Genomic DNA, 57,671 nt, shown 5'->3' with positions numbered 1-57,671 from the left:
CTCAGACATCTGGCTGCAATAAAATCACTTCGTGCTCTGACAATGCAAGGTAATGCAATCAACGACGATCATGTAAAGCAAATCGCGAATGTGAAACAAATCACGTTTCTCATGCTGGACCATTCAAAAGTCACAGATCAGGGACTGGTCGCTTTACAAAAAATAAAAAATCTGGAGCAACTGTTTCTCTCCCATACGAACATTACCGATGCAGGTGTTAAACATCTGACTGAGATCAAAACCTTACAACGTCTGGATCTGGCAAATACACAGATCACCGACGCAGCAATGGAAACACTCTTACAGATTCCACAACTGAAGGAATTAGACTTACAAGATTTAAGATTGTCAGCAGCGACAATTGAATCGCTGAGAAATGCAGGGATCAAGGTAAATTCAGGTGAGCAGAATGTTGTCCAACAGTAATTTTTAAATCTGAATATCACCAACCGGGAAATAAACGACTTTATTTCTGTGACGACTCTTAATAGAAATCACGGCAGAGATCTTATTTCGTGTTTTTTCATGCCTTTCGTGGTTAATAATATTCTCAATCAGAACTGCGATTTCGCTATCATGTTAGCATCGAAATCGCTGCCGACTGTTTGACCTACATCATCTTCAACGAATCGCAGCCCATGACAGGACACAGTGATTGTACTCTCTCTGAAACTCTGACAGCTGATCCCCAGCGCTGGATGAGTCTTCGTACTTTGTGGCTGATTCTTTCCGTCAGTATTTTCATACTGTTGATCCCGGAAGGCCTGCAACGCTGGCGTGCCATAAAGCTGGCCGAAAAAGTAAAGCAGCATGGGGGACACCTCACCTTAAAAAAAAGCCTGCTGGACCAGATAAGTCTGGGGCCGATGTCCCTGCAGGCAAACGCTTTCTGGGGGAACATCCAGGGGATCTATTTGCGTCCTGCAGACAGTTTTCAGATCGACGATGAATTTCTGCTGGAACTGGGCAATCTGCATTCTATCAAATACCTGACTTTAGGCACCGCTGAGAATCCCACCAGCATCACGGATCAGGGTATTAGATCGTTCAATCAGCCGAATCTGTGGCACCTCAGTATTACCGGTGGCTCCATGACAGACAACGGCTTCAACAGACTGGCAGAAATAAGGGCGCTGGGAACTCTCGGACTGCATCATATGGAGATCACAGGGGCTCAGCTCCCCCAGAACGCTTTCCCAAAGCTGATATTTCTCGACTTGTCTGATACAAAGTTTACAGATCAGGGTCTGCAGAAACTCTCACCCAATTCCGGCCTGGCCTATCTGCATCTCAGCAATACCTGTATCAGCAGCGCCGGACTGCAGGAGTTATCAAAGTTCCCGAATCTGCGTGCTCTTCGCCTGGGAAATCTGAAAATCGAAGCGGCGGCATTCGCAAAACTGGCGAATCTGAAGAAGCTCTATCAACTCGAACTGCAGGGAACCGCAGTCAACGATGCCGTAGCCCTGCAACTCTCTCAACTGGATCAAATCACAGCACTGAGATTATACGAATCCCAGGTAACTGACCAGGGTCTCCAGAATCTGGCAACAATGAAAAACCTGGAAACGTTGTTCCTGCCAGGAGCAAAGATCACCGATGCTGGCTTAAAAGTTCTGCAGCAACTTCCGAAGCTGGATTATCTGGATCTATCAGACACACAAATCAGTGATGCGGGGCTGCGGCAACTGAGCGAATTGCCGGCTCTCAGAATGCTCAACCTGTCCCACACTCGCGTTACCGACCAGGCGAAATCAATTCTCCTGCAGCTTCCAGCTCTAGAGTCTATTGAAGCATTCAATACCAGCATCTCCCCCGCCACCATCGAAGAGATTCGTGATGCGGGAATCGACGTTACAAAATTTGACACGGAAATAAGCCCGTTATAGTTCCACCACACATGCCACAGGATACCCGCTCATGGAACCATCCGAACTGGATTCCCGTATCGTCACGCTTAGAAACTGTGCCATCGTGGTGACTCTGGTTGGCCTGTTTGAGCTTTGTTGCATTCCAGCAGCCATTCATATTCAACCGTTGATGGTGGAAGATGCCCTGCGTTTCGAACTGGAAGGCCTCAACTGTAAAACCGAAGCCATTCAGAGAATTGTGGCTTGGGAAGAACGCCACAAAGACCATCCGATGCTCATCCTCTTTCTGAGCGGCCTCGTACTCCTTTGCATCTCGACAGCGATTTTCTATCAATTGTCCCAATTTAAAAGACAGCAGTAACGTTTCTACCCGCTTTCCCGAAATCCGGATTCCCACATGAATTCGAATCGCCTAAACTACAAACGCATTCCGTTTTCTTGATATCAGGACATCCAATCAGAGGATAAACATTCCATGTCGACCGCGGCTCCAAGTATTAATACCGAAGAAACGGATACTAAAAAGGTCCGGGTCCTGGCGGCTGGTTTTATCGGCAATATTCTGGAGTGGTATGACTTCGCCGTCTATGGGTTTTTCGCCCCCACGATTGGCAATCTCTTCTTCCCGGCGGAAGATCCCCGGGTCTCACTCATCGCTGCGTTCGGTGCCTTCGCCGCCGGCTTTCTGATGCGACCGGTGGGAGCCGTTCTGTTCGGTCATATCGGCGATCGCATTGGTCGTAAGAAAGCGCTGACCCTCTCCGTTATGATGATGGCCATCCCCACGATGCTCGTCGGCATTCTTCCCACACACGCGCAGATCGGCATGTTTGCTGCGATCATCATGGTTTTTCTTCGCATGATACAGGGTATTTCGGTCGGCGGGGAATACACCAGTTCGTTCGTCTTCCTTGTCGAACATGCCCCCGCCGGTCGCCGCGCCTTTTTTGGTGCCTGGAGCATGATCGGCGCCACCTGTGGCATTCTGCTTGGCTCGGCTGTCGGCGCGTTAATCAACACATTTACAACCAGTGAGCAACTGATTGCCTGGGGCTGGCGGATTCCGTTCCTGGCCGGCGTACTTGTCGCCTTCGTCGGTTACTTCATCAGGCATGGCATCCCCGATCAACCGATCGCAGAAGAACTCTCTGAACAGGAAGTCTATTCCCCCCTCAAACAGGCCTGGGGCAGCCATAAAAAAGAACTGCTGCAGTCATCCGGCCTGAATATGATGAATGCCGTCACCTTTTATACCGTCTTCATTTATCTCTCTACCTGGCTCGTAGAAGAAGTGGGAGAGTCCCGCGCGGAAGCCTTGGACATCAACACCATCAGCATGGCTGCTCTGACCGTGATGGTTCCCTTTGCGGCAATACTCGCTGATAAATACGGGCGTAAACCACTCCTGCTGATCGGCGCCGCCGGGGTAACGCTGCTCTCTTACCCTCTGTTATGGCTGATGCACCACCATCAGTACCAGATGATCCTCGCCGGCCAGATCGGCTTTGCCCTGCTCGTCGCCTGCTTCGCCGGTGCCATCCCCGCCACGATTACCGAACTCTTCCAGCGTGGCGTCCGCGTCAGTGCTGCCAGCGTCAGCTATAACATCCCCTTCGCCATCTTCGGAGGGACCGCCCCCATGGTCGCCGCCTGGCTGGTCCATTCGACCGGTAATCCACTCTCCATCGCCTGGTACCTCTCCGGCATCGCCGCCATTTCGTTCTGCATCACCCTCACCATCAAAGAAACCCGTCACAATTCACTGGAGGAATGAGGTCAGAAAGTCACTCGCATGAAAACAGGCAAACGTAGAAACTGGTATCTGCTTTTCAGCCTTGTACTGATCATCGCCTGTATTTTGAGTCTACTTCTCTACCAGCAGAGCATCGCCATTTCGCAGGCGGAAGACAATATCCGTGCGCGAGGATGTAAAGTGAACTCGAGCAGCAGCCTCGATCCCCTTTTTCGACTCGTCAGCAACGCGCTGCCGGGAGTTTCTCTCCCCCGGTTCTCGCGCGGTGAAATCAGAATTATCTGCAGCATCTTCAATTCCCCCGGTAAGGTCGCGGAGATTCACGAGGACCTCGAAATACTGGCACCTCTGGTCAAAGAATTTCACTGCGAACGGGCCTTGGTCAGTGACCGGGAAGCCCCAACCGTGGGAAAGATGATTCACCTTTCCCGGCTCAGCTTTGACGGGACTGAATTAACGGACGCCGGGGCCCGGGAACTGGCTCCACTGAAAAACCTGGGCTGGTTGTCAATCCACGGTCCTCAACTTACCGATGACGGCTTGAGCTGGATCGGTGACTGCCGGGATTTGTGGCGTATCTATCTTGTGAATACACAGATCGGGGATGCCACTCTGCAGAGAATCGCAACGTTACCAGAACTGGATACACTGTATCTCTCCGGTTCCACAGTCGCTTCAACTGATCTGCGTCATCTGAAACAACTCAAAAAATTACGCTGGCTTGTTCTCAGCGGAACTGAAATCGATGATCGGGCTGCGCCGTTTCTGGGCGAACTGCATTCCGTGAAAACTCTCGAGCTGGGAGAAACGCAGGTCGGTGACGAAGTCTGTGCCGCACTCGCCCGGCTTGATCAACTGGAAAAGCTGATGCTGGATGAGACCGCTGTTACCGACACAGGCGTCCGCGCGCTGCTGGAGGGGAGTCCTTACCTGGAAGAGCTCAACTTACGTAACTGTCACATCACCGCAGCAGCCTTTCGGAACCTGAAATCATGGCCGCCCCGTCTGACCAGGATCATGCTGAATGGAACCGACATGTCAGATCACGAAGCCCTGCAGATATTTCAGGAGCATCCCCAACTGACCGGAGTTAGCTATTACGCCAAAGACATGGAGCCCGGCATGCTGGAACAGTTTGATCGAATCCGGGAACAACGTCGGGCGCAGGAAAATTGAGCAACAGACCTGAAATGAATTCCCCTCAGAAACAGAATGACTCGAACGCCCCACACGCCTGTGCCCGGTGTGAGTCGCTCTTCGGCCAGCAGCGACACTCGCTCAAAATGTGGGATGGAAAACGCTACTGTGTCGCATGTATCAACGCAGTTTCACCCGAGCTGCTCGCCTGGGCCAGAGAACATGCTTACCTCGAAGAAACCCTGACACTCGATGCGATCTCCCGTAAGAAATTCTACAAGAACAATTTTTTCTATCCGCTGATTGGTATTTTAGTAATCTTTTTTCCCTTAGGTTTGTTCGTCGTCGGCTTCTGGAATGGCTTCCTGCTTGCCATGTTACCGGTTGCCTTTCTGTTACCGCTCTATCTGCTATCTCTGAAGCTCGATGCTGCAGACAAAAGAGCAGCTGAGGAACTGCCCCGCACGCTGGTCGCACAAAACAATCAACTGATCGTCGTGCACGAACAGGAATCGCACTTCTACGATCTTTCTGAACTCTATTATTATGAGAGCGACACGAATCGTACGGTCGACAATCTCTATCTGGAAAACCGTCCCGCGTTGATTCTGGAAAAAACACCCGGCTGGAACTGGCAGCGCTTCGAGTTTGAAGAAATCCGCTATGCTTGTGGTCTCACTCCCGAGAAACGAGTGCTCTGGAACAGTTTCTTTCAATTGATCGAACTACCCCGCAAAGAAATGATGAGCACCCGCCGGTATCATCTCGTCACTTTCTTACTGGTCATGACGATCGTGCTGGCCTTTTTAGCGATCATGGTAATCAGCTATCCCGCTGGTCTCATGTTGATTGCCTTGCTGATGTGGATTCTACCTCTACAGGCATTGAATACCGCAAAAGAGACTTTTACGAAAGTGGTGATGGTCTGCGGGACACTGTTTACCAACGGGTTTGTGTTTTATGCCTTCGTCAGCCGTAACCCGATGTATGCAGGTCTGTTCTGTCTGGCAGAGATGTGCCTGTTCCTGGTCGCAATGTTCTATATCAGAAATCGATTGAACCAGAACCCTGACTGATTACAACATGGGCTTCCCGGTCCCCGCGGAGAATCTCATTTTCTGGCCTTTGTTGAGCAGCATGTTTTTACCATGTTTTTCCTGCAGCACAAATTTGTTCAACTGGCCTTCAAAATAATCTCTGCCCGCTTTGGCGCATTCAAAGTGAGCGGCTATCGTCGCCGGATCCAGTGCGTAATCATAGAATGCGACTTCATCAATCACACCACTAAACGGCTCGCGGCCTACGAATGATTCAAAATCAGAGGTGATCAGGTTACCTATCACTGCAGGTGTCGAGCCACCGCTGATGATCATCGTGCCGACTGGAAATCGATGGCTCATTCGCAGCTTGCCATCAATATAAATTGCTTTCACACCCGTCCAGCCATTATAAGTGGCAACGATATGATGCGGCTTGCCATCTCGCATTTCAGCCAGCGTGGGGCGTCCCTCTTTCCCGTCTAAAGGCATATCCAGTTCGTTGTAACCCAGACCTGACAAAAACAGACCAAATGACAGACACGGACCTCCCTTCACTACAGGAATCTGAGATACACCGGCTTTATCATCATTTTGAAAACTCAACAGAATCCGGTAGCTGCCATCCTCTTTACGAAATATTTCATCGTAATCATAAGGCTTTTTAGCAGGTTGATGATCCGAAATTTGCCACTCAGATATCACCATCGCTTCTATAGACACCCCTGTCGAAACTGCATAATCACCGGTCCCCACTTCCTTACCGCCTCCATTGCCCAGCAGCAGACTCGCATCAGGGTGATTATTAAACCGTATTGCACCACTGCCAATGATGCCTTCCACCCGTACTGCATTTTTGCCGGCACGAATTGCTCCCATGCCTATCGCATCCTGTAATGACTCCGATTCTCTCTGATCGAAATTCCAGTAGAATCGAGGTAAACGTCCACGGAGCTTCACTTCAACCTGGCCATCCAGAACATGCACATAAGTTTCAGACTCTTCGTTCACACTGACTTCGTATTCGGTTCCCCGATTGATCAGCTCCACACTGGGTGTTTCCAGTTTAAAGGGAGCTTTGCCATCTGAGCGATGTGTGAGCAGCTTCCCGGAAAAAAGTGTACCCTGATCTTTGCCTTCCATACCGAACAGGGAAGGACTTGTCAGGGAAACATCGGCACCGCCCGAAAAAGCAAAGTCCACGTTACCGGAAGTCACCTTTACAGTGCCTGGCTGAAAGTGATCTGTCATCATCGGATTCTTGCCCAGCAGTTCCCATTTCGCCTGGAGCGTCGACTGCACAAAAGCGACTTCTGAGGGAGGGACAGCATTTTCATCAAAATAATATTGAGACCGATCCTGCACGATATCAGGCGCACCAGCCTTTTGAGGTGCACTCTGTACGGAGAGAAACAGCCCGACCGCACACAGACAGACGAGCAGACTGAAGCCTGGTATAAGCAGAAACCGGGCAGGCACACGCCTTGGTTTCTGTGGAATCGTGGGAGCTTCTGCTTCAGCAGGCGGTAACTGTGCGGATTTTGCTGCACTCGCCAGCCCGATATGCAGAAACACGAAATTCAGGTATTCGCGACGGTACTCGGGATGCTCCGTCAGAAACTGCTCCAGGGCTGCCAGCTCTACTTCAGTGATGATCCCCGAACATTGCGCGTCAGCCAGTTCCAGAATTTGCTCCGGCAGTATGGAGTCAGATTTTTTCATGAAGTCATCTCACTGGAAAGACGGCGGTTGACACAATCAAATAATACTTTCCGGATTTTTTTAATTGTTTTATAGATCGCATGAGAAGAACATTTCCAGCGGTCGGCGACTGTGGCCGCCGTCTCCCGGTCTCCATAATACGCGTCGATCAGATCACGTTCGCGCGGACTCAGCTTTTGCATACACTGGGTGAGCGCCAATTGACGCTGACTCTGTTCCTCCACCATGCTCGAAACGTCCTCTGCCAGTTCCGTCACCAGGTTATCACTGAAGATCAGCCGTTTATTCTGATACTTCCGTCTGTATTTTCGCACCTGGTTGAATGCAATCCCGTTCGCCCAGTTCAGGAAACTGCGATCTGAATCATATCCTGAAAATTCTTTCCACAGGATCACACAGGTTTCCTGGAAAATGTCTTCCGCAGCAGAGACATCCAGTACCAGGGCGAGAATAAACCCGTAGATTTTGCGGTCTTCCCGCGAGAACAGTCGAAAGAACTCTTCACTCATGACCGGATTGTCTAAATGCTTACTCATAGCGTGGTAAAGTCTATCAATCACTGAGATCGGAAGAAAACATTCAGGCGACAGAAATGCGCGCAGAAACAAACCCGCGAAACTGCCTTCTATAGTATGTGGCGCGCAGTCTGCCTGATTGGTACTGGAAAATTATGAATTCCGCATTTTTTTATGAAAAGCAGAAAGTTCTGGTACGAACCGGCTACTCAGCGCGCCATATACCTATTGAGGGCCCGCTGCGTTTTTACCGTTCTCCCTTCTGAAATGCAGTTCCGATGATTGCTATTTCCCTCATATCCAAGGAGTTCTGTTTTCTATCTCGATTTATTTTCATCTGATTCAACCCAAGGAGAACTTATGTTCGTCGCTCGCAAACATGATTTTCGCATGCGTTCCGCGTTTACTTTAATTGAATTGCTGGTCGTCATCGCCATCATAGCGATTTTGATCGCCCTGCTACTACCTGCAGTTCAGCAGGCACGCGAAGCAGCCCGCCGCAGTACCTGTAAAAACAATTTAAAGCAACTGGGACTGGCACTTCATAATTATCACGAAACACATCGACTGTTTCCTCCTGGAATGATATATCGAGTTGTGACGCCATCCTCACCATCAGGAAAACGAACTCCTTTCTGCCTGCATCTGCTGCCTTTTCTCGATAAAGCCAACATATACAACCTGTACGATCATAACCAGAACTGGCACGCTACCGTGCATGATCCTCAACCCGCCGGCAACGGTGTGCGGCTGGTGCCGATTCCTGTCTGGCAATGCCCTACCGATCGAGATGCCATCTGGAATTCCAATTCGGATGGAAGTATTCGAGGAAACTATGGTGTCAACTGGGGGCAGGGCACATTTGGAACTCAAATCAAACCTGCGCCGTTCAAAAATGCATTCGGAGCTAAAATGCGGGATATCACCGATGGTTCCAGCAACACACTGGCCATGCTGGAAATGCTGAAGCCTGCCACGGGTGCAGACGATTATCGAGCCTGGATCTGGAATGACGAACCGGAAAGTGTCGTCATGACACGCGTCGGTCCCAACAGTTCGGCTCCTGATCTGGTTACGCATTGTGTCTCGGAAGGAGATCGACTTCCCTGCACAGGCTCTATCGCGGGAAATGATCGCAGCAATGCTTCACGAAGTCTGCACGTGGGCGGGGTGCATGCACTGATGTGTGACGGTGCTGTCAGATTCGTCTCTGATAATATTGACCTCAACACCTGGCAAAGCCTGAGCAGCATGAGCGGTGGAGAAGTGATCGGCGAATTTTAAACCATTCGCATCGACTCACTTCCTGAACATCCATCAAATACGACCTGCTTAAAGGAATCCTGGAGATTCCAAGAAGGGCTGAACAAATGAAAACACAGACTTGTCTCATGTTGATGTTATACAGCGCAGCTGTTATCGGGCTGGGTGGTTGTAACAACCAGAGTGCATTCGAGCGAACCCAGGTGGAAGGTATTGTGACTCTGAATGGCACTCCGGTGGAACAGGGGGTCATCACATTTATCCCTGCCGGCAAAGGAGCTTCTGCGGGTGCGAAAATTGAATCGGGAAAATTTGTCATTCCTAAAGAAACTGGCCCCAGCCCGGGAGAGTATAAAGTGGAAATTGATTCCAGTATTCCTACCGGAAAACAGATTCTGGATACCGATGGTGAAACAATGGTTACCGAATATGCAAACGGCATCCCTCCCCGCTTCAACAGGCAAACGGAACTGACAGTCACGCTCAAAGAGGGCAATAATCAACAGCTTTTCGATCTGGAAACCAAATAGAGAATCGCCTGCTTCACTCTGGCATCTCTCAATTTATCCCCTGAGACCCCTGACTCAGGTTAGTTTTTCCAATCAAACATACATTAAATGTCTCTGTCGTTTATAATGAAATAGTCAGAGCAGACACAGCTCACGTGTATGAACTATTACTTCTCACTTCTGAGAGATAGAAAAAACAGATGATTGCTTTTCCTCCGTTCTTTGTTTCACGACTCTTTTGCCTGGCTCTCTTTCTGACAATTGCTGTCCCAACAACGCGCGCTGCACCTGATTTTAAAGAACAGGTTGCCCCGATCCTGCAGCAGCACTGTATCCACTGTCATAACGACAGCACAAAAGATGGCGGTCTCTCGCTGGAGACGATACAGAGTGCTCTGAAAGGAGGCGATAATGGACGCATCCTGACCCCCGGCGTCGCGGAGGAAAGTCTACTACTCGATTATGTCGCAGGCCCCGAACCGGAGATGCCCAAAAAGGGGGAACCGCTCAACGAAACGGAAATTGGAATACTTCGCAACTGGATCAAAGCCGGTGCCGTCTGGCCTGCGGAGCATCGAATTCAGGAAGCCCAGCTCAATGACCATGACTGGTGGTCCTTTCGACCGTTATCACAACCGGCTCTGCCTGAGCTGCCCGCCAAAGAACAAAAGCAGGTCCGCACCCCCGTCGATGCCTTTCTGCTGGCCAGGCTTCGCCAGGCAGGGCTGAATTATTCGCCGCCCGCTGACCGTCGTACGCTGATCCGCCGCATCTATTTTGACCTGATCGGACTCCCCCCCACACCGGAAGAAATCGAACAGTTTGTCAAAGACACCGATCCGCGTGCTTACGAGCGACTCATCGACCGACTGCTGGCTTCCCCCCGTTACGGGGAACGCTGGGCGCGGCACTGGCTGGATGTGGTTCATTACGCGGACACGCATGGCTACGACAAAGACAAACTCCGCGAAAACGCCTGGCCTTATCGGGATTACGTCATCCGCTCACTGAATGAAGACCGGCCATATGGGCAATTTATTCAGCAGCAGCTGGCCGGCGATCTCCTCAAACCCCACTCACCAGACGGCGTACCCGCGACCGGATTCATCGTCGCGGGTCCCTTCGACTGGGTCGGCCAGATTGAGATCAGCGAAAAACTGATCGAGAAAAAGATCACCCGTAATCTCGACCGCGACGACATGGTCGCCACCGTCATGAACACCACCGTCAGTCTCACAGTTCAGTGTGCCCGCTGCCACAATCATAAGTTCGACCCGATCTCACAGGAAGACTACTACGGGCTGCAGGCAGTCTTCGCCGGCATCGATCGCGCCGAACGCAGCTATGATCCTGATCCCGAAACCGCTCAACGACGTAACATTCTGTTATCGGAACAGGCCCGGGCTCAGCAATTACATCAGGAACTCGATACTCAGATCAGAAAACGGGGTGGAGCCGCACTGACTCGTCTCGAAGCAGAACTCAAACAGGCTCAGAATGCAAAAGAAGGGCAGGGGGTCGAATTTGGCTATCACAGCCAGATTGAAAAATCAGACAGCTCTCCCAAATGGGTGCAACTCAACTTCAAACAGCCGGTGACTGCCGAAAAGATCAGACTGATTCCCGCCTTTGACAATTACAACAACATCGGAGCCGGCTTCGGTTTCCCCCGGCGGTTCAAACTGGAAATTTCAGAGACCCCTGATTTCAAATCGACCACCATCATCGCCGATTTTACAGGCCAGGATTACGCAAACCCCGGTACAACACCTTTGGAGATTGCGCTCAAAGGAGAACGGATTCAGTATCTGCGAATGACCGCCACAAAACTCGCCCCCCGCTCCAATGATTTCATTTTCGCGCTGGGAGAAATTCAGGTCGTCGCGAAAGGACACCGAAATCTCGCCGATCAGGCGCAGGTAACTTCGCTGGATTCTATCGAAGCTCACCCCCGCTGGGCCCGCAAGAATCTGATCGATGGCAAGTTTTATCAGAGCCTTGAATACTACGAGGATCTGGCCAAGCTGAAACAGAAACGGGATGATCTGCTGGCCAGCCTGTCGTCCGAAGAAGAGAAAAAAACACTCCACGAATGGTCCCAGAGAATCAAATGGGCTCAGTCGCATCTCGACAAACTTCCGAAGTCCAAAAAGGTATTTGCAGCGGCTACCGATTTCCCCGCGAAAGGCAATTTCCGACCGACGGGGGGAGAGCCGCGTCCTGTGTTCCTGCTCAGTCGAGGCAGTGAAAAAGCACCGGTCCGGGAGGTTGCCGCTTCCGTCCCCAACCTGATAGACGGAATCAATGGTGATTTGTATCTGAAAGATCCCGGCAACGAAGGCTCTCGACGCCTGGCACTGGCAAACTGGATCATCAGCCCCCGCAACCCGCTCACTTGGCGTTCGATTGTGAATCGAGTCTGGCTCTATCATTTTGGGAAAGCCATCGTCGACACACCGAATGACTTTGGCAAAATGGGCGCCAAACCCACACATCCCGAGCTGCTCGATTATCTGGCCAGTCGCTTCCGCGATGAAGGCCAGTCCCTGAAACAACTGCACCGCTGGATCGTACTCAGTACTGCTTATCAGCAGTCATCCCTCAGCAATGAGCAAGGGAGTCAGCTTGACGGCGACAACCGTCTGCTCTGGCGGATGAATCGTCGCAAACTGGAAGCGGAAGCCATTCGCGATTCCGTCCTGCAGATCAGTGGAAAGCTGGACCTCGAAATGTACGGTCCGGGGGATCGGCTCTTTGTACTGGAAAAGCCACAGCATTCTCCCCACTATCTTTATCAGAAGTATGATCCCGCCACCGCAGAGCGACATCGTCGCTCGATTTATCGTTTCATCGTTCGTTCGGTTCCCGACCCGTTCATGGAATCACTGGATTGTGCCGATCCCTCACAGATTACTCCCAAACGCATTGAAACCCTGACGGCACTCCAGGCGCTCTCCCTGTTAAACGACCAGTTTATGATCAGTATGTCCCGTTTTTTTGCAGCCAGTCTCGAGACTCACTCAGACGACTTAACAACGCAAATCAACCAGGCCTTTCAAACGGCGCTGGGTAGAAAACCCGAACCGGATGAACTGAAGCTCTTAAAGACCATCGGCGAACAACATGGACTGAAAAACGTCTGCCGACTGATATTGAACAGCAACGAATTCATCTTTATCGATTAATCAAGCAGAAAGTGATCTCATGGATCGTCGAGAGTTTCTGATGTCAGCCGGTGGGGGACTGGGGGGAATTGCCCTGGCTTCACTACTGCAAAACGATCAACTGCTGGCAACTCCTCAGACCAGTACGCAGACGCTGCATCACCCGCCGAAAGCAAAGCGGGTAATCCAGCTCTACATGTCGGGGGCCGCCAGCCAGTGTGATACGTTCGATTATAAACCACTGCTCATTAAAGACAACGGTAACAACTGGGATCCGGGGGAACAGGTCCAGCTCTTTCAATCATCGCCTGGTAAAACGATGCAGGCCCCCTGGAAGTGGAAACAGTACGGTCAATCGGGTAAGTGGCTGAATGAATGCGTCGCACCGCTGGGAGACTGTGTAGACGATATGGCGTTCATTCACAACATGGTCAGCAAATCGAACGTGCATGGCCCGGCAACCTTTATGCAGGCCACCGGTTTCATTCTGCCCGGCTTTCCCGGCATGGGTGCCTGGATCAGTTATGGACTCGGCAGCATGACGGACAACCTGCCCACATTTGTCGTACTCCCCGACCCGCGCGGCTTTGCTCCCAACGGAGCCGCAAACTGGTCAGCCGGTTTTTTGCCCGCCAGTAATCAGGGAACCATGATTCGCCCGAATTCCCAAACACCCATTTCGAATTTGTTTCCCCCTGAGAATGACTTTGTCACGCGAAAAAGCGATCGCGATGTTTTAACAGCCCTGAAACAGCTCAATCAGAAACACGAACAGGAACGCACGGGGGATTCGCGTCTGAATGCGCGGATTCAATCTTATGAACTCGCAGCCAGGATGCAGCTGCAGGCACCGGAAGTTCTCGATCTTTCCGGGGAAACGAAAAGCACACTCCAGATGTACGGTCTGGATTCCGTTGACTTTGAAGTCCAGGAAGGCATCAGCGAAGCCGCAGAGATCGCTTATTTTGGCAGAAACTGTCTGGTCGCCCGTCGCATGCTGGAGCAGGGGGTACGATTCGTGCAGATCTGGTCGGGAGCAGACAACGGTTTTCCACGTCGCAACTGGGACTCTCATGAAGATATCAAACGCGATCACTGGCCTTTAGGACGGGGTATGTCCATCGGGGCTGCCGCCTTGATTAAAGATCTGAAACAGCGAGGCATGCTCGACGATACCATCATTCTCTGGACTACCGAATTCGGCAGAATGCCCTGCAGTCAAGGCAGCAAAGGTCGCGACCACAATCCGTTTGTCTTCACCAACTGGCTGGCGGGAGGCGGTATTAAAGGGGGAACGACTTATGGGGAATCGGATCAATGGTCATTTAAACCCGCAGATCCAGCTAACCCGACAATGTGCTATGACGTGCACGCCACCATTCTGCATCAGCTGGGCATCGATCATGAAAAACTGACCTTCAGACATAATGGCATCGATCGCCGTCTGACTGATGTGCATGGTCACGTGATCAAAGAGATCATTTCATAATATGAAGTGACTGTGACTTCGGCTGCACTTCTACCAATAAAAAACGAGTGACTGGTACAGAACCAGCCACTCGTTTGTTTTATTACTTACAGTCAAGTCAGGACTTCGAGATTATTCGAAGTTACCTTTCGTGATCTGAGCATCCAGCCAGGGACCGGAGAAAACCTCAGAAGGACGAAGTTCAACTGTTCCATCGGTGTATCCTGATCCAGTACCGGAGGCTGGGAAACCAGGATTCAGGAAGCCGTCACCATTCAGGTCAACGATTGCTTTCACACTTCCGTCAGCCATCAGGATGTTGCAGATTTTGTTACGACCACGACCGTGCCATGCAAACCAGTCACGTGAATCCTGTAACCACAGGTTTCCGTCAACACCGGGAGTTCCAGTACGGTTCGGGTCTGGCAGTACAGCAGGAGTGGCATTGACCACATTGGTACCAGAAGGCATCAGAGCGATGGCAGTACCATCCCACATACCGGGACCGTCGTTGAACGATTCAGCCAGACGTTCGCCAGAATCCAGAAAACCCGGAATCGAGTGGCTCAATACCGCTTCGCCCACATCCCCGGGAGCTCCACAACCCATGAAGGAAACAGCAGAAGAAGCAACGCGGGAAGAATCCAGACGACGGATCGTCAATGGTCCCAGTGAACCACCAAAACCTTTCAGACCTGATACGGTTGCACCAGCACTGGTTTTCGCACCGGAACGTACGAGATACCAGCTGGATGCGTAGTTGGTTCCGTAACCATCTTCCAGCAGCTTGGCAACCTGAAGCAGACGAGCCTCGGTTCCTTCCGTTCCACTGGTCCAGGTAGCACAGATACCTTCACTCAGACGGGAAAGAGGAGCAGAGTCTTTGTTACTGGTGTTAGCAACACCAATCATGTCGTTCAGTTTTTCAGATCCGAGCAATGTGGAGGAAGGGCACAGCATCTTCTGAGGAAGACCAGAGCCACTGTTAACCATGTCGGCTACCCAACCCCATGTGTCAGGACATCCATCACGACGGAAGTCGTAGGCACCGGTACAATAACGACCACTGGGGTCGGTAGAGGCAAAAGAGTGCATGGAAAGACCGAACTGACGCAGGTTGCTTTTGCACTGTGAAGACCGTGCAGATTCCCGAGCTGCGAAGACTGCTGGAATCAGCAGAGCAGCCAGCAAAGCGATGATCGAGATCACCACCAGAAGTTCAATCAGAGTAAAACCTGATCGTTTCGTGTTATGAGCACGTAATTTTTGCATTGTGTTTCCTGTTTTTTTAAAAGATGTTTGACGGTTAAGCGAACAATGAAGGCTTAAAACACTTTAAATTTGATTCTGAAAGAAACAGGCCATCCCCAGCAGTTTGGCACTGGATGTATGAAACTGAACTGCTTCCCCCCCTTGATTTTTAAAGACTCACTCAGATTTCTTAAAATTGACTTTTCTTAAAACTCACTCACTTCGAATTCGAATGATTGCATGCATCTGAAATTTACTTTGCCGGCTGTATTTCTCAGATGGGCATACGGTATCGTGCAACTGTGAAGTTTTTTCCCCCCGTTACATTAAGAAGCAGTGAATAATGCGTAGCAAAATTGATCAAAACGCACCTTTTGTTAGTGTTTCATGAATATACAATTAGGTTTCTGCAGGGAGCTTCATAAAAATGTGCTGTGTTTCATGCCGCCTGAGAGAGACAAAACTTGAATTTCCTCATTCCAGGTTCGTATAATTACTGGAGAGATATCAAGAGTCTGGGTTAACACCCCTGGCTCCTAAGTCGCCTGCTCAAAAAGTGTTAGAACCACAACGAGCTACCCCCACTTTGAGGAAAGTGGCGGACCGGTATTCACTCGTGTTTGATTTTGAGATTGAGAAATCATTCCGACACACAGAAAATCCGGGTTTGCAGCCTGCCTGACCAGACTTCACGTTTTGTCAAAGCCGCCTCGCTTTTTTCCTGTAACGGTTCTGATTTCTGATCTTTCTCCGTAAACCGAAAGAGAAGATCATGGTCGCTCGAACGATCAGCCTGTTCGCAGTTTTCAGTATCGCTGTCGCCTGCATTCTGTTTCAAAATGTCGAAGCGGAAACTCCTGTCGCTTCCACTTCCGATCAGACGACTCTCGACTTTGCGACCGATATTCGCCCTTTACTTTCCGATGCCTGCTTCTCATGTCATGGCCCTGATCCCGAACACCGTGAAGCAGATCTCCGACTCGATTTGAAAGAAGCTGTTTTTGCACAGCATAACGGGCAGGCTTTGATCGTTCCGGGGAAACCCGCCGACAGTCTGCTCTATCAGCGAATGACTGCTGCAGATGAAAGCGAGCGTATGCCCCCCGTTGATTCGGGGAAAAAACTGTCTGCTTCGGACATCGCAAATATTCGAAAGTGGATTGAAGCCGGCGCTCCCTGGGCTTCACACTGGGCCTTTCAAACACCTGTTAAACCACAGATCCCAGAAGTCAGACAACCGAAATTAATTCAAAACCCGATTGATGCATTCATCCTGGAAAAACTGGAACAGCAACACCTTTCTTTCTCTGAGTCCGCAGATCGTACGACGCTCCTGCGCCGATTGAGTCTGGACCTGACAGGCCTGCCGCCGCGCATCGAAGAGATCGACACTTTTCTCGCGGACAAGAGCCCCGATGCATACCAGAAACAGGTAACACGCCTGCTGGCTTCACCCCATTACGGAGAACGCTGGGGACGTCTCTGGCTCGACGCAGCCCGCTATGCTGATTCCAACGGTTATGAAAAAGATGCCCCGCGCGAAGTCTGGCTCTATCGGGACTGGGTCATTGATGCTTTGAATCAGAATATGCCTTACGATCAGTTTATTATCGAACAGGTCGCCGGTGATCTGCTTCCACAGGCAACACAGGATCAGCAAATCGCCACCGGATTCATGCGTAATTCCATGCTCAATGAAGAAGGGGGCATCGATCCCGAAGAATTTCGCATGGCTGCCATGTTTGACCGCATGGATACGATCGGAAAAAGTATTCTCGGACTGACACTGCAGTGCAGCCAGTGCCACTCCCACAAGTACGATCCGTTAACTCAGGAAAACTACTATCAGATCTTCGCGTGTATTAACAACTCTTACGAAGCCAGTATGCGGGGCTATACAGATGAAGAACAGCAGCAGCGGGAGCAGTTGTTGACCGAAATCAGATTGATAGAGCAGTCCCTCAAAAACACATTGCCCGACTGGCGGCAACGCATGGCTGCCTGGGAAAAGCAGGTCAAAGAAAATCAACTGGTCTGGCATGTTTTAAAACTGAAAAATATCGACAGCAATTCTCAGCGCTACTTTGAACAACCCGATCATTCCATGCTGGCGCAGGGTTATGCTCCATCCCGATTCACTTCCAACTTTGAAGCTGAGACAGATGCCTCCGCAATCACGGCCATCCGACTGGAACTGTTAAATCACCCCAATCTGCCGGCAGGCGGTCCCGGTCGCGCGACATCCGGTTTGTGTGCTCTCACAGACATCAAACTGTCTGTCGAAGATCCTAAGGACCCCAAGCAGAAAGACAACGTCAAATTCACGGAAGCCACTGCGGATTTCAGTAATCCCCGTCTGCAGTTGCAATACCCCTATGAAGATAAAAAAGGAGTTCGCGGCTTCACAGGACCAGTCAGCTACGCGATTGACGGAGACAACGCGACCGCCTGGGGAATCGACGCCGGCCCCGGGCGACAGAATCAGCCCCACGAAGCGGTCTTTCGTGCCGAGAAACCGTTCGGCTATCCGGAGGGGAGCAAATTAAAAATCAGTCTCGTGCAGATGCATGGTGGCTGGAACAGTGACAATAACCAAACAATGAATCTCGGTCGCTTTCGCATTTCCTGGAGTAACAGCCCGAATGCACACGCTGATCCTGTTCCCGATCAAGTCAGAGAGATTCTGGCGATTCCTGATGCAGAACGCACACCCCGTCAACAGGACCTGGTTTTCAGTTACTGGCGGACAACCGTTCCTGAATGGAAAACAGAAAACGAGCGTATCGAAGCCATCTGGAAGCGGCACCCGGAAGGGACCACTCAACTGGTCTACCAGGAGCGTCCTCAACCCCGACAAACCCATCTGCTGGATCGAGGCGACTTCCTGAAACAAAAACAGGTGGTACAGCCAGGTGTTCCCGGTTTCCTGAATTCACTTCCCGCAGAGACCCCCGTTGATCGTTTGACATTTGCCCGCTGGCTTGTTGATCGCCAGTCTCCAACCACGGCTCGCGCCATAGTAAACCGGGTCTGGCAGGCCTACTTTGGCCAGGGGATCGTTTCCACCAGTGAGGACCTGGGCTCTCAAGGCGCCGCGCCCACGCATCGAAAGCTGCTGGACTGGCTGGCAGTCTGGTTCATGGACGAAGGCTGGGATCTGAAGAAGCTGCATACGCTGATCGTGACCTCCCGGACCTATCAACAGTCATCCCGGGTCAGCCCGGATTTATATGCCAAAGATCCGTACAACCGCCTGCTGGCGCGGGGACCGCGGTATCGCGTCGACGCAGAAATCGTCCGCGATATTGCGTTGCAGGCCAGTGGCCTGTTGAACCCGAAAATTGGCGGCCCCTCTGTCTATCCGCCTGCCCCCGCCTTCCTGTTTGATAAACCGGCTAGTTATGGACCGAAAACGTGGAATGTCGAAGAAGATTCCGAACGCTACCGGCGTGCGATCTATACATTCCGCTTCCGCTCGGTTCCTTATCCGATGCTTCAGGCATTTGATGCCCCTAATGGTGATATCTCCACCGTGAAAAGAACGCGTTCCAATACGCCGCTACAGGCTTTAACTACGCTCAATGAAACCCTGTTTATGGAATGTGCGGTGGGACTCGCAGAGACAACACTCTCACCCAAAACAGATTCAGATGAATCACGAATTGAAACGGCGTTCCGACGCTGTGTTTCCCGTTATCCGTCAGCGGAAGAAAAACAGGTACTGACCGATTTCCTGAACCGGCAGCGCGAATACTTCAACACACATCCGGAAGAAGCGAAACAGATTTCAGAACAGAAAAAAGTCAAAGATGCTACCGCAGATTTTGCAGCCTGGGTCGCGCTTTCGCGGGTGCTGCTCAACATGGACGAAACGATCACGAAAGAATAACCAACCTCGCATCATCGAGATAACTGAAACAGGTGACACGAATGAATCACATAAATCATCCGGCAAATCCCATTGCCCGCCGCTGGTTTCTGGAACAATGTGGAGTCGGTCTCGGAGCGATTGCCGTTAATCAACTGCTCCAGGAATCGGGTTATGCCGCCGGTTCAAAAGCTGATGGAACGCAAGACCCGCTGGCTCCGCATCAGCCCCACCATCCTCCCAAGGCAAAAAATATCATCTTTCTGTTTATGGGGGGCGGTCCCAGCCACCTGGAGCTCTTCGATAACAAACCGGTGCTGGGAAAATTCGACGGTCAACTGCCACCCGAGGACCTGCTGAAAGGGTATCGGGCCGCGTTCATTGACCCCAAATCTAAATTCCTGGGCCCGAAATTTAAATTTGCAAGACATGGGGAATGCGGGGCAGAAGTCTCGGAAATCCTGCCTCATCTGGCGGAAGTCGTCGATGACATCGCCATTGTGAAAAGCATGAAAACCGACGCCTTCAATCATGCCCCTGCGCAAATACAAGCCCTCACCGGATCTCAATTATTCGGCAAACCAAGTCTGGGTGCCTGGACCATCTATGGACTGGGGAGCGAATCGAAAAATCTTCCGGGCTTTGTTGTCTTCAGTTCTGGAAATAAAGGCCCCAGTGGTGGCAGCTCCTGCTGGGGCAGCGGCTTTCTGCCTACCGTTCATCAGGGAGTCATGTTTCGAGGCGGGCAGGAACCCGTGCTCTACCTGCAGAATCCCCCCGGAGTCTCTGCACAGCTGCAACGTGACTCGCTGGACACCCTGAAGGCTTTGAACCAGAAACACCTCGATCAGGTTGGCGATCCCGAAATTTCGACCAGGATCAATTCTTTTGAGATGGCGTATCGCATGCAGTCGAGCGCCCCCGATGTCATGGACCTGGGACAGGAAACCAAAGAAACCCTCGAACTGTACGGTGCGGAACCAGGGAAAACCTCGTTCGCCAACAACTGCCTGCTGGCACGACGACTGGTGGAACGGGGAGTTCGCTGCGTGCAACTCTTCCATGAATCCTGGGATCAGCATGGCGGACTGGTCAGCGGATTAAAAAGTAACTGCCAAGCCACCGATCAGGCTTCTGCCGCTTTAATCAAAGACCTGAAACAACGCGGCCTCTTGAAAGACACACTGGTGGTCTGGGGAGGAGAATTCGGTCGTACTCCCATGGTGCAGGGGGGCAACGACGGTCGTGATCATCACCCCAATGCCTTCACCATGTGGCTCGCCGGCGGCGGAATCAAAGGGGGAACGACCATTGGTGGTTCTGATGATTTCGGCTTCAATGTGATTGAAGATGAAGTCCCCGTTTACGACCTGCATGCCACGATTTTGCATCTGCTGGGATTGAATCCAGATCGACTTTCGTTCCGTTTCCAGGGGCTGGATCAGAAACTGATCGGAGTCAATCCTGCGAAAATCGTCACGAAAATCCTGGCCTGATCAAAAAGAAAACCCCTTACCAAGACTGGCAAGGGGTTTCTTTTTTCATTCTTTTGACCTGGTTCAGGCAGCAATTTCCTGCTCATAGAGACGAGCGGGTGCATTGTTCAACCGGTTCAGATAACCGTTGTGCTGCTGATCGAACAGTCGCTGCAATCCGTCATCCAGCATCGGCATGGAAATGCTGAGTGACCGACGAATTTTTCGTGTATGCAACGAAGTTTCTCCGTTTGCAAAACCTGTTGTGCGTTCATTGAGAACGGTGGCCCGGGGAAGTACCGGCACCGTCAGGCCGAAAGTTGCAGCCAGCCGCTGCACGAATTCGATCGGGCTGATCCGTTCGCCACCTGCGACATGGAAGGTCCCCGTCAATCGTTCCTGATAAGCGTGTTCGATGATCGCTGCCAGATCTGTTGCCAGCAAAGGTGTGGCATGTCGATAACAGTCCTGCTCGGAAAATGACCCGTTTTCCAGCGACTGTACCAGTTTTTCAATCTGTCCCTGACCATACGAGGCAGGAGTCCAGCCAAACACGTTGGTGCGAATAATCAGTGTGTTGTCACACAGGCTGACTTCGCGTTCAATCGCACGCAGGACTTCTGCCTGTCGACTTTCACACAGCCCCTGGCAGTCCTCTTCATGGAACATCCAGGGTCCTGTAAAGACCGCATCAGAAGAAATGTGTGTAAAGCGGGCCGAATGCAGTTCCGCGGCATTCACCCAGTTACGCACTGCGAGCACAGGATCTTTGGTTGAAAACTTCTCAGGATCAACAGTCCAGGCGGAATTTGCGGCAACGCCACAGTAGACCACCCAGTTTGGACGAACCATCGACAACCAGTGCTCGGCTGTTTCGACATCGTCTTCCTGATAAGTATGAGTTTCACATCCCTGGATGGAAACTGGTGAAGCTGAAGTTAATCCGACAACCCGATATCGACTGGATAAACAGGTTGCAATATTTGCTCCGGCAACCGTTTCAAGTCCAATAACCAGAACTGTTTCCACGCCGCGCCTCCATGCTTAGACGTTGTTGTTATATCAGTCAGTAAAAGTTTCGTTCCTTAAACTCTCGTTCAGAACGGAACTGTTTGACATCTCAGTAGTTCTACGAAAGTTGCACTCGTAAACCAATCCATTTGGTTCGCGAGGGGCGGATTATAGTTGGCATTCCTGATTTTCACCAACCCCAATTTTAAAGAGAAATTCACGCCCCCTGTTTCACCATTTTCATCGATTTCTTTTTGAGGTTTCGAATGCAGAAAACGTTACCCCTTTCCAAAATTCAGTCGACATGACGGTCTCTTCGGGAAGCTGATTCTGACCTGTTTTTGATTCCCGCGACTAAATTTTTTTTGAAAAAACAGATTGAAAATCGAAAAAAGATTAAAGGTTTTGCGCTTTTTGATTTCATTTCTCGCTTTCGTATTGACCTGATTCTGGAAAAGCAATATCTTCCCGCCTCACATTAGTGATCTCTGCGCCTGTTCTATAGGCTGGTCACTCACCTCCCACACTGATTACCCTTCAATTGATTCACAACCAACACATCGAGTTGATACCGCAGTGATTTGTTTTTGATAAAACAAATTTACTCAACACCCCATATCATTTCTTATAAAGACTTTTGAAACCATGTCCGTCTCGCGTCACTTACCGGATTATCCGATCCTGCTGGCTGGAGTTTCGACTCCTGTCGTAAAAGGACTGCGCGAAATGGGACTGCCGGTGACTGAACTTCAGGACGACCTGGCACAGCTGTTGGGATATCAGTCATCCCGCTGGAATCTGCTGCTGGTTGGTTCTCAGAAATGCTTCAATGAACAGGAACTGCAGACTCTCTCTCACTGCAGAATCCCCATCATTGACCTGGCAGAATTCAATAATAAGACCGGTCTGGGCCGCACACTTCCGGAACTGGCTAAAAAAGCCAACTCCGGAGTAGAACAATTCAATTCACAGTTTGTGGTTCAACTGAAAACACGGATTCAACAGTCGGGAGGCGCCTGGATTCGTCTCAGCGATTTTCCCTATCCCTACCAGGGTGTGATCTGTTTTGACGAATCCGCACTCGGAAAAGACTTTCGCGAATTCGCAAATCTGATGAGCCCCTTACCTGTGTCGCTGGATTTGCTGCATTGCAAAGCGGAAGCGGAATGGCAGGCGGACTCAAATCCGGAAACTCAGAGAAAACTGCGTGTGGAACTGGTCAGCAGATACCGCCAGGGATTACCGGTTTCGCTGTCGGCTGCTTCCTCACGCGGAGAACTCAATCAATTATTGCAAGACATTCACCTGGATCGCAAACAGATGCCTCTGGTCTGGATGACTTCACTCGATACATTCTTTCGCTGGTGGAAACTGAGAAGTGAATTCTCAGTCAGCATCAACCGACTTTCCACCGGCTGGGAAACCATTATCTCCGGAAACTTCGAAGGATTCAGCCCCGGGCTGCAGATCTGGAGAAGTCAGCATTCCGCCACGGTCCCCTTATACCGGGGAGTGAATGAAATCAGAGATGATGTTACCGCATTTGCAAACAACCCCGAACGCCATCCTGGCGGATTTACAGCTCATTGGGCGGGAGACTCTTCCAGCCTGATTCCATTGAACTTTAAAAACATTGCAGCTGCTGCTGCTTCGTAAAAACTGATTTTCCCCATGAAAGCTTGATTTCAGCGATAGAATTTTTCTTTCGCTATTTTGTAGAAGAAAAGGATTGAACTCATGAAACGTTTCGGAATTACGATGCTGGGTCTTGCGTTGATCGCCCTGACAACAGGTTGCCAGTGCGGAAGATATGGCTCATGTGGCAGCTGTAATTACGGCCCCACAATGGCCCCCTTCAGTGGTGGTGGCTGTTCAACCGGGAACTGTGGTGTTGGTGCTCCTACCTATGCACCTCAGGGAGCGTACAACACCTATGACACCTATCAGTCAACAGCTGCTGCTCCTGTGATTCAGGGAACGGTACCAACTACCGCTTACGCACCACTCGATCCACTGCCGATGTATTAACAGACCCCGGGAATTCACTACTCCCGGGCGTTCTATCAGCTCGGCCTGGTTCAGGCCGACAGGCAGGTGAAGGTGCGCCCTGTACTGACCCCGGTCCGTGCGGAACAAAATACTGCAACAAACCCATTGTTCGCAGAGATATGGATTGTATCTCCAGTTCAGCCTTGATATACAGTAACTTATGGTTATCCGTCATGCCTGCTGCGCATACCCAGGGGGCAGAATGATGGTCTTTGGTCACTGGAACTTCGTCTGTATATCATGCCCCGCCGGGGTATCCGTTATTATGCCTGCTTTGCAAATCGTCAATTATCCGCATCCAGCACTTCGCTGGAAATCCAAACCCATCAAAAGCATCACTCCTGAGTTGCGTGATATTGTACGGAAAATGTTCGATCTCATGTACGAAGCGCGTGGTATCGGCCTGGCTGCCAATCAGGTCGCACTGCCCTACCGCCTGTTTGTGATCAACCTCACTTCGGATCCCAATGAACCGGAAGAAGAATTTGTGTTCATCAATCCAGAGATCACAAAACGCAAAGGGACCGCGGAAGGGGAAGAAGGCTGCTTGAGCCTGCCTCAGGTTTATGGCGACGTGAAACGGTCTGAAGAAATCACAGTCGAAGCCTATGATCTGGACGGCCAGCTGTTTGAAATCACACTGGATGATCTCGCTGCCCGCGCCGTGCAACACGAACATGATCACATAGAAGGTATCATGTTCCCTGACCGGATGGTGGAAGCCAAACGCAATGAAATCGACGTACTGATTGCCGATTTTGAAGCAGAATTTCGCCATAAACAGGAGACGGGAGAGTACCTGTCTGATGAAGAAATCCGTAAACAACTGGCGCAACTCGAACAGGAACTGGGCTGAGTCGACAGCGTCTCTGCAGCAGTTTGATAAGCTTTACGATTTCATTCGAACTGCGGAATCGTCCTGACCTCGACGCTTCATGTTCTAATTCTAAACGGTCCGCTATGAGGAGACACCACAAGTGGCATTAAAAGTGGTCATGATGGGAACCGGTACTTTCGCCATCCCCGCCTTCCAGGCACTCATCGATTCGCGACATGAAGTCCTCGGACTGTATACGCAGCCCGATCGCACGGGTCGGGGACATCATCGCCATAAAAATCCGATGAAAGAACTCGCGCTGGAACATGACATCCCTGTTTTCCAGCCTGCGAAAATCAATACACCGGAGTCCCTCGAAGAACTCGCACAACTGCAGGCCGATGTTCTGCTCGTCGCCGCTTATGGACAGATCCTCTCACAAAAACTGCTGGATCTGCCTCGCCTGGGGGCATTCAATCTACACGCTTCACTGCTGCCCGCGTATCGGGGAGCAGCCCCCATTCTTTACGCCATTCGCAATGGTGAGACCCGGTCCGGCGTCTCCCTGTTTCGCATTGAACGCGCCCTCGATTCCGGTCCTGTCGCCGCGATGGTGGAAACTCCCATCGAGCCAAAAGAAACGACCGGCATGTTACAGGATCGGCTGGCAGAACTGGCTGCCCCCCTGGCAATGGATGTACTCGATCAGATTGAACAGGGAACACTGGTCGAAACGCCGCAGGATCACTCTGCAGCCACATTCGCTCCCACGCTTGATAAGCAGGAAGGTGCGATCGACTGGAATCAGTCCGCCAAACAGATTGCCTGCCATGTACGGGCGATGCAACCCTGGCCCAGTCCCTTCTCGTTCCTGCTGCAATCCGGTCATGAACCATTCAGATTATTGATTCTGGATGTCGAATCACTCTCTGAAGCAGCAGTGGATTCGCTGGAAATTGATCCGCAACAGCTGGATTCCCCGCCAGGAACCGTGGTTTTCAGCAATACAAAACGTGTGGTACTTTGCACAGGAGAGGGGCTGCTGGAAATCAGGCAGATCCAGCCACAGGGGAAACGAGCCATGGAAATCAGTCAGTTTTTGTGCGGGAAACAGATCAGGCCCGGCGATGCCTTTGGTAACCCGCCTGCAGAAGTTGACTAGCGTACACACATCTTGCTTAAAACGGGCAGTTCACTCTTGCCGCGTTTTACGGATTCTGAGATGATTCCGCCCCTGAACTGAGGCGAAGCAGTTTTAAAAAACACAAGGAAGTGAATTAGATGCGCCGAATCATCGCGGCACTGATCTTCATGCTCATTGGAGCGGGAGGCATGTATGCTGCCTTTGAATATCATATTGTCCAATCCAGGGAAGGCTGGCTCTTTATCCCCAAGGCTCAAGTAGGTTTGCAGGATACTTACGCAGATATCCGTAAATGGCAGGCCGCCACCTGGAAAAGCCATCCCCAGCTTGCACAGTCGCTGATCCAGAATGGGAAAGGAAATCTCATTATCCAATCCGCAACGAACGGTAGTTTTTTCGACGGACTGTTTCAGAGCTCAGATAAAAAACGTTCTGCTTCCAGACAGGCGACGCCTGATTATCGCTGATCAGAAATTTGATTGACCTTCCATTTAAATACTTTCATTGCCACATGAGATAACACTGCCAACCGTGAAACCAGCAAATACCGTCAGTCAGGACAAGACTTCAGACATGTTGTCACGAGTCGCATTCAAAGCAGCAGTTTTGTATGCCTGTGTGTTGTCTTGCCTGTTGCTTTCTCCCGGTTGTCACTCGGTTGCCAAAAACCAGACCGTCCATCTGCCTGCCCGACACAGCGTCAGTGCAGAGCAGCTCATCGTGCTCAGTGATTTTAAACTGGGACAGGACCACGAACTCTTTCAGGACCTGATTCAACTCCGCGAAGATGTTGCTGAGACGCTGAATATTCCTCTCAACAGTGAGCAGGTCACCGTTTACCTGTTTACGAACCAGGAAGAATACCGTAATTATCTGGACTTAACTTATCCGGGATTACCTCCGCGACGCGCTTACTTTGTCGGGACGCCGAAGGAACTCGCCGTCTATACCTTCTGGGGCGATCGCATCCAGGAAGATTTGCGACACGAATTCACACACGGGTTATTACATGCCAGTCTGAAGACCGTCCCCCTCTGGCTGGATGAAGGTCTGGCCGAATACTTCGAAGTCGCCGGTAACACCCCCGGGCAGATTAACCGCGATCATGCTTCAAGACTCTCCGCCGCTCTGAATAATGGCTGGAAACCCGATATGAAACGGCTGGAACAGTTGGAGAAAGTGTCGCAGATGCAGCGGGTTGACTACCAGGAAGCCTGGGCCTGGGTCCATTTCATGCTCAACAGCACTCCGGAAACCAAAGACACATTGCTCGAATATCTGGCGGAACTGAGAAGTAACGAAAAGCCGGAAGTCTTAAGTGCCCGGCTCCCCCGCAATATTCCCGGCGTGGATGAGCGTTTTTTGAATTACGTGGCTTCTCTGAATACCTTTCCGACCAGATAGCCTGCGTCTGATACCGATTTCCCCCGGAGCTCCAATAGTTTCAGCAGGCTCTGGGTTGGGTGTCCTCTCCCCATCCGCTAAGATACAGCGTATACTGCGTGCTTCCATCCTGCCCGGCGGGATCTTTTCCAACTGTTAACCGGATCTATGTAATGCTGGCCCGACTGCGCCTTCTTCTGGAACTGATTCGTTTCAGCCATACGATTTTTGCTCTCCCGTTTGCCCTCTTATCAGCGGTTCTGGCCTGGCGGGGACAGCCGGTTCGCTGGCAGGAACTGGTAGGAATTCTGCTCTGTATGCTGTTTGCCCGTTCCGCAGCCATGGCGTTCAATCGACTCGTTGACCGCGAGATCGATGCACGAAACCCGCGAACCCAAAGCCGCCATCTCCCTGCCGGCCTGCTCAGTGTCCGCACGGTCACAATATTTACGATCCTGACCTCACTGGCCTTTATCGCGTCGACGCTCCTGTTTCTGCCCAATCGCTGGCCCCTGTATCTTTCGATCCCTGTGCTGCTGTTTCTGCTGGGATATTCCTATGCGAAACGCTTCACCATTTTCTGTCATTACTGGCTTTCCACTGCCCTGATGCTCTCCCCCATCGCAGCCTGGATCGCCATTCGCGGCAGCCTGTCGCTGGAACCACTGTTGCTGGGAGCCGTCGTCTTTTTCTGGGTAGGCGGATTCGACATCATCTACGCTTGTCAGGATGTCCATTTCGATCAGGAGACCAGACTGTCCAGTATTCCCTCACGCTGGGGGATCAGAAAAGCGTTGCGATTTGCCATGTTCAGTCATTTCATGACGATCGTCTGCCTGTTCAGCCTCTGGTATGTTGCAGCGTTGGGAATCCCCTTTTTAATTGCGGTATTCGCAGTCGCCGGACTCCTGGTTTATGAACACATGCTGGTTAATCCGGATGATCTGGGACGCGTTAATCTGGCCTTTTTTCATGTGAACGCCGTCATCAGTATTGGATTGTTCTTTGTGGGATTGATTGACGTCTGGCTCGCATAAGCGTCTCTGAAACGCAATAATAGAAGCAATCTTGCATTGAGTGGTCTTCGCGACCGCCAGATACTGAATCTGATATTCCCACAGCGAAAAGAATCAACAGTAAGTCTGATGAATCTGAATCAAAACGAACAGGAACTACTGGATACCATCACCCGCAAAGTCGACGCGGGAGAACGCATCACCTTTGATGAAGGCGTTTTTCTGGATGAGAAAGTCGACATTCTGACACTGGGTGATCTGGCCAACCGCATCCGCGAACGCAAAAACGGCAACTTCGCATTCTATAACACCAACATTCATTTGAATCCCACGAATGTTTGTGTTTATCGCTGCAAGTTCTGCGCATTCCGGGCAGACCTGAAATCACCCCGCGGCTACACGTTCACCGAAGAGATGATCCGCGAACGCGTTCAGGAAGCGCGCAGCACCGGCGCGACTGAAATTCACGTCGTCGGCGGTCTGCATCATCAGAAGAAATTTGAGTGGTATCTGGATGTAGTCCGCACCATTCATGACGAATACCCGGAGCTGCATATCAAAGCCTGGACTCCCGTGGAAATCAACTGGTTCAGCTTCATGACCAAAAAGCCGGTCCGCTGGGTACTGGAACAGATGATGGAAGCCGGCCTCTCCAGTATGCCGGGCGGCGGCGCGGAAATCTTTCATCCCGAAATTCGCGAACAGATCTGCGAACATAAGGCGGACGCGGAGAGCTGGTTCGAAATTCATCGCGAAGCACATAACCTGGGTCTGCGCAGTAATGCCACCATTCTGTACGGACACTATGAGCAGGCAAAGCACCGCGTCGATCACCTCTGTCGCCTGCGGGAACTGCAGGACGAAACAGGTGGATTCCAGACGTTCATCCCGCTGGCCTTCCATCCCGAAAATACGGGAATGTCCGAAATCAAGAAGCCATCCGGCCTGATGGACCTGAAAGTGATCGCATTGTCACGGATCATGCTCGATAACTTTGATCACATCAAAGCCTACTGGATCATGCTCGGTGAGAAGACCGCACAAACCGCGTTGAGCTTCGGTGCAGACGACCTGGATGGCACCGTTGTCCATGAACTCATCTATCATGATGCCGGCGCCAAAACCCCCGAAGGCCTGACGGTCGAACAGTTACACCGGCTTATTGAAGAGGCCGGACGTATTCCTGTCGAACGCGATACGCTCTACAGGCACATCGTCCGCGATGGTGCTAACTGGAGTGTCGGCGAACCGATTATGGCTTCCGCCGCATCCTGATTCACTTCAATACGGGAGAGAAAGCGACTCATGAGTGATTCTGCCCTGACTGAAAATCTGAAAGTCCAGTCTTTTGATCACATCACACTGGTGGTCAAGGATCTGGAAGCATCCCGCCAGTTCTATGTCGATTTTCTTGGCATGGACCATGTTCCGCGCCCCGCGTTTACATTCGACGGACACTGGTTTCAGATTGGTAATCAGCAGATCCACCTGATCCTGGAGCACGATCAGTCGGGCAGGGCAGGCAATGCCAACCCGGAACAGAATACGCGTACGCATCACTTTGCCTTTCAGGTGGCCGATGCAAAACAGGCTTACGAAAAAGCAGTCGAGCAGGGGATTCGCATCGTTTCTCCCCCTAAATCCCGACCGGACGGTGCCACGCAGACATTCGTCAACGACCCGGACGGACATATTATTGAGCTCTGTTCGCTCTCCTGAACTGCTGATTATCGGCATTGTGCCGGTTTTATTGAGCTGATTATGAGATCCAGAGTCTTTCAAGTCAGGACAAAAAACCTGCGGGAGAATCGACTGGAATTTACACCAGACAATACGCTATACTTAGGAAAACAGAGCTCACACGGGGTCTGATTTATTTACTGAAAGTGCAGCTCAGACGTACATCCTTAAATCATACAGCTTCAGCATGAGTAGAGAGGGACGGGAATCGCCATGGCGGATGCACCCAAAAAAATGATTATGGGCTCAATGGCCGTATCCGGAATCGTGGCATTACTCGCACTCGTAGACATTGCCATGGGAATCCCCTTCCGGGGCAGTACCATGATGGACATCATGTTTCTGATCTCTGCCGGGCTGGTCCTGTTCCTTTGTTGGGATGCCTGGAAGGATCTGCGTTAATCCCGCGGATCCAGAATCTCTTCAATGCTTCTGGAATCGGTCTCCTGAAGATCAACTTCAGCAGGCTTCACTGCTGCACTCTGCCCCTGTGTCTGACGACTCTTTTTTGCTGCAAGCTGAATTGCGGCCCCCTGACCTACCGTCAGTTCTGTCAGTTGCTCCAGCAGATTGCGGATGATTTCTTCTGCAGAGACTTTCTCCTGCAACCAGATCTCCCGCTTCTGTCCCCAGGCGGCGTCACGCACTGCCAGTTGTTCTGCTTCAAATCGTAGTTGTTCGCTACGCTGGCGCAGTTGTTCGTCGCGCTCCGAGACCCATTCTGAAAGGTCCTGGCGTTCTTTACGGAATTCATCCCGGTGACGATGAAAGAGCTCCTGAGAATGATCGAGTTCCTGGCGTTCGACAGACAGAGATTCACGCAATTGCCGGTAATGAGCAGCCAGCGCCTCTCTGGCTTTTTCCAGTCGTTCACGCGCACCATCATCGCCTTCCGCCTGTGTCAGTTGTGCCCAGCCTTCTTCCAGCGCCAGTCGCATTTCCAGGGTACCGCGATGCGTCTCTTCGACTTCTGCCCGGAGCGTATCCAGCCGTTCGCGCCGCCGTTCCAGGTTTTCTGCATGCAGCGCCAGCATGTCGTGTTGCCGCCGCAGTTCTGATTTCTGGGCATCCCGTTCTTTCTGCCAGACCTCGTACTCGCCTGACATTCTCTGCTTCTGGTTCTGCTCATAACGTTCGACAGAACGACGCAGTTCCGCATGCAGTGACCGTTCCTTGGCCAGCGACTGTTCGCGCTGCTGTAACAGATCGCGAAAGCGATCCAGCTGTTTCATTCGCAGAATATGAATCCGCTCATTCTGCTCATGCTGCTGCTGTTGAATCTGCTGCTGGCGCTGAAACTCGTGCTGTTCTTTTTCAATCTGTTTTCGCAGTCGCAGCAGGTGATTTTCCTGAAATTTGATCCGGTTCTCGATTAAGGTTCGTTTCTGATCAAATTCTTCTTCCCGTGCACCGTATTCGCGCTGCAGATCTTCGCGTTGAATTTTGAGCTGATGTTCAATCTCTTCGGAACTGATCACAAAATCCCGCTTGCGAGCTTCCAGTGATTCCAGTTCCGCCTGGCGTTTCGACTCCCAGTCGGACTGCCGCGTTTTCAGTTCCAGTTCAAATTTTTCTTTACGTGAAGCCAGTTCGGATTCGACTTTCCGCACCGCCTCTTCATGAACTTCACGTTCCCGTTTCAGGTGGTTCAGTTCCGTCTGCTTGACTCCCTGCCACTCAGCGCGGTCATGTTCCAGTTCATGACGTTGTTCGGCCAGTGATTCGAGTACCTGCTCGCGAATCCGCTTCTGTTCGTTAAGCAGATCCAGTCGCTGTCGCTCCAGCGATTCCCGCTGTTCCGCAAATTCCTGCAGGATATGGTCCCGCATTTCTGCGCGTTCCTGCTCCAGTGTATCCTGGGCTTCGAATACCTTTTCCTGTTCGTGCTGTACAGTCTTCGCCAGTTTTTCGCATTCAACGGCTTTGCGAATCAGTTCGGTTTCTTTTTCACGAACACTGGCTTCCCGCTCGTCGTACTGTTCTTCAATCTGACCGACCCACATGCGGATTTTGCGTCGCTCGCTGTCGATTTCATTCAGTTGACTGGTGAGTGTCTGTTCGCGGCGACTGATCTCCGCAAACTGGGATTTCAGGTAATTGGCAATCTCGCCTGCCTGGGAAAGTAACTCGGCACCGGTTAACGATGCACCTGCCTCCGCAGCCCCCTGACTCTGGATCTCAGCCGCTTGCGCTGCATGCGACAGACTCTCTTCCAGTGCCTTCTGATTCTGATCGCTGAAGAAAGAGTTCTCTTCCGGCATCCCGGGTTCAGTGAAAGAATGCGGCGCATCCGCACGGCGTTCCACTCCCGGAGGACTGCTCAACGGACGTGAGTCGGCTGAGTCACTGGCAGGACGTTTGATGCCTGAAAACGGGGAGGGTGCCTGAGATTTCTGATCGGCCCGGGTCTCTTCGCTCATGCCGGGATTCCTTTCCCTGAAAAGCGTCTCGCAACGTTACTCGAATCGGGATCGAAGCTGAGGAATCCAATTCCTGAGTGCAGCATTCCATCCGGAATAACGCAAATACTCTTATGACAAAAAGGGCAGAGAAGGAGTTAAAACAACTCCTCTGCCCACTCTAAGCTCATATTACTGCAACAAGCGGTTATAACTGGCTGTCCAGCGAAGCTGCAAAGCGTTCCTTAGGAGTCACGCCGACAAACTTCTCGACAACTTCACCATTCTTGTAAAGCATGACGGTTGGGATCGCATTGATGCTGCTGGCCGAAGCAATACCGGGGTTCTCGTCTGTATTCAATTTACCGACGCGAACGCGACCTGAATAATCACTGGCAATTTCCTCAATGGTGGGCATCATCATTTTGCAGGGACCACACCAGGGAGCCCAAAAATCGACCAGGACAGGTTCAGATGCTTCCAATACTTCAGACTGGAAGTTTGCATCAGTAAACTCCAAAACATTTTCAGCCATTACTGGTTGTCTCCGTTACAATTGGATTCGATATATACTTTGAAAAAAAGCAGAGAAGATCTTCTCGACTACCCTGCAATGACATCACTTTTCGAATGGGGGATCGCTCTCACCTGTAATAATTCAAGCAATCAACAGCATTTAGTCTGCCTGCGATTGAAGGGAATTATAGAGATCCTCGGTTTTGTGTCAATGCTCTCTATCAGCAGCAGGACGCCAAAACCTCTTGTCAAATAAGGAATTACGCCCAGCATCCTATCTCGCCGCGATTTATTTTTAACCTCGACAAATCGTCGGACTCTCGACAAAATAGATCCTGCAGGCAATTGCCATAATACTGTTATATTAAAGAACTTAAAGAAGTGAAACCCTGGGAGCAGGATATGCTGTCTTACATCAGAATTTTGGGAGCCGCTGTTTGCCTGGCTGTTACGGCCTCTCAGACCTCAGTCGCAGACGAATCCCAGGCAGATCCCTTCAGACCATTTCCGGATCAACTTGCCCCATCACTGTTCAATGAAGTCAAAGATAAAGCCTTTGGCGGCGTTATGGATGAGGAGAAGGCACTCTATTATTACGTCCTCAAGCACCTGCGCGAGACCAGCCTGAAAGATCAGAAACAGGCGGCGGCTTTCAACCTGCAACAGCGCCGGTCTGAGATCAAAACTTACCGCGATCACCCCGAACGGGAATTCCCCGTCTTTCTGGATCTCTTCAAAAACAGTGACCGCTACAAAGGTCGACCCGTCACGCTCACTGGACGAGTCCGCAAACTGATCCACTATCCAGCCGCGGAAGACAACCAGTATGGGATCAAGACACTCTATGAAGCCTGGCTGTTTACCGATGACTCACAACAGAACCCAACCGTCGTCATATGCACGGAAGTCCCTCCCGCTTTAAAAGACGGACTGCCGGAAGGAACAGACGTCATTGATCACGTTACAGTGACTGGCTATCTGTTTAAAATGTACGTCTACAACGCACAAGATACATCCCGGGTCGCGCCCCTGATTCTGGCGAAACAACTGGAGTGGAACCCTCGGACCGTCGACGAACGGGGGAGCCGGTTGTTTTCACAAATTCTGGCCGGTACACTGGTCGTCCTGATCGTTGGCATCGCAATCGTCATGTGGAAAGCCAGTCAGCGTGACAAGCGATTCCGCGAAAGACGCCTGCAGAAATCTCAGACCGAAGTTGACTTCAGCCAGTTGGAATCATCGCCGGAAAAAACGCAATCGGAAAAAGCAACACCGGAAATCAAGACTTCTGAATCGAAACCGCAAGCCGATTCAGATACTTAACCGTTTCACTTGTTTCATCATTTCAAAGTATTGTTCTGACAGTATGAATTTGGACCACACTCCCGACACTTCCTCAAATCGCCCTTTGAAACTGGCCGTGCTCATCTCGGGAGGCGGCACAACCCTCACCAATTTCCTGGAGAAACGTGCTGCCGGTGAACTCAATATTGAAGTGCCACTGGTCATTGCCAGTCGACCGGACTGTGGAGGGGTCGCCAAAGCAAAGGCAGCCGGACTGCGCTGCGAGGTTGTTCGCCGCCGGGACTTTCAGGATATCAGTGAGTTCAGCACGACCATTTTTGGACTCTGTCGCGAAGTGGGTGCCGATCTGGTCACTCTGGCCGGTTATCTCTCCCTGATACATATTCCGGAAGACTTTCAACACCGCGTGATGAATATCCATCCGGCTCTCATCCCTGCATTCTGCGGGCATGGCTTTTATGGGCATAAAGTGCATGAAGCCGTCGTGGCGCGGGGCGTAAAAGTCAGCGGCTGTACGGTCCACTTCGCCGACAATGAGTACGATCACGGTCCGATCATCGGTCAGAAAACCGTTCCCGTCTCTGGAACTGACACACCGGACCAAGTCGCCGCCAATGTCTTCCAGGCGGAATGCGAGCTCTACCCGGAAATGATCCGCCTGTTCGCTGCCGGTAAAATCAAAGTCGTCGATCGTCGGACCGTGATCGAAGATTGAACAGGACCTCGCTGTTAAATTTTCTGGCTCCCCTTAGGCGGATTAAGCGGCGTGCTTGAGTTAGGCGGAATCGGCTCGTCTGTATTCATCACCTTATCGTACAGATCGGGCGGCAGTACCCGCATCACGGTAAACAATCCTTTCACCCCTTTAAACCAGCCTTCCCGCATCCCCTGGACTTCACGACGCCCATTAATTTTCCGCATGTCCTCTGTGGTCATCGGCATTGAGTAATCATCAAAAGGCAACTTCTCTCCCTCGGGGAGAACTTTCATATCCGACATGCCCTTCATCATCTGTGGATAACCGGGGACCTTAAATCCGGGGTCATCTTTTTTCTGGCGAATGATCGGCCCTACCTGTGAAACCATATGGTTCATCATGTGATGAAACATATGACAGTGCAGCACCCAGTCACCCGGATTGTTGGCTATCAGTTCCACATCACGCGACTGCGCCACACCGACAATCACCGTGTTACCGGGAATCCAGGCCGACTCAGGAATGCGTCCCCCCTCAGTCCCTGTTACCCAGAACGTATGACCGTGCAAATGCATCGGATGCTGATGGAGCGTACTGAAATTCAGAAACCGAATCCGGATTCGTTCACCCAGTTTGCAGACCAGGGGAGTGGTATAGGGACCACAGCGACCATTGATGGTCAGGAAATTCCAATCCATCGACATCGTATTCGGAATATGAGCATTAGGCAGCATCGCAAACTGCTGGGTCATCAATACGAAATCACGGTCGACCGTCGGTTCAAAGGCCTTTTTCGGATGTATGATGAAAGGGACAACCATGCCAATCGCTTCCTGCATCGCCACATGCGGATGCAGAAAATAACTCCCTTCCTGGTGCACGTCATATTCATAGACAAACGTGTGGCCCGGCTTGACCAGATCCTGTGTCACTGCGGGAATCCCATCGAAACTGATGGGAAGTTCCAGGCCGTGCGAATGCAGTGTGGTTGGCTCGGGAAGATCGTTGCGAAAGATAATCCGGATACGCTCCCCCTGGTACATTTCCAGAACCGGTCCGGGAAACTGACCGTTAAACCCATAAGCGTCCATCCAGATACCCGGCAGCACTTCCCGACGGACCGGCATCGCATGCAGATGGAATTCGCGTGCACCATTCACGATTTTTCCCCAGGTCGTTTTCAGATCCGGTGCGGTCACATTCACAGGTGCCTGGCCTGCTACCCTGAAGCCTGGTACCAGCTTTCCCCGATCCGTGGGACTGCCGATGGGACCTCCCAGCCCCGGATGCATCCGCGGAAAAGTATCGTCCTGAGACTGAGTAGTGCCCGTTTCAGCTGCCTTGCCCCTCGCAGCGCTACCAGCAAACAGTCCAGCCGTTGCAACTGCACCATGCTTCAGAAAATCCCGACGATCGTTCGGTGAACCCATTGGTAAACCTCTTTCCTTGATTCCTGTTTCATACTTTCAGTAGAGCATGCATCTATTATCGTGGTTTCGGTACCGCATCGATGTGTCCGCCAGACATGGGAGCAGCGGGAACTTCCAGCCCCCCTGTCAGCAGCATGCCTCGAATCGCAATTTCGCTCTCATGATACTGCAACTGGCTCATGATGTACTCTGCCTGCAGATCGTAATAAATCTTCTGTGCCATCAGCACTTCAGGCCAGGGTGCACGTCTGCGCTTATAACTTTCATGCAGCAGATCGTACGCCTCTTTCGCTTTTGGCAGCATTTCGTTCCGGTAAGTTTCCACATGCTGCCGCGATGTTCGATAATCCCGATATTTATCTGACAGCTTACTCATCAGAGATAATTCCAGACGTTTCACATTCGCCCGCGACTGATTCAGGTCGGCCAGCGCCTGATCGACGGTCCCCTGATTGCGGTCAAAAATGGGTAGCGGCAGACCTGCGGTAACTCCTGCAACATTGTTGTTGGTCTCAAAATTATGACCAAAGTCCACATTCAGCAGGACGTTCGGAATCGGCTGCACACGCTCACGCTCCACTGTGATTTCATCGTGCTGCACCTTCTCCCAGGCCGCAACAATTTCCGGACTGTTTTCCAGCAGCTGATGCATGGCCGAACTCCAGTCATATTCTTCAGTCGTCGGCTCCAGCGATCCCTTGAGTGTGGTACACTGCAGATCGGGAACTCCCACCATCGCGACCAGATCACGCCACTCCTGTTCCAGATTATTTTGTGCCGCCATCTGCTTCAAACGTGCACGATGTAAATCGACCTCCGCCTGCAACAACCCTGCCTGATTAGTCTGTCCCAGATTGAGCATCTCTTTATGCGTCTGCAGATTGTCCTCAGAGTTCGCCAGCAACTGATTGTGAACTGACACCATCTGCTGTGCAGCCAGCGTACGATAGAAGTGAATGCGTACGTCATTGAGTACCCGGGTGTACTGAGCCGATAGATTCGTTTCGGCAATACAGACCTGTTGCGTCCACTTGGCACGACTTAACTTCAGTTTGCCGCCGGTGACAAATTCCTGAGAGACAAACCCACCCTGCAGTTCCCCCGCGGTTCCATCAATGCCAATCTGATCGCTGGCATAACCCACCACCGGGTTCGGATAAAGTCCGGCCTGATACGCGGCACCGCGCGAGGCTTCCACCTGAGCCGCCGATTGAATCAATGTCGGATTATTCGCCTGAGCCAGTGATTCCAGATCACTTAATGAATAAGCTGTTTGCTGATGCGCCTCGGTCGCTCCCGAAACAGGGAGCAGGGGGATCTCGTATTCGGCAAAAGGAAGCGCTTCCGCCTGTTCGTGTGATACCTGCTTTGTTTGAGATTCCGTGGAGGCAGGGAGCTGCGAAGAGTCTGCCGTCTTGACTTTGACCGGAGAGGACTCCCGAATCGCAATCGATACGGGCTTCGACTCTCCCAGGTCGGTGACCTGTCGCTCGGGGCTGGATGCACACCCGCCAATCAATGCGGTGAATAAACCGACGGCGACGGGAAATCCGGTTTTCATCCTGCCCTCCATGAAAGATTCAACCTGCACGCCATCCTGGCGCGCTCAAAAGTGGTCTCTCAATCTTCATCGGAGAGAAATGCCTTCTAACCTGCCGACAATCACCCGAAATTGAGGACAGATATTCAGATCAACGGCAATAATCCGGGTATTCAGGACAAATGTCATTTTCGGAACCGGCTCACTCCAGCCGCTGCAGATTGACAGCATCCGGGAGAATTTCGGATTTGAGGCAGGCCTGAACTGAAATTAAGACAGATACTCTGGGGAGACTTTAATGATTTCCGTCCTAAAGTGAATATTTCCTTTAGGTAAGATGAAGTCTTTAGGAAAATCCAAAACAACTGACAGTTTTTGATTGTTTCTGAAAGTTTTTGATGGTATTTTGGATATATTGATTGAAAGTCAGCGCTTTGAGAGGCATATTCTACAGGGAACTATATCGTCTCAGGAGGAGTTTGCATGTCAATGTTGCTTGACGAAAGACGGGAAAGCATATTAAAGATAGTCGAAAACAAGGGTTTTGTCTCCCTTGTTGATTTGATGGATTCTGTGGGCGCTTCCGAATCTACCATTAGAAGGGATTTGGAGTATCTTGACGGAATCGGTCAGATCAGGCGGACCCGAGGTGGGGCTGCTTATAGTGGAGAGTCTTTAGCCACTTTTGAAGACAGGTCTTTTATGTCATCCAGGCAAAAAAGGCAGGTTGCTCAAGCAGTGGCCAACATGATCTCTCCCGGAGAGGCGGTGCTGATGGATGGAGGCACAACCACTCTGGAAGTCGCCCGGCAACTGGCGGGCAAACAGTTACAGGTCGTCACTAATTCATTACCGATCGCCAATCTGCTGGTCAATCAGCCAGAGATTGACCTGATGCTGATCGGAGGATTTCTGTTTCCCAAAACAGGGGTCGCATTAGGGAAGACCGCTGTGGAATCACTGAAAAGTGTCCATGTCCGACGACTGATTATCAGTGTCGGGGGAATCACAGAAGGCGGACTCTATAACAGCAACATGCTGTTAGTCGAAACAGAACAGCAGATGTTTGAAGCAGCAGAAGAAGTGATTGTGGTAACAGACAGTACCAAGTTCGGACACTCGGCTCTCGCTTATCTGTGTCCATTGGACACGGTCGACCACATCGTCGTGGATGACGGCATCACCGAAGAATGGAAAGACGTCATTCGCAAGGCAGGCATCGAACTCACAGTCGTCGAAACATAATTCATCCCTTTCTGAAGTCATTACCAAATCAAAAAATTGAGATCCGATATTATGACACAACTTACCAATTCCATCTCACGCTCGCAGGTAGAACAACTGGTTCGTCAGGCTTTATCACAACAACTGGGGGGAGCTGCTTCAGCACCTCAGACCGCTCCTAACCCGCTGGTCGTCAACATCTCTGCCCGGCACATCCATCTTTCAGAAGAACATCTGGAAGTCCTGTTCGGCAAAGGTGCCCAGCTGGAAGTCCAGAAAGATCTCTACCAGGAAGGTTACTTCGCAGCGACTCAAACAGTCGCCGTCGTGGGCCCCCGCCGTCGCATGATTCCGAATGTACGCGTCCTGGGTCCCTGCCGTGGCGATACTCAGGTCGAACTCGCGTTTACCGATACCATCTCACTGGGTCTCGATGTCCCCATTCGCATCAGCGGTGATCTCAAAGGTACCCCCGGCTGCGTACTGATGGGTCCCAAAGGAGTTGTTGAACTGGAATTCGGCGTAATCCGAGCTGCCCGCCACGTGCATATGTCGCCCGCTGACTGTGCTTACTATGGCTGCTCCAACGGCGATAACCTGCACCTGCGAATTGAATCCGCTGGTTGCACAACCGTCCTAGAAGATGTTGTCGTCCGCGAAAATCCCGATGTCAAACTCGAAGTTCACATCGACACCGATGAAGGCAACGCCGTCGACCTCGACCATGCCACTTCAGTGAAACTCTATGTGCCTGAAGGCTGCAAATGCAAACACAGCTGATCTGAAAATGATCGGCAACAGATTCATCTGCAAATACAGACAGATGACATCTTGAAACCCTGTCGCAGAACCAGATTTCCGATTCTGCAGAAACAACAAACTGTTTTTTTTCTTAACACTCTCTAAAAGGAGAATTGACTCATGGCGAAAGCAATGGAAGCCCTGGGAATGGTGGAAACAAAAGGGCTGATCAGCCTGATTGAAGCCGCCGATGCAATGTTGAAAGCAGCCAATGTCCAGATGATTGGCTGGGAAAAAGTTGGTAGCGGCCTGGTTACAGGTTTTGTCGTCGGTGATGTTGCCGCTGTGAAAGCAGCTGTTGACGCCGGTGCTGCTGCTGCCAGCAAAGTTGGTGAAGTTGTGAGCGTTCAGGTTATCCCACGTCCTCACGAAGAACTCGCCAGCGTTCTGCCCAAGACTGCTGCCAAGAAATCCTAATCGGGTTATGAACCTTGACGGCTGACATTCCTGAACCTGATCGTACCGACGATGAACATAACCAGTTGACGTTCAACTGGGATGCAGATTCAGGCAATTCAGCTCAACCCATCACAACTAAAATAATCGAGGACAAAATGAGTTCTGAAGCCATTGGTTTAATTGAAACAAAAGGTCTGGTTGCTCAAATCGAAGCTTCCGACGCCATGCTGAAAGCTGCCAACGTGACTCTGGTTGACCAGATCCAGATTGGTGGTGCCTACATCACAACCGTGATTCAGGGAGATATCGGATCAGTTCGCGCTGCTGTTGACGCTGGTGCTGCTGCCGCTTCTCAAATCGGAGAACTGGTTGGCGCTCACGTGATCGCACGCCCCTCCGAAAGCCTGATGTCAAACTTTATGTAAGACGCATACTGTTGGTTCTTCCCGCTGTTCTACGTGTGAGCAACGGGGAAATGGAAGTCGAAACACCAGTCCTTAAGTCACAGAATGGATTCCTGCAATGAAAGTACTTGTTGCCAATTTAGGTTCCACCAGTTTCAAATATCGCCTGTTCGATATGCCCGCCGAGGTGCAGCTTGCCCGCGGAGGCATCGATCGCATTGGCGGGGAACAGAGTCATTGTTTCGTCGAAATTGGTTCGCATCGGGAAGAGCACGAACAGAACGTGCCCGACCATGCGGCTGCCGTCAATTTGTGTCTGTCGCAATTAACCAACTCCGAATGGGGTTGTCTTGATTCTGCAGATGAAGTGGCCGGTATTGGTTTCAAAGCAGTCTTTGCCGGTAACATGAGTGGCGTACGACTGGTCGATGAAGCGTTGCTGACCAAAATGGAGGCGCTGGCAGATATTGCACCTGCTCATAACCCTCCTTATGCCCGGGCCATGCGACAACTGCGTCAGGCATTCCCTGAAATCCCGCTGGTTGCCGCACTGGAAACCGCCTTCCATGAAACCATCGCTCCTGAAAATCGTGCTTATGCCATTCCCCATGAATGGCAGGAAGAGTACGAAGTCCAGCGCTGGGGGTTTCATGGTGCCAGTCATCGGTATATCGGCTCTCGTATGGCCGAACTCACCGGAAAAGACGACTTGAAGGTTATTTCCTGCCACCTGGGAGGCAGTAGCTCTTTATGTGCCATCGAAGGTGGTGTCTCCCGAGCCAACAGTCTGGGAATGAGCCCTCAGACAGGATTGCCTCACAATAATCGTGTTGGTGATTTTGACCCGTTTGCTTTGCCGGTTCTGATTAAGGCCACCGGGAAATCCCTGGCGGAACTTCTGGAAGACCTGTCGAGCAAAGGAGGCTTACTGGGCATGAGCGGATTGAGTGGTGACTGTCGCGATCTGGAAGAAGCGGCCGCTAACGGACACAAACGGGCACAGCTTGCCCTGGGCGTGTTCCACTCAGCCATTCGTCAATACCTGGGAGCTTACATGACGGTCCTGGGGGGTGTGGATGCGATTGTTTTCACGGGTGGAATCGGTGAGAACAGTGTCAGCTTAAGAGAAAAAGTCTGCAGCAACCTGGAATGGGCGGGAATTCGTCTGGATTCTGAAAAGAACAAATCGGCTTCGCATGAAGCACAGATCCAGGCGGACGACAGCAAAGTACAGATCTGGGTTGTGCCTACGAATGAGGAGATTGTAGTAGGCAGGCAGACCGTGGAAGTCATTGAAGGGCGTTCGTAACGCCTGGAGAATACAGTTATCCCTTAGAGGATTTTACAGGAGTTGGTTCGATGTTTATAGGACGCATAACCGGCAGTGTTGTTTCGTCTCAGAAAGTCGAAACGATGGTCGGTCAGAAACTGCTGATTGTCGAACCGTTGCGCGTCAACGAAAAAGACCAGAGTGATCTGACTCCCACCGGACGATCGTTTATCGTCGTCGATACAGTGGGAGCAGGGCAGGGGGAAGTCGTATTGTGTGTGCAGGGCTCATCGGCCCGCTTCACACCTGAGACCAAAACACTGCCCATCGATGCTGCCATCATCGGCATTGTCGATCAGGTTCACATTGGTCCGAAAGAAATATTTAACTCGAAGGATTGAATTTCGATCAGTTCCGGAAGCACAACATGTCACGCGAATTACCACAAATCACTCTGCAACAGCGACAAATGATGATGACCGTCATCTGGCTCGCATTGATCATGGGTGTAGTGACATTCGGAATTGTTGTGACTTTTATCGGACTGAAAGAAGAGCCGGGGAAGGGATTACCAGTCATTACTTATCTGGGAATGGGCCTGGCGGCACTGATGCTGGTGCTGCGAATGTTTCTTCCCAACATGATTGCCCGGAATCAGTTTAAACAGGCAATGCAGGAAGCGAGAAAAGAGGGGAATCAGGATGAAGAACAGATGCTGGGAATATTTTATCAGATCTTTATGGTGCGACTGATTATCGGACTGGCGTTACTGGAAGGTGCCGCCATGCTCAATCTCGTTGCCGTAATGGTAGAAAACCAGCCGCTGGCTTTCATCCCGGTCGTAATTTTACTGCTGGTCATGATTGCCTCAATGCCCACGAAATCAAAACTGGACGGATGGATTCGCAACCAGATGGAAAACTATAACCTGGAACACCAAAACTGAATTTTACAGACTGAGTCAGCAGCATTGAGTTTTCGATTCAATGCCGGATCACTCGGGGAGAAATAAATTATGCAGGCGACTGAAGAAGCCATTCGTAGTGTCGTACAGGAAGTGTTATCACAACTTAATAATAAAGGCGGTTATGGTTCCGCTTCCGCCACCACACAAACGGATGGCGACTGGGGTGTCTTCCAGAGCGTCGACCAGGCCGTTGCTGCTGCCACCGCCGGACAGAAGCAACTGCTGAGCGCCTCACTGGCTGATCGGGCCAAGGCGTTGGAAATCGTACGGCAGATCTGTTCCACCCAGGCCGATGAACTCGGTCGCATGGAAATGGAAGAGACCAAAATCGGTCGCCTCGATCATAAAATCGAAAAACTGCATCTGATCAAAAATATTCCCGGTATGGAATTCCTCAAAACGGAAGCTGTTTCCGGAGACTACGGTGTCAGCCTCACTGAATATGCCCCGTTCGGCGTCATCGGTGCGATCACTCCAGTGACCCACTCGCTGCCGACACTGGCCTGTAACTTTATCAACATGGTCGCTGCCGGTAATACACTGGTCGTCAACCCGCACCCCAGCGGTGCGAAAATCGCCTGCGAAGGGGTTCGCCGCTTCAACCGCGCCATTTACCAGGCAACCGGACTGCAGAACCTGGTGACCATCGTCGGAAATCCGACTCTGGAAACTGCTGACGAAATCTTCAATCACCGCGGTATTCCGCTGCTCGTCGTCACCGGGGGACCAGGTGTCGCTCGTGCGGCCCTTGCTGCCAAGAAACGGGCCATCGTCGCCGGTCCGGGAAATCCTCCCGTGGTCGTCGATGAAACCGCCGACATTGAAAACGCAGCCAAATCAATCATCATCGGAGCAGCCTACGACAACAACCTGCTCTGCATTGGCGAAAAAGAAGTCTTCGCCGTCGACAGTATTTTCGACCAGTTGATGTCAGCGATGGGCCGTCATGGCGGATTCCAGCTGAACGCACAGCAGGTCGCACAACTCACATCGCTGGCCTTTGCTCCTCCCAAAGAACCGGGTGGACACGCGATCCTCAACCGCGACATGATCGGCAAAGACGCCGCTGTACTCGCCGGGATGATCGGCGTCAGCGTGCCGGCAGGAACCCAATTACTTTACGGCGAAACGGATACGAACAACCCGTTCGTACCTGAAGAGCAGATGATGCCCTTCGTGCCTTTTGTTCGCTGTCGCAATGCGGATCACGGAATCGAGCTGGCCAAAGAATTCGAACACGGATTCCGGCACACCAGCATGATTCACTCACGCAATATTGAAACAATCACCAAAATGGGTCGCATCATGGATACGACTCTGTTCGTACAGAATGGTCCCTGTGGAGCCGCTTTGGGTAATGGTGGTGAAGGGTATGCATCCTTCAGTATCGCGACACCAACCGGAGAAGGGGTCACCAACCCGCTGACCTTCACCCGCTTCCGTCGTTCCACAACCGTCGGACATTTACGAGTTATTTAAGTTAAGTTGAGCGAATTACCGCTTCAGGATTGAAATCATATGTTGACAGGACAGGTCATAGGACGGGCAACCGCAACGGCAAAACATCCCAGTCTTGCCGGCTGGCGATTATTGCTGGTCCAGACTCTGGACATTCAGGGCAACGCAGATGGATTTCCTGAACTGGTCATCGATCGCCTGGGATGTGGCAAAGGGGATATCGTCCTGCTGACATCCGATGGCGCAGCCGTCCGGGAGATGGTCGGAACTGATAATACTCCCATCCGCTGGGCCACCATGGGCGTCATTGACCGCGAATCATCGCAAACAAAATAAAGTGAATTACTGAGTCATGCAGTTTTCTGAAGAATTAGTCAACCAGGTCGTTGCCAATGTACTGTCGACCCTCTCCCGCCAGGGACAGGTCGCGCAGCACACCGGCACTGCCTCTTCTGATGCTTCAGTCGTACTCACAGACAAAGTCATAACAGCAGATTTACTGGCAGCAAAAGTGAAGGGGCAGACAGCCGTCGGCATTGCCGCGGGGGCTATCCTGACACCGACTGCCAAAGATTATTTACGACAGAATCAGATCAGCGTGCATCGTACTTCGACCTCAGCTGCTTCCACAAAGCAGGGGGCAAAGTGGCGGGCCATTGTGCTCTCACATTCGCCGGCGGTGGAAAATGCCCTGACTGATCTGGAACAACAGACTGGTTCACGCTGGTCGCTGGAATTAAGTACGTCTCTGGCTGACTCTGTGCAGGATGCGATCAGCAGCCTGTGCCGTGCTGACGCCGCAGGAGTGGTTCTGTTTGCCTCGATGGCTGAAAAAGCAGCCTGCCTGGCAAATCGAAATCAGAAAATCCGTGCGGCAGCAGTACAGGATGTGAATCACTTAAGAGAAGTGATCTCGCAGCTGGGACCGAATCTGATCTGCGTGAATCCGAAACAGAAATCGTTTATCGAACTCAGAAACCTGATCAAAACATTCGTCAAAGCAGGCGTTCCTCAGGAAAAGTAACCTGCCGAAAGTAAAGAATTATGAAAATCGCAGAAGTCATCGGAAAAGTGACCTTGTCTCGCAGGCATCCCAGTCTGGATGGTGCCCGCTGGCTGGTTGCGATTCCACTGAAAAGCGATGAACTGAATTCAAAGAAACTGAATTCAAAGAAGAAGAAAAAAACGGAACCTTTTGTCATTTACGATGAGCTGGGTGCCTCACCTGGCTGCCAGATTGCAGTCAGCGAAGGAGCAGAAGCAGCCGCTCCCTTTCATCCTGATGTGAAACCGATTGACGCTTACGTGTCAGCGATTCTCGATCAGGTTGAAGTTTACTAAGACAAGTTTGAAATTTAATCCCCTAACTGAAATCACATATTTTTATTAACGTTTGGAGCTAATACCATGTCAAATCAATGGAACAGTGGAATTCATGATCGGAAGCTGAAAGAAGAAATCTGCGAAATCGGACGTCGCGTCTACAACAAAGGATTCGCAGCAGCCAACGACGGAAACATTTCCATTCGCGTCGGCGAAAACGAAGTGCTCTGCTCTCCTACGATGATCTGCAAAGGCTTCATGAAACCAGACGACATCTGTGCCGTCGACCTGGACGGAAACCAGATTGCCGGTACACGCAAACGCACCAGTGAAATCCTGTTGCACCTGGCGATCATGAAAGAACGTCCGGATGTCAAAGCCGTTGTGCACTGCCATCCTCCTCACGCAACCGCTTTCGCTGTGGCCCGCGAGCCGATTCCTCAGTGTGTACTGCCTGAAGTGGAAGTCTTCATGGGTGAAGTTCCTATGGCTCCTTACGAAACACCAGGCGGACAGAAATTCGCCGACACGGTTGTGCCGTTCCTCAAAGGGGGCACAAACACCATCATCCTGACCGGGCACGGCACCGTGACCTTTGGTAAATCACTGGAAGATGCATACTGGAAAACAGAAATCCTGGATGCTTACTGCAACATTCTGCTGCTTTCCAAGCAACTGGGTCGCGTGACTTACTTCACCGAAAACGAAACCCGGGAACTGCTCGACCTGAAGAAGAAACTTGGATTTGATGATCCTCGTTTCCATGTCGAAGACTGTGACCTGTGTGGAAACAGCGCATTTCGTGATGGTTATAAAGAGGGGCTGCCTCAGCAGAAATCATTCGAACCTGCTCCCAGCTATCCCGGATACCTGTCGAAACCTTCGACACAGGCAACACCGACAACCGGCAACGGAGACTCAGATCAGTTAATCAAAGCGATTACTGATCAGGTCATGTCGGCTCTGGGTAAATAATCCCTGTGTCATCAAATTTATAAAATACGCATCACATCGTCATATAGAAAAGATATTAACATGAATGTCAGTATTATCGGTGGTGGCGGGCTCGTAGGCTCCTGTGCCGCCTTTGCTTTACAGGCCGGAGGCATCGTCCGGGAAATCGCTCTGGTAGACGTGAATCAGGATCTGGTCGAAGGCCAGGCACTGGACCTGCTGCATGGCAGTTCCTTAACCGCCGATCAGAAAATCTACGCTGGCGGCACTGAACTGGTGAAAGACAGCGATGTCATCGTGATCACCGCCGGTCTGCGACGGAAACCGGATGAAAGCCGCCTGGATCTGATCAACCGGAACGTGGCTCTGTTCAAAAACATTCTGGAAGATGTGAAACGTGTCGGTACCAAACCGGGAGCGATTGTTTTCGTCGTATCCAATCCGGTCGACGTGCTCACCTATCTGGCAATGAAAGAACTCGGACTGCCACCACAACAGGTCATCGGCCTGGGTACAGTTCTGGATACGACCCGTCTCCGCAGCATGCTGGCTGCCCGACTCGACGTGCCTCCGACTCAGGTTTCAACCCTGATTCTGGGTGAGCATGGCGACAGCATGGTTCCGATCTGGTCTGCTGCTCAAATTGGCGGACTGCCACTCGAAAAGTTCCCAGGCTGCAATCCCAGCCTGATTGCCGAAGTCGAAAAGAAAACACGTGGCAGTGGAGCCGAAGTCATCAAGAAAAAAGGGGGAGCCGGTTTTGCTGTCGGCGTGAGCATCGCGGATGTCGTGCATTGCATCGCCCTCGATCAGCGTCGCATTCTGCCGGTCTCTTCACTGCAGAATGGTGCTTTCGGTTTGCGAGATGTCTGCATTTCCGTTCCGACCGTAATGGGTCGCTCCGGTGTCATGCAGCACCTGGAAATCGAACTCTGGCCGAAAGAACAGCTGGCACTGACCCAGTCCGGAAAAGTGCTGCGGGAAACCGTGGATAAAGTGCTTGGCGGCATCTAAGCCGGAATTGACACCTTGAGTTTTGTTGCGTTCAGTCTAGTTGCGTTTTGTTTTGAAATGATTGTCTGATGGAAAAATCACTCGACAGGAAGCTGAAGTCGATTCACGCGGACCCCACCGGTTCCAAAGAGTTTATTATCGCGGATGCGAAAGACGCCGACATGGCGTTTGGAATTGGTGCTCCGGGTCTGTCACCGGAACGGCATGATCAGGAACTCAAATACAAAACGCTGGCAGAATACCGGGAACAGATCCGGGAAGTGATCAAGCAGGAAGTGGTCGACATCGTGCTGATGTCGGCCAGTACCAGCGAGAAACTGACGATCGACGAACGCCTGTTCGACAATTCGCCAATCACTCCCGCTGCCAGGGCCAACGACACAACCGACGTGCATGTGCCTCGCGGTGGTAAAATCCATCTGGCTCCTGCGAAACCATTTCGTTCGGCCAGCCTGGATCACATTCAATGTGGTCACCTCGATTGTTCTCCTGAAGAACGCGCCTATGGTGCTGACCTGGGTCTTTACTCAGTAACCTTTAATAATAATCTCGAAGAGGACCTGGCGACTCTCGAACGGTACAAAGAATTTCGGGAAGAAGCCGAACGCAAAAAGTTCCGTCACTTCCTGGAAATTTTTGATCCCAATATCAGTAATGCGGTCGCTGCTGACCTTGCTCCCGGATTTATCAATGACCTGATTGCCCGCACTTTAGCCGGCGTGGCATCGGCAGGACGCCCCACCTTTTTGAAGATGGTTTATCATGGTCCCCGGGCGATGGAAGAACTGGTCGCCTACGATCCACATCTGATTGTGGGAATTCTGGGCGGTTCCGCAGGAACGACTCTGGATGCGTTCCAGCTGATCTACGATGCCAAAAAGTATGGTGGTCGTGTGGCTTTGTTTGGACGCAAGATCAACCAGGCCGAACATCAGCTGGCATTCATTCAATTCCTGCGTTACCTGGTCGAAGACAAAATCCAGCCGGTCGAAGCGGTCAAAGCCTATCATGGCGTACTCCAGGAGTTGGGCATCAAACCAACGCGTGAACTGGAAGTCGACCTGACTTATCAGACCGCAGTCATGAGCTACGGGGGAGAAGACGGCAAAACGTTCAGCTTTCCGGCACAGAAGACAGACAGCAAACCGGCTGCCAGCAGTTCAAAAACAACGACAGCCAGTCAAGCTGCGACAAACGGTAAGGGAACCCCAGATTTCGCTGCGATGAGCTCTGCAGAGAAGCTGGCTTACCACCAGGCACGATTAAACCGCATGTTTGGTGAATAACTCTTACTGCTGTAAGTTGAGACATCATATCCAGCGGCTTAGAATACAAGACTTGTTATTCCAGGCCGCTTTTATTTTGTCAGCACAAGGTTCAGTCGTTTGAGTCGTTCTTCCAGAAAGAAAACACAGGCACCCCAGCCGGATACACCCACAGCTGCAGGTACTCCTGTTTTCGCTGGCACAATCCTCGTCATTGCCATCGGCTTAACCTGGATCTTCTGGTACGGCCTCTGGTCGGGCGGGGGACTGATCGGCGGAGACCTCTACACATACTTCTTTCCACAAAAGACCTTCTTTGCAGAACGTCTGCAGGCGGGTGAATTTCCCCTCTGGAATTCCAACATCGGACACGGCGTCCCTCTGGTGGCAGAGAGTCAGACCGGGGCATTCTACCCGTTCAACTACTTTGCCTATCGGTTTCTGCCCGTCAATACCGCCTACAACTTCGTCCAGATTCTGCATTATATTCTGGCGTTCGTGTTTACCGGCATGTATGTGAGACGGCTGGGGTATTCCCTGGTCGCTGCACTGTTTGCGGGCCTTGTCTATACATACGGCTGGTTTCCCTCACGCATCTGTCTGGAATGGGCCATCATTGGTGGTGCCTGGCTGCCATTGACGCTGTGGTGTGTCGAATCCTTTTTCCAGACACGCTACTGGCGGTATGCGATCTTGTTGTGTTTCGCTTTGACGATGCAGATTCTACCCGGCCACTTCAACCTGGCTTTCATCACACAATTAATGCTGGTCGTCTACATTCCCGCACGCATCTGGTTCAGTCGCGATGAAACAACCGAAGCACTCAAACCCTATCGCAAGCGAACCATCATCCTGTTATTACTCGCGTTGATTTCCACGTATGCTCTCTCAGCGGTTCAACTCGCACCGACCTGGGAGTTAAAACAACTCAGTCAGCGGGCAGAGGTAGGAGAACGCTCGCATCAGCCCGGCTATGGTCATATCCCGGTCTGGTATCTCACACAAATTGTCGCCCCCTGGGCCTGGTATCCCTACGAAGTGAACCTCGATGCCGGTCTGGCCCCCGGTGGTGATGCCACCAATCAGGTGGAAGCACATCTGTATTTTGGCATTGCTTCAATACTACTGCTGATATATGGCACATGGAGTGGTGCCTGGACGCGTGACCGCAGGCTGATCCTGCTGGCAATCATCGGTTTCCTGGCGCTGCTCTATACGCCGGGCTGGTTGCTACCGATTGCGAAACACCTGCCTGGTTTCAGTTTTTTCACCGGTCCCGGTCGCTATGGAATTCTGACCACGTTTGCTGTCGCCGTCATCGCCGGAGTCTGCCTGGAACGACTGACTGCGAACTGGAATCGGAATCTGCAGCTGCTGGTTGTTGCTATGATCTGTCTGTTTACCACAGCGGATTTCTGGGTTGTCAGTCGCTATGTCACCTACGCCGCTATTGTGCCTGATCCACCAATCAATCATGTCGATCAGAGTGCGCTCAAGAAGATCGTCACAGAGTACGGGAAACCGGTCCGCCTGTTTGCACCAGGTGCCAACTTGCCGACTCTGCTGGGTGTCTCTTCCACTCCTGTTTACCTGGGAATAGGACCCGAACAGTATTTTGATCCCCAATTGACGATGCCTCAGCCACTGCCGTTCAAAGAACCTGCGACTCCCGAGCAGATTGAATGGCTCCGTAAAGCAGGCGTGACGCATATCCTGAGCCAGCATCCCCTCGACTTGAATCATTGGCCGGTTGAACCGATCTTAAGCGATTTCGATGCCGTGATTAATCCTGCCTGGGGACGCTTTGACGAACCAGTTTACTTTTATGAACTCCAGGATTCGCGAGGTCGACTTACCTGGACTCATCCAGAAGCAAACCAGAGCGCCACTATCACAGGTTATCGGGCGAATGAAATCAAAATAGAAGCCGAGACGCCGACAGCGGATACGCTGATCTTAACCGACCTTATGTATCCAGGCTGGAAGGTCTATGTCGATGGGCAACCGGCTGAGGCTGAACTGATTGAAGGCATGTACCGCGGCGTGAAACTTTCAGCGGGTAAACATGAAGTGATCTGGGCATACCAGTCCGGCTGGTTTCTGATTGGAGCGATCGTCAGCTGTATCACACTCCTGGTTATCTTGACGATTGCCCACTTCCGGTTCTGGCATCCGATATTATTTCAGATGAAGCAGAGAACTGTGGAAGTGCAGCCTGATCTACCTGAGAGCGAGATTACGAAGAAGAAATAAATTCGACGTTGGAACCAGTCCCTTCAAAACGGTGACTGTCGGAATAATTTTCGTCTTCATCTTCGTCGTCAATCCCTTCCAGCTGATCGCTGGGCAGCATTTCATTGGCACTCACGTTATGGCCACTGTCGGAAATGGCAACCGGGAACTGCTGTGAGATATCGACATCTTTGGTCGGTTTTTTGAAGTGCTGTACCGAAGGTGCTTTTGTTGGCGTGCTGTCACTCACAGACTGACTGTCTGACTGTTCTTTTTTCTTATGGAAGTCGGCACCAATATTTTCCAGATGATAGGCAACGTTCCCAATCTTCAGCTCGTCATTCAGTTTGAGCCAGGCCTGCTGGTCAATCTTTTTGCCGTTCACATAAACGCCGTTCATGCTGCCCAGATCTCGGACAACGGGACGGTCATTCACAATCGCAAGACAACAATGTTTGCGAGAGATCTTGGGACTGTCATTGATCACAATATCACAGTCGGGATGACGTCCAACAAGAATGATCGCCTTATCAAGCACGATCGGGCGACCTTGATTTACCGGGACTAAGCAGACTGCCATAGAAGACTCCAGTCAGGAACGTTAGCAAACTTAATGAATTTTTATTATACGAGTCATCCAGATCCAAGTAAAAGAAAAAAGGCCCGAGGTCAACGAGTGTGACAGAATTTCACACTATCACCCATATATCTTACACGGATACTTAATATGTTAATTATTGATAAATATCGACTATTTATAGATATACACTCAATAAAGTCCTGTTCTTTTTGACAAATTTGAGTCATTCAATCCGGCATTGTGGCCTCAAAATCTTCCCAGATCGACATGGACACTCCGGCTCTCAACAGTCACAACCCCTACAAACAGACTGTAGTACATAGTGTAAAAGGGAGCACGGCCTCTGGCAGGACTGATTTTCAGTGACTAAAGCAGTTGTCTTGCTTTGATATCCAGATAGCGGCTGATCAGGTTGACCGACAGGTTCTCCGGCAATGTGTCGAGAACGAGCAGTCCTGATTTCTGTAACGCGGCGATTTGAGTCGCCTGGGAAGAAACGATCTCAGCGGCGGCGGCAATTTGAAATGCTTCCCGGTCCGTCTCTGGTATTGAGTTCATTCGGTTTTCGAGCGGAACGTTTCGCAAAAATGCGGACAAGACCAGATGCGGCCAGCGCATCATTTGTAGTGCGCTTCCCAGGTATTCCAGATGAACCTCGTCCAGCGCGTGCGTCAGTACGACCACCAGCGCGCGTTTACGGTAACGCAGTTGCAGCTGTTCGGACATCAGCTGATAATCGGAAGCTTCGTAGATCGGTTCCAGGTCATAGACCTGACGGATCAGTTTCTGAATCGAACCGGCACCACGAATGGGTGGGACCCAGCATTCCACCTTGTTGGAACAAGCCATCAGCGAGACAGTATCACCCTGCCTGAGTGCGACATAGCTTAACAGGATCGCAGCGTTCAATGCGCGGTCAAAATGCGTCACCCCTTCATCGGCATTGCACATCGAACGACCACAGTCGAGAAGAAAGATGATGTTCTGATTTTTCTCCACCACGTATTCACGACTGATTAACTCCTGATGCCGAGAGGTCGCTTTCCAGTCGATGCTGCGAAATTCGTCTCCCCGTCGGTATTCACGCAATCGGTCGAAATCGGTTCCCCGTCCCCGTAAACGCGACAGTTTGATTCCCGCTTCGGCCAGACGGTTGCGACGCGCCAGCAGTTCTACTCCGCGCACCGATTGGATGTCGGGATAAATCCTGACTTCCTGGCGAATGTCCCGTTCGTCGTAAACGGTCCAGAGCCCAAACCGACTTTTCATCTGTAAAAACACACGGCGAAAACGGTTCTTTCCGCGATGATGGGGCTCTACATGATAAATGCTGTATTGATGCTTATTGGGAAAGAGCTCGATATCAAACGGGAGATCGGTGTACTGACAGGGCATCGGGGGTTCGTCATGCACATGAATCTTGAGCGGGACTGTGCCCCGATTATTAAACCAGAGTCTGACGCTGTTCGAAGCACCGACACTCAACACATCTTTCACTTCCCGATGTACTTCAATCGTCAGCAGCGAGGGTGTCAGTACCAGGTCGACCAGTGAGAACAGAAAGACCAGCAGACAGATCAATACACCAGCCTGACCCACTTCCGGCCAGATCGTCCCCAGGGCAAATGGAAGCATGGCCGCAGCGAACAGATACAACAGCGTCAAACGGGGCATCATTGGCGGGGGGCCTCAACGCTTTCCAGAATATCCCGAATGACTTCGTCCACTTTCATACCTTCTATTTCCGCTTCCGGATGTAGTCGAATCCGATGACGTAGAATCGGGAGTGAAAGTTCTTTCACATCATCGGGGACAACAAAATCACGCCCCTGACAGGCAGCCATGACACGAGTACTGATCAGAAGATTCACACTGGCCCGGGGACTCGCTCCCACTTCGATGGTATGCCAGCTCCGCGTTCGTGACACGATGGATGTGATGTATTGAATGATGGAAGGTTCAACAATAATTTCTGTCGCACGCTGCTGAATCGCCAGGATCGTTTCCGTATTCAGCACTGGTTGAATTTCAAAAGTGCCCAGATCCCGGTTGTCCTTGCCGGCAGCGTACAGATCCAGAATCGCATTTTCCTGGTCCTGTGTGGGATAATCAACGAGCAACTTGAACATGAAGCGGTCCAGTTGGGCTTCCGGGAGTGGATAAGTCCCTTCCTGTTCCAGCGGGTTCTGAGTCGCAATCGTGAGGAACGGCCGCTGCAGCGGATAGGTTTTCCCGTCGACAGATACCTGACGTTCCTGCATTGCTTCCAGGAGTGCCGACTGCGTCTTGGCGGGAGCCCGGTTGACTTCATCGGCAAGCAACAGATTTGTAAACAATGGTCCCTGGTTAAATGTAAATTTCTGCTCGTGCATATCGTACACGGAATGCCCGGTAATATCCGAGGGCATCAGGTCAGGAGTGAATTGAATGCGTCGAAACTCGCTGGAGAGCACATGACTGAGTGCATTGACCAGCAGTGTTTTACCCAGGCCTGGTACGCCTTCGATCAGGACGTTCCCTTCACAAAATAATGCAATCAGCACCCCTTCCACCAGGTCTTCCTGCCCCATGAGCACCTTACCTACTTCAGCCATTGACCGCTGGTAGTAATCTTCAATTTGTGATACATCCATGAATGAACCGTAACCCCGATTGTCTGTCTGAAGTAAGTAAAATCAAATGTGATCTGGGATCACTTTGCGGGAACTGATGTTCCCTGTGACGTTTATTCTAAAGCGAATCCGGTTCATATTTCGAGCATCCGGGTCGAGAACTGGCATGTTTTTTCAAATTGTCCGGTTCGATCCTGGTGCAGGATGTAAAAAAAGGCCCCCATTAGAATGGAGGCCTTTTTCATTTGGATGATCACGAATCGTAGCGTTTAAGCAAATTCAGGGCGACGTCGACCCAGCTGTTCTTTCAGGCGGTTGACGATACTCGAATGCATCTGACTGACGCGAGATTCCGACAGACCCAGCGTACTGCCGATCTCTTTCATGGTCAGTTCTTCATAATAATACAGAATGATAATCAGACGCTCATTCCGATTCAGTCCTTTGGTCACCAGTCGCATCAGATCCCGTTTCTGAATGCTCTTGGTGGGATCTTCCCCTTTGGCATCTTCGAGGATATCCACTTCCCGAACATCTTTATAGCTGTCGGTTTCGTACCATTTTTTATTCAGACTCACCAAGCCGACTGCATTGGCCTCGTTTTTGAGTTTTTCAAATTCCTTGCGGGACAATTGCATTTTCCGGGCAATTTCCTCGTCCGCCGGGGGGCGTCCATATTCCGCTTCGGCTGCTTTACGGGCTGCTTCCAGCTTGCTGGCTTTGCTGCGAACCAGGCGTGGTACCCAGTCCATCGTGCGCAGTTCATCCAGCATGGCTCCACGAATACGGGGGACACAGTAGGTCTCAAACTTGACGCCCCGCTCCAGGTCGAATGCATTAATTGCATCCATCAGTCCAAATACACCAGCCGAAATCAAGTCGTTCAAATCTACCCCTTCAGGCAGCTTGGCCCAGACTCGTTCTGCATTGTAACGAACCAGGGGAACATATTGCTCAATGAGCATGTTACGCAAGGCCTGGTTGGATTGATCCTGCTTGAACACCTTCCAGATTTCTGCGATTTCTTCACTGGCTTTGATGGCCATTTACTCCTCCGTGATCAACTTACAGTCGTTTCATATGGATTCGATAATGAAAACGATGACTGCTAAAACGTTATATATTTAAGCAAGATTATTTTTCCATTTTTCAAAACTTGCTCGTGCTGATTCTTCAACAACACGAGAAGCAACTTCTCCGAACAACAGACCAAGACCGAAAAAGATGACGGCTGCTATGAGTGCGGATTGTGTCGCGCCAAGAAAATCAGCATGAGAAATCACTCCCCTTACTGATTCAGTCGCAAAAGCGATTAGCGATAATCGAAATGCATAATGCAGGGCCACAGAATATTCCCGGATAGAGTTTGAAAAACGTTTGCGAGAGAAAATTCGCTTCGCTCCAAAGGTACCTTCGCTCGTCTATCCTTAAGTATCGGCGTCCTGCTCCAGAATATTTAACCTTTCTCCTACAATTTAATTAACCGTTAAACATTAACATTTATAGTTTCCCTGATGCGTAATCCAACCCTTTTGGTAATCCCATAAGTCGTGGAAATACCAGTGGTTGAAGTACGCAACCACAGACCGAAATCTGCAGCAACAGAGAATGAAATTAATTGTTAAGGGATTTAAAAGTGACGTGACTCAAGCGAGGGAATAAAAGGAAACGAGAGAGAGAGATGTGAGATTGTTTCCTGTGATTTTAATCCTTTTGCCTGAGGGTTTACGCGGCTTCACCCAGCAATCGCTGCCAAAGTCGCGGAAAGTAAGACTCTTGTTTGTGTTGTTGTTCGGTAGCCTGGTGTCGTTCCAGCAGGTCATGCGCCAGGCGAAAAATGGATTCCGCAGCAGGGCAATGCGGGTAGCTTAATACAAAAGGCTCCCGATCATAAACTGACTGAACGACATGCATATCGTGGGGGATCTGACCGGCTTGAGTTAATCCGGTATGTAAAAACAGCTCCGTTGTTTTCTTGAGTTGCTGGAAGACCTTCTCTGACTGATCATCTGAAGTACACTGATTGATCAACGTCTGAATTTCCAGCGATTGAATCGTTGACAGTGATTTGATTGTCGCGTAGGCATCAGCAATGGCCGTCGGTTCGGGTGTGGTTACGACCAGAACATCGTCAGCGGTCGTCACGAACTGTCGGATACTGCGATGGATGCCTGTCCCATTATCAAGAATCAGATAATCGTGAGTGGCTTCCAGTTCCTGCATCTGCCCCAGTACATCCTTACGAACTACTTCCGAACAGTCTGCCAGGTCCGTCAGTCCACTGGCGCCGGTGACAACATTGACCCCCAGCGGCCCTTCCAGTTGAATTTCTTTTAAAGAGCGGGCACCACTTACGACATGTGACAGATTCCAGTAACCATTCAGTCGACACAATAAATCGATATTGCCCAGCGCCAGATTGACATCAATCAGACAGACCGAAGCTCCGGACTGGGCCAGTGCCAAGGCCAGATTGAGTGACAACACCGACTTGCCGACGCCCCCTTTTCCACTGCAGACAGCCAGTGTTCTGCAATGAGAGGTTTGACGCTTCTCAATGACACCAGGTCGTCTCTGTTGCATCAGCCCGCGCAGAACCTTGGCCTGATCCCCCCGCGAAGACACAGTCGACTGTGCTTCGGGTGAATTGACAGGAGGAACTGTTTCCACCTGTTTCAGGTTCCATTCATTGACGGCTGGAGCCATCGCAACTTCCTTTTATCTGAATCTCGTTTATGACGATTTGATCTACGCTATTATGTAATGTTTGAACGAATGCTGTAATGCGACTTTTTAACGCAGCTGATCCTCGCCTAAAATCAGTCGCGCCATACGAGCAGCATTGGCTGGCTCGATGTCATCGGGAACATCCTGACCGGTTGTAAGATATCGTACTGGCAGTTTGACATTCTGGCTGAGAGTCAACAGACTGCCCATCACAGGCGCTTCATCCAGTTTGGTCAGAATCAGAGAGGTCGGACGAGCAACCTGGAATCGCTGGGCGATCGCTTCGAGTGTTTTGACGCTGGAAGTCATGCTCATGACCAGAGAGACTTCATCGATCGGCACTTCACGGAACAGGCTTTCG

General features: G+C 51.1%; 54 protein-coding genes and 1 pseudogene (2 of these 55 running past the window's edge). 40 read left to right on the top strand and 15 right to left on the bottom strand.

Going from position 1 to position 57,671, the window contains the following annotated elements; genetic code table 11:
• The 6 genes from ACN0YN_RS09280 to ACN0YN_RS09255 all read left to right on the top strand — a co-directional run.
• A protein-coding gene (locus ACN0YN_RS09280; protein WP_417384719.1) for a hypothetical protein crosses the window boundary here: on the top strand, positions 1–426 show its end. Its footprint begins 732 nt before the window's first position; only the last 426 of its 1,158 coding nucleotides appear in the window; its start codon lies off the left edge, out of view; the stop codon is at positions 424–426.
• 212 nt (positions 427–638) lie between these two features.
• Positions 639–1,889, top strand: a complete 1,251-nt coding sequence (locus tag ACN0YN_RS09275) for a leucine-rich repeat domain-containing protein (protein ID WP_417384718.1) — start codon at positions 639–641, stop codon at positions 1,887–1,889.
• Positions 1,890–1,920: 31 nt separating this feature from the next.
• Complete coding sequence (locus ACN0YN_RS09270) at positions 1,921–2,232, top strand: hypothetical protein (protein ID WP_417384717.1); 312 nt, start codon at positions 1,921–1,923, stop codon at positions 2,230–2,232.
• A 114-nt stretch (positions 2,233–2,346) separates the two neighbouring features.
• Positions 2,347–3,645, top strand: coding sequence for an MFS transporter (locus tag ACN0YN_RS09265; RefSeq protein ID WP_417384716.1), 1,299 nt, complete (start codon positions 2,347–2,349; stop codon positions 3,643–3,645).
• Positions 3,646–3,663: 18 nt separating this feature from the next.
• Positions 3,664–4,800: a leucine-rich repeat domain-containing protein gene (locus ACN0YN_RS09260; RefSeq protein WP_417384715.1), complete on the top strand. Its 1,137-nt coding sequence runs from the start codon at positions 3,664–3,666 to the stop codon at positions 4,798–4,800.
• A gap of 14 nt (positions 4,801–4,814) precedes the next feature.
• A complete protein-coding gene (locus ACN0YN_RS09255) occupies positions 4,815–5,837 on the top strand; it encodes a hypothetical protein (RefSeq protein WP_417384714.1) in 1,023 nt (340 codons plus the stop codon).
• On the opposite strand, the gene ACN0YN_RS09250 is transcribed toward ACN0YN_RS09255, so the two are convergent.
• Positions 5,838–7,520, bottom strand: a complete 1,683-nt coding sequence (locus tag ACN0YN_RS09250) for a LamG-like jellyroll fold domain-containing protein (protein ID WP_417384713.1) — start codon at positions 7,518–7,520, stop codon at positions 5,838–5,840.
• On the bottom strand, positions 7,517–8,056 hold the full coding sequence (locus ACN0YN_RS09245; RefSeq protein ID WP_278471547.1) for a sigma-70 family RNA polymerase sigma factor: 540 nt from the start codon (positions 8,054–8,056) through the stop codon (positions 7,517–7,519). The genes ACN0YN_RS09250 and ACN0YN_RS09245 overlap by 4 nt, the downstream gene beginning before the upstream one ends.
• 339 nt (positions 8,057–8,395) lie before the next feature.
• On the opposite strand from ACN0YN_RS09245, the gene ACN0YN_RS09240 reads away from it, so the two are divergent.
• The 4 genes from ACN0YN_RS09240 (at position 8,396) to ACN0YN_RS09225 (ending at position 14,460) form a co-directional block, all read left to right on the top strand.
• Entirely contained in the window at positions 8,396–9,319 is a 924-nt protein-coding gene (locus ACN0YN_RS09240) for a DUF1559 domain-containing protein (RefSeq protein WP_417384712.1), read from the top strand.
• Between the two features lie 86 nt (positions 9,320–9,405).
• Positions 9,406–9,828: a hypothetical protein gene (locus ACN0YN_RS09235; RefSeq protein WP_417384711.1), complete on the top strand. Its 423-nt coding sequence runs from the start codon at positions 9,406–9,408 to the stop codon at positions 9,826–9,828.
• Positions 9,829–10,007: 179 nt separating this feature from the next.
• Positions 10,008–12,992 (top strand): PSD1 and planctomycete cytochrome C domain-containing protein, encoded by a 2,985-nt coding sequence (locus ACN0YN_RS09230; RefSeq protein WP_417384710.1) that lies wholly within the window; start codon positions 10,008–10,010, stop codon positions 12,990–12,992.
• A 19-nt stretch (positions 12,993–13,011) separates the two neighbouring features.
• A complete protein-coding gene (locus ACN0YN_RS09225; protein ID WP_417384709.1) occupies positions 13,012–14,460 on the top strand; it encodes a DUF1501 domain-containing protein in 1,449 nt (482 codons plus the stop codon).
• A gap of 111 nt (positions 14,461–14,571) precedes the next feature.
• Here ACN0YN_RS09225 and ACN0YN_RS09220 read toward each other — a convergent pair whose 3' ends face one another.
• Complete coding sequence (locus ACN0YN_RS09220) at positions 14,572–15,711, bottom strand: DUF1559 domain-containing protein (protein WP_417384708.1); 1,140 nt, start codon at positions 15,709–15,711, stop codon at positions 14,572–14,574.
• A gap of 751 nt (positions 15,712–16,462) precedes the next feature.
• On the opposite strand from ACN0YN_RS09220, the gene ACN0YN_RS09215 reads away from it, so the two are divergent.
• Together ACN0YN_RS09215 and ACN0YN_RS09210 are read left to right on the top strand one after the other, a co-directional pair.
• The gene (locus ACN0YN_RS09215) at positions 16,463–19,579 is read left to right on the top strand and encodes a PSD1 and planctomycete cytochrome C domain-containing protein (RefSeq protein ID WP_417384707.1); all 3,117 of its coding nucleotides are present in this window, start codon (positions 16,463–16,465) and stop codon (positions 19,577–19,579) included.
• A 41-nt stretch (positions 19,580–19,620) separates the two neighbouring features.
• Positions 19,621–21,054 (top strand): DUF1501 domain-containing protein, encoded by a 1,434-nt coding sequence (locus ACN0YN_RS09210; protein ID WP_417384706.1) that lies wholly within the window; start codon positions 19,621–19,623, stop codon positions 21,052–21,054.
• Positions 21,055–21,117: 63 nt separating this feature from the next.
• Here ACN0YN_RS09210 and ACN0YN_RS09205 read toward each other — a convergent pair whose 3' ends face one another.
• Complete coding sequence (locus tag ACN0YN_RS09205; RefSeq protein ID WP_417384705.1) at positions 21,118–22,062, bottom strand: sugar nucleotide-binding protein; 945 nt, start codon at positions 22,060–22,062, stop codon at positions 21,118–21,120.
• Positions 22,063–22,689: 627 nt separating this feature from the next.
• Between ACN0YN_RS09205 and ACN0YN_RS09200 the strand changes: the two genes are divergently transcribed.
• From ACN0YN_RS09200 to ACN0YN_RS09155, 10 genes are all read left to right on the top strand, one after another.
• Positions 22,690–23,700 (top strand): hypothetical protein, encoded by a 1,011-nt coding sequence (locus ACN0YN_RS09200; RefSeq protein ID WP_417384704.1) that lies wholly within the window; start codon positions 22,690–22,692, stop codon positions 23,698–23,700.
• Between the two features lie 81 nt (positions 23,701–23,781).
• Entirely contained in the window at positions 23,782–24,072 is a 291-nt protein-coding gene (locus ACN0YN_RS09195; protein WP_417384703.1) for a hypothetical protein, read from the top strand.
• 286 nt (positions 24,073–24,358) lie between these two features.
• Positions 24,359–24,949 carry a peptide deformylase gene (gene def, locus ACN0YN_RS09190; RefSeq protein WP_417384702.1) on the top strand — a complete coding sequence of 197 codons (591 nt, stop codon included), beginning with the start codon at positions 24,359–24,361 and terminating at the stop codon, positions 24,947–24,949.
• A 121-nt stretch (positions 24,950–25,070) separates the two neighbouring features.
• Entirely contained in the window at positions 25,071–26,072 is a 1,002-nt protein-coding gene (gene fmt / locus ACN0YN_RS09185) for a methionyl-tRNA formyltransferase (protein ID WP_417384701.1), read from the top strand.
• A 119-nt stretch (positions 26,073–26,191) separates the two neighbouring features.
• Entirely contained in the window at positions 26,192–26,521 is a 330-nt protein-coding gene (locus tag ACN0YN_RS09180) for a hypothetical protein (protein ID WP_417384700.1), read from the top strand.
• Positions 26,522–26,627: 106 nt separating this feature from the next.
• Positions 26,628–27,458, top strand: coding sequence for a DUF1570 domain-containing protein (locus ACN0YN_RS09175; RefSeq protein WP_417384699.1), 831 nt, complete (start codon positions 26,628–26,630; stop codon positions 27,456–27,458).
• A gap of 152 nt (positions 27,459–27,610) precedes the next feature.
• Complete coding sequence (locus tag ACN0YN_RS09170) at positions 27,611–28,474, top strand: UbiA-like polyprenyltransferase (RefSeq protein ID WP_417384698.1); 864 nt, start codon at positions 27,611–27,613, stop codon at positions 28,472–28,474.
• 108 nt (positions 28,475–28,582) lie between these two features.
• Positions 28,583–29,728 (top strand): aminofutalosine synthase MqnE, encoded by a 1,146-nt coding sequence (gene mqnE, locus ACN0YN_RS09165; RefSeq protein ID WP_417384697.1) that lies wholly within the window; start codon positions 28,583–28,585, stop codon positions 29,726–29,728.
• 30 nt (positions 29,729–29,758) lie between these two features.
• Positions 29,759–30,172, top strand: a complete 414-nt coding sequence (locus ACN0YN_RS09160) for a VOC family protein (RefSeq protein WP_417384696.1) — start codon at positions 29,759–29,761, stop codon at positions 30,170–30,172.
• A gap of 234 nt (positions 30,173–30,406) precedes the next feature.
• A complete protein-coding gene (locus ACN0YN_RS09155; protein ID WP_002647089.1) occupies positions 30,407–30,595 on the top strand; it encodes a hypothetical protein in 189 nt (62 codons plus the stop codon).
• Here the strand turns inward: ACN0YN_RS09155 and ACN0YN_RS09150 are convergent.
• Together ACN0YN_RS09150 and trxA are read right to left on the bottom strand one after the other, a co-directional pair.
• Positions 30,592–32,613 carry a hypothetical protein gene (locus tag ACN0YN_RS09150; protein ID WP_417384695.1) on the bottom strand — a complete coding sequence of 674 codons (2,022 nt, stop codon included), beginning with the start codon at positions 32,611–32,613 and terminating at the stop codon, positions 30,592–30,594. The two genes, ACN0YN_RS09155 and ACN0YN_RS09150, sit on opposite strands and share 4 nt — an antisense overlap.
• 187 nt (positions 32,614–32,800) lie before the next feature.
• Positions 32,801–33,127, bottom strand: a complete 327-nt coding sequence (gene trxA, locus ACN0YN_RS09145) for a thioredoxin (protein WP_002647087.1) — start codon at positions 33,125–33,127, stop codon at positions 32,801–32,803.
• 383 nt (positions 33,128–33,510) lie between these two features.
• On the opposite strand from trxA, the gene ACN0YN_RS09140 reads away from it, so the two are divergent.
• Positions 33,511–34,431: a hypothetical protein gene (locus ACN0YN_RS09140; protein ID WP_417384694.1), complete on the top strand. Its 921-nt coding sequence runs from the start codon at positions 33,511–33,513 to the stop codon at positions 34,429–34,431.
• 43 nt (positions 34,432–34,474) lie between these two features.
• The gene (gene purN / locus ACN0YN_RS09135; protein ID WP_417384693.1) at positions 34,475–35,128 is read left to right on the top strand and encodes a phosphoribosylglycinamide formyltransferase; all 654 of its coding nucleotides are present in this window, start codon (positions 34,475–34,477) and stop codon (positions 35,126–35,128) included.
• 14 nt (positions 35,129–35,142) lie between these two features.
• Here purN and ACN0YN_RS09130 read toward each other — a convergent pair whose 3' ends face one another.
• Positions 35,143–36,540 (bottom strand): multicopper oxidase domain-containing protein, encoded by a 1,398-nt coding sequence (locus tag ACN0YN_RS09130; protein WP_417384692.1) that lies wholly within the window; start codon positions 36,538–36,540, stop codon positions 35,143–35,145.
• Positions 36,541–36,595: 55 nt separating this feature from the next.
• Entirely contained in the window at positions 36,596–38,101 is a 1,506-nt protein-coding gene (locus ACN0YN_RS09125) for a TolC family protein (protein WP_417384691.1), read from the bottom strand.
• Between the two features lie 462 nt (positions 38,102–38,563).
• Between ACN0YN_RS09125 and ACN0YN_RS09120 the strand changes: the two are divergent.
• The 16 genes and pseudogenes from ACN0YN_RS09120 to ACN0YN_RS09045 form a co-directional block, all read left to right on the top strand.
• Positions 38,564–38,731 (top strand): annotated as a pseudogene (locus ACN0YN_RS09120) (DeoR family transcriptional regulator); the annotation flags it as partial.
• Positions 38,732–38,782: 51 nt separating this feature from the next.
• Complete coding sequence (locus ACN0YN_RS09115) at positions 38,783–39,325, top strand: DeoR/GlpR family DNA-binding transcription regulator (protein WP_417384997.1); 543 nt, start codon at positions 38,783–38,785, stop codon at positions 39,323–39,325.
• Positions 39,326–39,376: 51 nt separating this feature from the next.
• Positions 39,377–40,084, top strand: a complete 708-nt coding sequence (gene pduL / locus ACN0YN_RS09110; protein WP_417384690.1) for a phosphate propanoyltransferase — start codon at positions 39,377–39,379, stop codon at positions 40,082–40,084.
• Positions 40,085–40,225: 141 nt separating this feature from the next.
• Positions 40,226–40,522 carry a BMC domain-containing protein gene (locus ACN0YN_RS09105; protein ID WP_002647079.1) on the top strand — a complete coding sequence of 99 codons (297 nt, stop codon included), beginning with the start codon at positions 40,226–40,228 and terminating at the stop codon, positions 40,520–40,522.
• Positions 40,523–40,659: 137 nt separating this feature from the next.
• Positions 40,660–40,929, top strand: coding sequence for a BMC domain-containing protein (locus tag ACN0YN_RS09100; protein ID WP_278443936.1), 270 nt, complete (start codon positions 40,660–40,662; stop codon positions 40,927–40,929).
• 97 nt (positions 40,930–41,026) lie between these two features.
• A complete protein-coding gene (locus tag ACN0YN_RS09095) occupies positions 41,027–42,217 on the top strand; it encodes an acetate/propionate family kinase (protein WP_417384689.1) in 1,191 nt (396 codons plus the stop codon).
• A 50-nt stretch (positions 42,218–42,267) separates the two neighbouring features.
• Positions 42,268–42,579: a EutN/CcmL family microcompartment protein gene (locus ACN0YN_RS09090; RefSeq protein ID WP_417384688.1), complete on the top strand. Its 312-nt coding sequence runs from the start codon at positions 42,268–42,270 to the stop codon at positions 42,577–42,579.
• 26 nt (positions 42,580–42,605) lie between these two features.
• The gene (locus ACN0YN_RS09085; RefSeq protein ID WP_417384687.1) at positions 42,606–43,124 is read left to right on the top strand and encodes a hypothetical protein; all 519 of its coding nucleotides are present in this window, start codon (positions 42,606–42,608) and stop codon (positions 43,122–43,124) included.
• A gap of 69 nt (positions 43,125–43,193) precedes the next feature.
• Positions 43,194–44,624, top strand: a complete 1,431-nt coding sequence (locus tag ACN0YN_RS09080) for an aldehyde dehydrogenase EutE (RefSeq protein WP_417384686.1) — start codon at positions 43,194–43,196, stop codon at positions 44,622–44,624.
• Positions 44,625–44,663: 39 nt separating this feature from the next.
• Positions 44,664–44,939 carry a EutN/CcmL family microcompartment protein gene (locus ACN0YN_RS09075; protein WP_417384685.1) on the top strand — a complete coding sequence of 92 codons (276 nt, stop codon included), beginning with the start codon at positions 44,664–44,666 and terminating at the stop codon, positions 44,937–44,939.
• Between the two features lie 16 nt (positions 44,940–44,955).
• A complete protein-coding gene (locus ACN0YN_RS09070; protein WP_417384684.1) occupies positions 44,956–45,627 on the top strand; it encodes a hypothetical protein in 672 nt (223 codons plus the stop codon).
• A 20-nt stretch (positions 45,628–45,647) separates the two neighbouring features.
• Positions 45,648–45,944: a EutN/CcmL family microcompartment protein gene (locus ACN0YN_RS09065; RefSeq protein WP_417384683.1), complete on the top strand. Its 297-nt coding sequence runs from the start codon at positions 45,648–45,650 to the stop codon at positions 45,942–45,944.
• Positions 45,945–46,010: 66 nt separating this feature from the next.
• A complete protein-coding gene (locus tag ACN0YN_RS09060; RefSeq protein ID WP_417384682.1) occupies positions 46,011–46,901 on the top strand; it encodes a class II aldolase/adducin family protein in 891 nt (296 codons plus the stop codon).
• A 60-nt stretch (positions 46,902–46,961) separates the two neighbouring features.
• Positions 46,962–47,894, top strand: a complete 933-nt coding sequence (locus tag ACN0YN_RS09055) for a malate dehydrogenase (RefSeq protein WP_417384681.1) — start codon at positions 46,962–46,964, stop codon at positions 47,892–47,894.
• A gap of 68 nt (positions 47,895–47,962) precedes the next feature.
• Positions 47,963–49,180 (top strand): hypothetical protein, encoded by a 1,218-nt coding sequence (locus ACN0YN_RS09050; RefSeq protein WP_417384680.1) that lies wholly within the window; start codon positions 47,963–47,965, stop codon positions 49,178–49,180.
• 99 nt (positions 49,181–49,279) lie between these two features.
• Positions 49,280–51,412, top strand: coding sequence for a YfhO family protein (locus ACN0YN_RS09045; RefSeq protein ID WP_417384679.1), 2,133 nt, complete (start codon positions 49,280–49,282; stop codon positions 51,410–51,412).
• Here ACN0YN_RS09045 and ACN0YN_RS09040 read toward each other — a convergent pair.
• The 7 genes from ACN0YN_RS09040 to flhF all read right to left on the bottom strand — a co-directional run.
• Positions 51,396–51,971 (bottom strand): FHA domain-containing protein, encoded by a 576-nt coding sequence (locus tag ACN0YN_RS09040; RefSeq protein ID WP_417384678.1) that lies wholly within the window; start codon positions 51,969–51,971, stop codon positions 51,396–51,398. The genes ACN0YN_RS09045 and ACN0YN_RS09040 overlap by 17 nt on opposite strands.
• A 366-nt stretch (positions 51,972–52,337) precedes the next feature.
• Entirely contained in the window at positions 52,338–53,648 is a 1,311-nt protein-coding gene (locus ACN0YN_RS09035; RefSeq protein ID WP_417384677.1) for a DUF58 domain-containing protein, read from the bottom strand.
• On the bottom strand, positions 53,645–54,604 hold the full coding sequence (locus ACN0YN_RS09030) for an AAA family ATPase (RefSeq protein ID WP_417384676.1): 960 nt from the start codon (positions 54,602–54,604) through the stop codon (positions 53,645–53,647). Before ACN0YN_RS09030 ends, ACN0YN_RS09035 begins: the two co-directional genes overlap by 4 nt.
• Before the next feature lie 248 nt (positions 54,605–54,852).
• Positions 54,853–55,629, bottom strand: a complete 777-nt coding sequence (locus ACN0YN_RS09025; RefSeq protein ID WP_417384675.1) for a FliA/WhiG family RNA polymerase sigma factor — start codon at positions 55,627–55,629, stop codon at positions 54,853–54,855.
• 78 nt (positions 55,630–55,707) lie between these two features.
• The gene (locus ACN0YN_RS09020; RefSeq protein ID WP_417384674.1) at positions 55,708–55,929 is read right to left on the bottom strand and encodes a hypothetical protein; all 222 of its coding nucleotides are present in this window, start codon (positions 55,927–55,929) and stop codon (positions 55,708–55,710) included.
• 379 nt (positions 55,930–56,308) lie between these two features.
• Positions 56,309–57,289: a P-loop NTPase gene (locus tag ACN0YN_RS09015; RefSeq protein ID WP_417384673.1), complete on the bottom strand. Its 981-nt coding sequence runs from the start codon at positions 57,287–57,289 to the stop codon at positions 56,309–56,311.
• A gap of 87 nt (positions 57,290–57,376) precedes the next feature.
• On the bottom strand, positions 57,377–57,671 hold the 3' portion of the coding sequence (gene flhF / locus ACN0YN_RS09010; RefSeq protein WP_417384672.1) for a flagellar biosynthesis protein FlhF. Its footprint extends 1,046 nt past the window's final position; the window shows 295 of its 1,341 coding nt (coding positions 1,047–1,341); the start codon falls outside the window, past its right edge; the stop codon is at positions 57,377–57,379.

Origin of the sequence: Gimesia sp., assembly GCF_048260065.1 — a bacterium.
Lineage (GTDB): Bacteria > Planctomycetota > Planctomycetia > Planctomycetales > Planctomycetaceae > Gimesia.
This window is presented reverse-complemented; position numbering and strand designations above follow the sequence as displayed.

What these genes read in the sequence shown, in the direction of transcription:
- ACN0YN_RS09275 (WP_417384718.1), top strand. Translation starts at nt 639, where the DNA reads ATGACAGGACACAGTGATTGTACTCTCTCTGAAACTCTGACAGCTGAT.
- ACN0YN_RS09270 (WP_417384717.1), top strand. Translation starts at nt 1,921, where the DNA reads ATGGAACCATCCGAACTGGATTCCCGTATCGTCACGCTTAGAAACTGT.
- ACN0YN_RS09265 (WP_417384716.1), top strand. Translation starts at nt 2,347, where the DNA reads ATGTCGACCGCGGCTCCAAGTATTAATACCGAAGAAACGGATACTAAA.
- ACN0YN_RS09260 (WP_417384715.1), top strand. Translation starts at nt 3,664, where the DNA reads ATGAAAACAGGCAAACGTAGAAACTGGTATCTGCTTTTCAGCCTTGTA.
- ACN0YN_RS09255 (WP_417384714.1), top strand. Translation starts at nt 4,815, where the DNA reads ATGAATTCCCCTCAGAAACAGAATGACTCGAACGCCCCACACGCCTGT.
- ACN0YN_RS09250 (WP_417384713.1), bottom strand. Translation starts at nt 7,520, where the DNA reads ATGAAAAAATCTGACTCCATACTGCCGGAGCAAATTCTGGAACTGGCT.
- ACN0YN_RS09245 (WP_278471547.1), bottom strand. Translation starts at nt 8,056, where the DNA reads ATGAGTAAGCATTTAGACAATCCGGTCATGAGTGAAGAGTTCTTTCGA.
- ACN0YN_RS09240 (WP_417384712.1), top strand. Translation starts at nt 8,396, where the DNA reads ATGTTCGTCGCTCGCAAACATGATTTTCGCATGCGTTCCGCGTTTACT.
- ACN0YN_RS09235 (WP_417384711.1), top strand. Translation starts at nt 9,406, where the DNA reads ATGAAAACACAGACTTGTCTCATGTTGATGTTATACAGCGCAGCTGTT.
- ACN0YN_RS09230 (WP_417384710.1), top strand. Translation starts at nt 10,008, where the DNA reads ATGATTGCTTTTCCTCCGTTCTTTGTTTCACGACTCTTTTGCCTGGCT.
- ACN0YN_RS09225 (WP_417384709.1), top strand. Translation starts at nt 13,012, where the DNA reads ATGGATCGTCGAGAGTTTCTGATGTCAGCCGGTGGGGGACTGGGGGGA.
- ACN0YN_RS09220 (WP_417384708.1), bottom strand. Translation starts at nt 15,711, where the DNA reads ATGCAAAAATTACGTGCTCATAACACGAAACGATCAGGTTTTACTCTG.
- ACN0YN_RS09215 (WP_417384707.1), top strand. Translation starts at nt 16,463, where the DNA reads ATGGTCGCTCGAACGATCAGCCTGTTCGCAGTTTTCAGTATCGCTGTC.
- ACN0YN_RS09210 (WP_417384706.1), top strand. Translation starts at nt 19,621, where the DNA reads ATGAATCACATAAATCATCCGGCAAATCCCATTGCCCGCCGCTGGTTT.
- ACN0YN_RS09200 (WP_417384704.1), top strand. Translation starts at nt 22,690, where the DNA reads ATGTCCGTCTCGCGTCACTTACCGGATTATCCGATCCTGCTGGCTGGA.
- ACN0YN_RS09195 (WP_417384703.1), top strand. Translation starts at nt 23,782, where the DNA reads ATGAAACGTTTCGGAATTACGATGCTGGGTCTTGCGTTGATCGCCCTG.
- def (WP_417384702.1), top strand. Translation starts at nt 24,359, where the DNA reads ATGCCTGCTTTGCAAATCGTCAATTATCCGCATCCAGCACTTCGCTGG.
- ACN0YN_RS09180 (WP_417384700.1), top strand. Translation starts at nt 26,192, where the DNA reads ATGCGCCGAATCATCGCGGCACTGATCTTCATGCTCATTGGAGCGGGA.
- ACN0YN_RS09175 (WP_417384699.1), top strand. Translation starts at nt 26,628, where the DNA reads ATGTTGTCACGAGTCGCATTCAAAGCAGCAGTTTTGTATGCCTGTGTG.
- ACN0YN_RS09170 (WP_417384698.1), top strand. Translation starts at nt 27,611, where the DNA reads ATGCTGGCCCGACTGCGCCTTCTTCTGGAACTGATTCGTTTCAGCCAT.
- mqnE (WP_417384697.1), top strand. Translation starts at nt 28,583, where the DNA reads ATGAATCTGAATCAAAACGAACAGGAACTACTGGATACCATCACCCGC.
- ACN0YN_RS09160 (WP_417384696.1), top strand. Translation starts at nt 29,759, where the DNA reads ATGAGTGATTCTGCCCTGACTGAAAATCTGAAAGTCCAGTCTTTTGAT.
- ACN0YN_RS09155 (WP_002647089.1), top strand. Translation starts at nt 30,407, where the DNA reads ATGGCGGATGCACCCAAAAAAATGATTATGGGCTCAATGGCCGTATCC.
- ACN0YN_RS09150 (WP_417384695.1), bottom strand. Translation starts at nt 32,613, where the DNA reads ATGAGCGAAGAGACCCGGGCCGATCAGAAATCTCAGGCACCCTCCCCG.
- trxA (WP_002647087.1), bottom strand. Translation starts at nt 33,127, where the DNA reads ATGGCTGAAAATGTTTTGGAGTTTACTGATGCAAACTTCCAGTCTGAA.
- ACN0YN_RS09140 (WP_417384694.1), top strand. Translation starts at nt 33,511, where the DNA reads ATGCTGTCTTACATCAGAATTTTGGGAGCCGCTGTTTGCCTGGCTGTT.
- purN (WP_417384693.1), top strand. Translation starts at nt 34,475, where the DNA reads ATGAATTTGGACCACACTCCCGACACTTCCTCAAATCGCCCTTTGAAA.
- ACN0YN_RS09130 (WP_417384692.1), bottom strand. Translation starts at nt 36,540, where the DNA reads ATGGGTTCACCGAACGATCGTCGGGATTTTCTGAAGCATGGTGCAGTT.
- ACN0YN_RS09125 (WP_417384691.1), bottom strand. Translation starts at nt 38,101, where the DNA reads ATGAAAACCGGATTTCCCGTCGCCGTCGGTTTATTCACCGCATTGATT.
- ACN0YN_RS09115 (WP_417384997.1), top strand. Translation starts at nt 38,783, where the DNA reads ATGTCATCCAGGCAAAAAAGGCAGGTTGCTCAAGCAGTGGCCAACATG.
- pduL (WP_417384690.1), top strand. Translation starts at nt 39,377, where the DNA reads ATGACACAACTTACCAATTCCATCTCACGCTCGCAGGTAGAACAACTG.
- ACN0YN_RS09105 (WP_002647079.1), top strand. Translation starts at nt 40,226, where the DNA reads ATGGCGAAAGCAATGGAAGCCCTGGGAATGGTGGAAACAAAAGGGCTG.
- ACN0YN_RS09100 (WP_278443936.1), top strand. Translation starts at nt 40,660, where the DNA reads ATGAGTTCTGAAGCCATTGGTTTAATTGAAACAAAAGGTCTGGTTGCT.
- ACN0YN_RS09095 (WP_417384689.1), top strand. Translation starts at nt 41,027, where the DNA reads ATGAAAGTACTTGTTGCCAATTTAGGTTCCACCAGTTTCAAATATCGC.
- ACN0YN_RS09090 (WP_417384688.1), top strand. Translation starts at nt 42,268, where the DNA reads ATGTTTATAGGACGCATAACCGGCAGTGTTGTTTCGTCTCAGAAAGTC.
- ACN0YN_RS09085 (WP_417384687.1), top strand. Translation starts at nt 42,606, where the DNA reads ATGTCACGCGAATTACCACAAATCACTCTGCAACAGCGACAAATGATG.
- ACN0YN_RS09080 (WP_417384686.1), top strand. Translation starts at nt 43,194, where the DNA reads ATGCAGGCGACTGAAGAAGCCATTCGTAGTGTCGTACAGGAAGTGTTA.
- ACN0YN_RS09075 (WP_417384685.1), top strand. Translation starts at nt 44,664, where the DNA reads ATGTTGACAGGACAGGTCATAGGACGGGCAACCGCAACGGCAAAACAT.
- ACN0YN_RS09070 (WP_417384684.1), top strand. Translation starts at nt 44,956, where the DNA reads ATGCAGTTTTCTGAAGAATTAGTCAACCAGGTCGTTGCCAATGTACTG.
- ACN0YN_RS09065 (WP_417384683.1), top strand. Translation starts at nt 45,648, where the DNA reads ATGAAAATCGCAGAAGTCATCGGAAAAGTGACCTTGTCTCGCAGGCAT.
- ACN0YN_RS09060 (WP_417384682.1), top strand. Translation starts at nt 46,011, where the DNA reads ATGTCAAATCAATGGAACAGTGGAATTCATGATCGGAAGCTGAAAGAA.
- ACN0YN_RS09055 (WP_417384681.1), top strand. Translation starts at nt 46,962, where the DNA reads ATGAATGTCAGTATTATCGGTGGTGGCGGGCTCGTAGGCTCCTGTGCC.
- ACN0YN_RS09050 (WP_417384680.1), top strand. Translation starts at nt 47,963, where the DNA reads ATGGAAAAATCACTCGACAGGAAGCTGAAGTCGATTCACGCGGACCCC.
- ACN0YN_RS09040 (WP_417384678.1), bottom strand. Translation starts at nt 51,971, where the DNA reads ATGGCAGTCTGCTTAGTCCCGGTAAATCAAGGTCGCCCGATCGTGCTT.
- ACN0YN_RS09035 (WP_417384677.1), bottom strand. Translation starts at nt 53,648, where the DNA reads ATGATGCCCCGTTTGACGCTGTTGTATCTGTTCGCTGCGGCCATGCTT.
- ACN0YN_RS09030 (WP_417384676.1), bottom strand. Translation starts at nt 54,604, where the DNA reads ATGGATGTATCACAAATTGAAGATTACTACCAGCGGTCAATGGCTGAA.
- ACN0YN_RS09025 (WP_417384675.1), bottom strand. Translation starts at nt 55,629, where the DNA reads ATGGCCATCAAAGCCAGTGAAGAAATCGCAGAAATCTGGAAGGTGTTC.
- ACN0YN_RS09015 (WP_417384673.1), bottom strand. Translation starts at nt 57,289, where the DNA reads ATGGCTCCAGCCGTCAATGAATGGAACCTGAAACAGGTGGAAACAGTT.